General features: G+C 68.3%; 64 protein-coding genes, 2 tRNA genes and 1 pseudogene (1 of these 67 cut by a window edge). 24 read left to right on the forward strand and 43 right to left on the reverse strand.

Going from position 1 to position 52740, the window contains the following annotated elements:
- On the forward strand, positions 1 to 436 hold the 3' portion of the coding sequence (locus AC069I_RS37970) for a carbohydrate ABC transporter permease (protein WP_340682204.1). It extends 383 nt beyond the left edge of the window; the window shows 436 of its 819 coding nt (coding positions 384-819); its start codon lies beyond the left edge, outside the window; its stop codon occupies positions 434 to 436.
- A gap of 54 nt (positions 437 to 490) precedes the next feature.
- Here the strand turns inward: AC069I_RS37970 and AC069I_RS37975 are convergent, their stop codons facing one another.
- Entirely contained in the window at positions 491 to 2128 is a 1638-nt protein-coding gene (locus tag AC069I_RS37975; protein ID WP_478267506.1) for an ABC-F family ATP-binding cassette domain-containing protein, read from the reverse strand.
- Positions 2129 to 2274: 146 nt separating this feature from the next.
- Between AC069I_RS37975 and AC069I_RS37980 the strand changes: the two genes are divergently transcribed.
- Together AC069I_RS37980 and AC069I_RS37985 are read left to right on the forward strand one after the other, a co-directional pair.
- Positions 2275 to 3165, forward strand: a complete 891-nt coding sequence (locus AC069I_RS37980) for a PaaX family transcriptional regulator (RefSeq protein ID WP_478230285.1) — start codon at positions 2275 to 2277, stop codon at positions 3163 to 3165.
- Positions 3166 to 3201: 36 nt separating this feature from the next.
- Entirely contained in the window at positions 3202 to 3981 is a 780-nt protein-coding gene (locus AC069I_RS37985) for an enoyl-CoA hydratase/isomerase family protein (protein WP_478230284.1), read from the forward strand.
- 4 nt (positions 3982 to 3985) lie between these two features.
- Here the strand turns inward: AC069I_RS37985 and AC069I_RS37990 are convergent, their stop codons facing one another.
- The gene (locus AC069I_RS37990; RefSeq protein WP_478230283.1) at positions 3986 to 4891 is read right to left on the reverse strand and encodes a CU044_5270 family protein; all 906 of its coding nucleotides are present in this window, start codon (positions 4889 to 4891) and stop codon (positions 3986 to 3988) included.
- Complete coding sequence (locus AC069I_RS37995; protein WP_478230282.1) at positions 4884 to 5486, reverse strand: RNA polymerase sigma factor; 603 nt, start codon at positions 5484 to 5486, stop codon at positions 4884 to 4886. The genes AC069I_RS37990 and AC069I_RS37995 overlap by 8 nt, the downstream gene beginning before the upstream one ends.
- 221 nt (positions 5487 to 5707) lie before the next feature.
- Here AC069I_RS37995 and AC069I_RS38000 point away from each other — a divergent pair, with 221 nt between their 5' ends.
- From AC069I_RS38000 to AC069I_RS38015, 4 genes are all read left to right on the forward strand, one after another.
- A complete protein-coding gene (locus AC069I_RS38000; protein ID WP_478267562.1) occupies positions 5708 to 7924 on the forward strand; it encodes a glycosyl hydrolase family 18 protein in 2217 nt (738 codons plus the stop codon).
- 72 nt (positions 7925 to 7996) lie between these two features.
- Positions 7997 to 9022, forward strand: a complete 1026-nt coding sequence (locus AC069I_RS38005; protein WP_478230281.1) for a lactonase family protein — start codon at positions 7997 to 7999, stop codon at positions 9020 to 9022.
- A gap of 133 nt (positions 9023 to 9155) precedes the next feature.
- Complete coding sequence (locus tag AC069I_RS38010; RefSeq protein WP_478267507.1) at positions 9156 to 10325, forward strand: alginate lyase family protein; 1170 nt, start codon at positions 9156 to 9158, stop codon at positions 10323 to 10325.
- Positions 10326 to 10464: 139 nt separating this feature from the next.
- Positions 10465 to 10538 (forward strand) — tRNA-Pro (locus AC069I_RS38015).
- 108 nt (positions 10539 to 10646) lie between these two features.
- Here the strand turns inward: AC069I_RS38015 and AC069I_RS38020 are convergent.
- From AC069I_RS38020 to AC069I_RS38095, 16 genes are all read right to left on the reverse strand, one after another.
- Positions 10647 to 11618: a tyrosine-type recombinase/integrase gene (locus tag AC069I_RS38020; RefSeq protein WP_478267508.1), complete on the reverse strand. Its 972-nt coding sequence runs from the start codon at positions 11616 to 11618 to the stop codon at positions 10647 to 10649.
- 235 nt (positions 11619 to 11853) lie between these two features.
- Complete coding sequence (locus AC069I_RS38025; RefSeq protein ID WP_478267509.1) at positions 11854 to 12027, reverse strand: helix-turn-helix transcriptional regulator; 174 nt, start codon at positions 12025 to 12027, stop codon at positions 11854 to 11856.
- The gene (locus AC069I_RS38030) at positions 12002 to 13369 is read right to left on the reverse strand and encodes a replication initiator (RefSeq protein ID WP_478267510.1); all 1368 of its coding nucleotides are present in this window, start codon (positions 13367 to 13369) and stop codon (positions 12002 to 12004) included. Before AC069I_RS38030 ends, AC069I_RS38025 begins: the two co-directional genes overlap by 26 nt.
- An 89-nt stretch (positions 13370 to 13458) precedes the next feature.
- Positions 13459 to 14118 carry a DUF2637 domain-containing protein gene (locus AC069I_RS38035; protein ID WP_478267511.1) on the reverse strand — a complete coding sequence of 220 codons (660 nt, stop codon included), beginning with the start codon at positions 14116 to 14118 and terminating at the stop codon, positions 13459 to 13461.
- A gap of 218 nt (positions 14119 to 14336) precedes the next feature.
- On the reverse strand, positions 14337 to 14762 hold the full coding sequence (locus AC069I_RS38040) for a hypothetical protein (protein WP_478267512.1): 426 nt from the start codon (positions 14760 to 14762) through the stop codon (positions 14337 to 14339).
- Entirely contained in the window at positions 14759 to 14983 is a 225-nt protein-coding gene (locus AC069I_RS38045) for a hypothetical protein (protein WP_478236152.1), read from the reverse strand. The genes AC069I_RS38040 and AC069I_RS38045 overlap by 4 nt, the downstream gene beginning before the upstream one ends.
- Positions 14980 to 15345, reverse strand: coding sequence for a hypothetical protein (locus tag AC069I_RS38050; RefSeq protein WP_478267513.1), 366 nt, complete (start codon positions 15343 to 15345; stop codon positions 14980 to 14982). Before AC069I_RS38050 ends, AC069I_RS38045 begins: the two co-directional genes overlap by 4 nt.
- Entirely contained in the window at positions 15342 to 15719 is a 378-nt protein-coding gene (locus AC069I_RS38055; protein ID WP_478267514.1) for a hypothetical protein, read from the reverse strand. The genes AC069I_RS38050 and AC069I_RS38055 overlap by 4 nt, the downstream gene beginning before the upstream one ends.
- On the reverse strand, positions 15716 to 17101 hold the full coding sequence (locus tag AC069I_RS38060; RefSeq protein ID WP_478267515.1) for an FtsK/SpoIIIE domain-containing protein: 1386 nt from the start codon (positions 17099 to 17101) through the stop codon (positions 15716 to 15718). The genes AC069I_RS38055 and AC069I_RS38060 overlap by 4 nt, the downstream gene beginning before the upstream one ends.
- A gap of 87 nt (positions 17102 to 17188) precedes the next feature.
- On the reverse strand, positions 17189 to 17368 hold the full coding sequence (locus tag AC069I_RS38065; RefSeq protein ID WP_465464533.1) for a hypothetical protein: 180 nt from the start codon (positions 17366 to 17368) through the stop codon (positions 17189 to 17191).
- Between the two features lies 1 nt (position 17369).
- A complete protein-coding gene (locus tag AC069I_RS38070; RefSeq protein WP_478267516.1) occupies positions 17370 to 17636 on the reverse strand; it encodes a hypothetical protein in 267 nt (88 codons plus the stop codon).
- 1 nt (position 17637) lies between these two features.
- A complete protein-coding gene (locus tag AC069I_RS38075; RefSeq protein ID WP_478267517.1) occupies positions 17638 to 17808 on the reverse strand; it encodes a hypothetical protein in 171 nt (56 codons plus the stop codon).
- 5 nt (positions 17809 to 17813) lie between these two features.
- The gene (locus tag AC069I_RS38080) at positions 17814 to 17978 is read right to left on the reverse strand and encodes a hypothetical protein (protein WP_158632669.1); all 165 of its coding nucleotides are present in this window, start codon (positions 17976 to 17978) and stop codon (positions 17814 to 17816) included.
- Positions 17978 to 18106 carry a hypothetical protein gene (locus AC069I_RS38085; RefSeq protein ID WP_478267518.1) on the reverse strand — a complete coding sequence of 43 codons (129 nt, stop codon included), beginning with the start codon at positions 18104 to 18106 and terminating at the stop codon, positions 17978 to 17980. Before AC069I_RS38085 ends, AC069I_RS38080 begins: the two co-directional genes overlap by 1 nt.
- Before the next feature lie 199 nt (positions 18107 to 18305).
- The gene (locus tag AC069I_RS38090) at positions 18306 to 18959 is read right to left on the reverse strand and encodes a hypothetical protein (RefSeq protein ID WP_478267519.1); all 654 of its coding nucleotides are present in this window, start codon (positions 18957 to 18959) and stop codon (positions 18306 to 18308) included.
- Positions 18960 to 19238: 279 nt separating this feature from the next.
- Positions 19239 to 19622: a hypothetical protein gene (locus AC069I_RS38095; RefSeq protein WP_478267520.1), complete on the reverse strand. Its 384-nt coding sequence runs from the start codon at positions 19620 to 19622 to the stop codon at positions 19239 to 19241.
- Between the two features lie 119 nt (positions 19623 to 19741).
- On the opposite strand from AC069I_RS38095, the gene AC069I_RS38100 reads away from it, so the two are divergent.
- Both AC069I_RS38100 and AC069I_RS38105 read left to right on the forward strand, forming a co-directional pair.
- Positions 19742 to 20530, forward strand: a complete 789-nt coding sequence (locus tag AC069I_RS38100; protein WP_478267521.1) for a GntR family transcriptional regulator — start codon at positions 19742 to 19744, stop codon at positions 20528 to 20530.
- An 887-nt stretch (positions 20531 to 21417) separates the two neighbouring features.
- Positions 21418 to 21498: transfer RNA gene (locus AC069I_RS38105), tRNA-Phe, on the forward strand.
- A 121-nt stretch (positions 21499 to 21619) separates the two neighbouring features.
- On the opposite strand, the gene AC069I_RS38110 is transcribed toward AC069I_RS38105, so the two are convergent.
- Together AC069I_RS38110 and AC069I_RS38115 are read right to left on the reverse strand one after the other, a co-directional pair.
- A complete protein-coding gene (locus AC069I_RS38110) occupies positions 21620 to 22441 on the reverse strand; it encodes a tyrosine-type recombinase/integrase (RefSeq protein WP_478267522.1) in 822 nt (273 codons plus the stop codon).
- 19 nt (positions 22442 to 22460) lie between these two features.
- Positions 22461 to 22589 (reverse strand): hypothetical protein, encoded by a 129-nt coding sequence (locus AC069I_RS38115; RefSeq protein ID WP_478267523.1) that lies wholly within the window; start codon positions 22587 to 22589, stop codon positions 22461 to 22463.
- Positions 22590 to 22639: 50 nt separating this feature from the next.
- Here AC069I_RS38115 and AC069I_RS38120 point away from each other — a divergent pair, with 50 nt between their 5' ends.
- Complete coding sequence (locus AC069I_RS38120) at positions 22640 to 22855, forward strand: hypothetical protein (RefSeq protein ID WP_478230278.1); 216 nt, start codon at positions 22640 to 22642, stop codon at positions 22853 to 22855.
- A 157-nt stretch (positions 22856 to 23012) separates the two neighbouring features.
- Here the strand turns inward: AC069I_RS38120 and AC069I_RS38125 are convergent, their stop codons facing one another.
- Positions 23013 to 23195, reverse strand: coding sequence for a hypothetical protein (locus tag AC069I_RS38125; protein WP_478267524.1), 183 nt, complete (start codon positions 23193 to 23195; stop codon positions 23013 to 23015).
- A gap of 333 nt (positions 23196 to 23528) precedes the next feature.
- Between AC069I_RS38125 and AC069I_RS38130 the strand changes: the two genes are divergently transcribed.
- Positions 23529 to 23984: a hypothetical protein gene (locus AC069I_RS38130; protein ID WP_478267525.1), complete on the forward strand. Its 456-nt coding sequence runs from the start codon at positions 23529 to 23531 to the stop codon at positions 23982 to 23984.
- A 315-nt stretch (positions 23985 to 24299) separates the two neighbouring features.
- Here AC069I_RS38130 and AC069I_RS38135 read toward each other — a convergent pair.
- Positions 24300 to 24872 (reverse strand): annotated as a pseudogene (locus tag AC069I_RS38135) (UvrB/UvrC motif-containing protein); the annotation flags it as partial.
- Between the two features lie 225 nt (positions 24873 to 25097).
- Here AC069I_RS38135 and AC069I_RS38140 point away from each other — a divergent pair.
- Positions 25098 to 26075 (forward strand): hypothetical protein, encoded by a 978-nt coding sequence (locus tag AC069I_RS38140; protein ID WP_478267526.1) that lies wholly within the window; start codon positions 25098 to 25100, stop codon positions 26073 to 26075.
- Positions 26076 to 26140: 65 nt separating this feature from the next.
- On the opposite strand, the gene AC069I_RS38145 is transcribed toward AC069I_RS38140, so the two are convergent.
- Positions 26141 to 26962, reverse strand: coding sequence for a S1 family peptidase (locus AC069I_RS38145; RefSeq protein ID WP_478230303.1), 822 nt, complete (start codon positions 26960 to 26962; stop codon positions 26141 to 26143).
- Positions 26963 to 27161: 199 nt separating this feature from the next.
- Between AC069I_RS38145 and AC069I_RS38150 the strand changes: the two genes are divergently transcribed.
- Positions 27162 to 27566, forward strand: a complete 405-nt coding sequence (locus tag AC069I_RS38150; protein ID WP_478230304.1) for a ChaB family protein — start codon at positions 27162 to 27164, stop codon at positions 27564 to 27566.
- Positions 27567 to 27638: 72 nt separating this feature from the next.
- Here AC069I_RS38150 and AC069I_RS38155 read toward each other — a convergent pair whose 3' ends face one another.
- The 4 genes from AC069I_RS38155 to AC069I_RS38170 form a co-directional block, all read right to left on the reverse strand.
- Positions 27639 to 27770: a hypothetical protein gene (locus tag AC069I_RS38155; RefSeq protein ID WP_478267527.1), complete on the reverse strand. Its 132-nt coding sequence runs from the start codon at positions 27768 to 27770 to the stop codon at positions 27639 to 27641.
- Positions 27771 to 27859: 89 nt separating this feature from the next.
- Positions 27860 to 29008, reverse strand: coding sequence for a family 43 glycosylhydrolase (locus AC069I_RS38160; protein ID WP_478230305.1), 1149 nt, complete (start codon positions 29006 to 29008; stop codon positions 27860 to 27862).
- Entirely contained in the window at positions 29005 to 29817 is an 813-nt protein-coding gene (locus tag AC069I_RS38165; RefSeq protein WP_478267528.1) for an endonuclease/exonuclease/phosphatase family protein, read from the reverse strand. The genes AC069I_RS38160 and AC069I_RS38165 overlap by 4 nt, the downstream gene beginning before the upstream one ends.
- A 106-nt stretch (positions 29818 to 29923) precedes the next feature.
- The gene (locus tag AC069I_RS38170) at positions 29924 to 30277 is read right to left on the reverse strand and encodes a VOC family protein (RefSeq protein ID WP_478267529.1); all 354 of its coding nucleotides are present in this window, start codon (positions 30275 to 30277) and stop codon (positions 29924 to 29926) included.
- A 117-nt stretch (positions 30278 to 30394) separates the two neighbouring features.
- Between AC069I_RS38170 and AC069I_RS38175 the strand changes: the two genes are divergently transcribed.
- Genes AC069I_RS38175 through AC069I_RS38185 form a run of 3 tightly spaced genes read left to right on the forward strand, consistent with a single transcriptional unit; the run spans position 30395 to position 32053 of the window.
- A complete protein-coding gene (locus AC069I_RS38175; RefSeq protein ID WP_478230308.1) occupies positions 30395 to 30763 on the forward strand; it encodes a hypothetical protein in 369 nt (122 codons plus the stop codon).
- A 55-nt stretch (positions 30764 to 30818) separates the two neighbouring features.
- Positions 30819 to 31490, forward strand: a complete 672-nt coding sequence (locus AC069I_RS38180) for a DsbA family protein (RefSeq protein WP_478230309.1) — start codon at positions 30819 to 30821, stop codon at positions 31488 to 31490.
- On the forward strand, positions 31487 to 32053 hold the full coding sequence (locus AC069I_RS38185; protein ID WP_478230310.1) for a vitamin K epoxide reductase family protein: 567 nt from the start codon (positions 31487 to 31489) through the stop codon (positions 32051 to 32053). The genes AC069I_RS38180 and AC069I_RS38185 overlap by 4 nt, the downstream gene beginning before the upstream one ends.
- On the opposite strand, the gene AC069I_RS38190 is transcribed toward AC069I_RS38185, so the two are convergent.
- Positions 32032 to 32268 carry a hypothetical protein gene (locus AC069I_RS38190; RefSeq protein WP_478230311.1) on the reverse strand — a complete coding sequence of 79 codons (237 nt, stop codon included), beginning with the start codon at positions 32266 to 32268 and terminating at the stop codon, positions 32032 to 32034. The two genes, AC069I_RS38185 and AC069I_RS38190, sit on opposite strands and share 22 nt — an antisense overlap.
- Positions 32269 to 32342: 74 nt before the next feature.
- On the opposite strand from AC069I_RS38190, the gene AC069I_RS38195 reads away from it, so the two are divergent.
- Both AC069I_RS38195 and AC069I_RS38200 read left to right on the forward strand, forming a co-directional pair.
- Positions 32343 to 32465, forward strand: coding sequence for a hypothetical protein (locus tag AC069I_RS38195; protein ID WP_478230312.1), 123 nt, complete (start codon positions 32343 to 32345; stop codon positions 32463 to 32465).
- A gap of 319 nt (positions 32466 to 32784) precedes the next feature.
- Positions 32785 to 33879, forward strand: coding sequence for a S1 family peptidase (locus tag AC069I_RS38200; protein ID WP_478230313.1), 1095 nt, complete (start codon positions 32785 to 32787; stop codon positions 33877 to 33879).
- Here AC069I_RS38200 and AC069I_RS38205 read toward each other — a convergent pair.
- The 5 genes from AC069I_RS38205 to AC069I_RS38225 all read right to left on the reverse strand — a co-directional run bounded on the left by AC069I_RS38205 (position 33852) and on the right by AC069I_RS38225 (position 37115).
- On the reverse strand, positions 33852 to 34268 hold the full coding sequence (locus AC069I_RS38205) for a hypothetical protein (protein ID WP_478230314.1): 417 nt from the start codon (positions 34266 to 34268) through the stop codon (positions 33852 to 33854). The two genes, AC069I_RS38200 and AC069I_RS38205, sit on opposite strands and share 28 nt — an antisense overlap.
- 169 nt (positions 34269 to 34437) lie before the next feature.
- Entirely contained in the window at positions 34438 to 35550 is a 1113-nt protein-coding gene (locus AC069I_RS38210) for a VanZ family protein (RefSeq protein ID WP_478230315.1), read from the reverse strand.
- Positions 35543 to 35848, reverse strand: a complete 306-nt coding sequence (locus tag AC069I_RS38215; protein ID WP_478235786.1) for a hypothetical protein — start codon at positions 35846 to 35848, stop codon at positions 35543 to 35545. The genes AC069I_RS38210 and AC069I_RS38215 overlap by 8 nt, the downstream gene beginning before the upstream one ends.
- 95 nt (positions 35849 to 35943) lie before the next feature.
- Positions 35944 to 36108, reverse strand: coding sequence for a hypothetical protein (locus AC069I_RS38220; protein WP_240598862.1), 165 nt, complete (start codon positions 36106 to 36108; stop codon positions 35944 to 35946).
- 80 nt (positions 36109 to 36188) lie between these two features.
- Positions 36189 to 37115: a MurR/RpiR family transcriptional regulator gene (locus AC069I_RS38225; RefSeq protein WP_340682234.1), complete on the reverse strand. Its 927-nt coding sequence runs from the start codon at positions 37113 to 37115 to the stop codon at positions 36189 to 36191.
- A gap of 135 nt (positions 37116 to 37250) precedes the next feature.
- Between AC069I_RS38225 and AC069I_RS38230 the strand changes: the two genes are divergently transcribed.
- From AC069I_RS38230 to AC069I_RS38240, 3 genes are read left to right on the forward strand one after another with little or no spacing between them, the layout of a single operon-like run.
- On the forward strand, positions 37251 to 38642 hold the full coding sequence (locus tag AC069I_RS38230) for an MFS transporter (RefSeq protein WP_478230317.1): 1392 nt from the start codon (positions 37251 to 37253) through the stop codon (positions 38640 to 38642).
- Positions 38639 to 39079, forward strand: coding sequence for a GAF domain-containing protein (locus tag AC069I_RS38235; RefSeq protein WP_478230318.1), 441 nt, complete (start codon positions 38639 to 38641; stop codon positions 39077 to 39079). Before AC069I_RS38230 ends, AC069I_RS38235 begins: the two co-directional genes overlap by 4 nt.
- Positions 39076 to 40290, forward strand: coding sequence for a metal-dependent hydrolase family protein (locus AC069I_RS38240; RefSeq protein WP_478230319.1), 1215 nt, complete (start codon positions 39076 to 39078; stop codon positions 40288 to 40290). Before AC069I_RS38235 ends, AC069I_RS38240 begins: the two co-directional genes overlap by 4 nt.
- A 145-nt stretch (positions 40291 to 40435) precedes the next feature.
- Here the strand turns inward: AC069I_RS38240 and AC069I_RS38245 are convergent, their stop codons facing one another.
- The 8 genes from AC069I_RS38245 to AC069I_RS38280 form a co-directional block, all read right to left on the reverse strand.
- The gene (locus tag AC069I_RS38245) at positions 40436 to 41806 is read right to left on the reverse strand and encodes an aldehyde dehydrogenase (NADP(+)) (protein WP_478230320.1); all 1371 of its coding nucleotides are present in this window, start codon (positions 41804 to 41806) and stop codon (positions 40436 to 40438) included.
- Positions 41803 to 42000, reverse strand: a complete 198-nt coding sequence (locus AC069I_RS38250; RefSeq protein ID WP_478267530.1) for a hypothetical protein — start codon at positions 41998 to 42000, stop codon at positions 41803 to 41805. Before AC069I_RS38250 ends, AC069I_RS38245 begins: the two co-directional genes overlap by 4 nt.
- Positions 42001 to 42152: 152 nt before the next feature.
- Complete coding sequence (locus AC069I_RS38255) at positions 42153 to 43154, reverse strand: proline racemase family protein (protein WP_478267531.1); 1002 nt, start codon at positions 43152 to 43154, stop codon at positions 42153 to 42155.
- Positions 43155 to 44066: a dihydrodipicolinate synthase family protein gene (locus tag AC069I_RS38260; protein WP_478230323.1), complete on the reverse strand. Its 912-nt coding sequence runs from the start codon at positions 44064 to 44066 to the stop codon at positions 43155 to 43157.
- Positions 44063 to 45424, reverse strand: coding sequence for an FAD/NAD(P)-dependent oxidoreductase (locus tag AC069I_RS38265; protein ID WP_478267532.1), 1362 nt, complete (start codon positions 45422 to 45424; stop codon positions 44063 to 44065). Before AC069I_RS38265 ends, AC069I_RS38260 begins: the two co-directional genes overlap by 4 nt.
- Positions 45421 to 45729: a (2Fe-2S)-binding protein gene (locus AC069I_RS38270; RefSeq protein WP_478230325.1), complete on the reverse strand. Its 309-nt coding sequence runs from the start codon at positions 45727 to 45729 to the stop codon at positions 45421 to 45423. The genes AC069I_RS38265 and AC069I_RS38270 overlap by 4 nt, the downstream gene beginning before the upstream one ends.
- Positions 45726 to 46889 (reverse strand): NAD(P)/FAD-dependent oxidoreductase, encoded by a 1164-nt coding sequence (locus AC069I_RS38275; RefSeq protein WP_478267533.1) that lies wholly within the window; start codon positions 46887 to 46889, stop codon positions 45726 to 45728. The genes AC069I_RS38270 and AC069I_RS38275 overlap by 4 nt, the downstream gene beginning before the upstream one ends.
- A gap of 78 nt (positions 46890 to 46967) precedes the next feature.
- On the reverse strand, positions 46968 to 47567 hold the full coding sequence (locus AC069I_RS38280) for a helix-turn-helix domain-containing protein (RefSeq protein WP_478267534.1): 600 nt from the start codon (positions 47565 to 47567) through the stop codon (positions 46968 to 46970).
- Between the two features lie 236 nt (positions 47568 to 47803).
- On the opposite strand from AC069I_RS38280, the gene AC069I_RS38285 reads away from it, so the two are divergent.
- Entirely contained in the window at positions 47804 to 48937 is a 1134-nt protein-coding gene (locus AC069I_RS38285; RefSeq protein WP_478267535.1) for a metalloprotease, read from the forward strand.
- A 390-nt stretch (positions 48938 to 49327) separates the two neighbouring features.
- Here the strand turns inward: AC069I_RS38285 and AC069I_RS38290 are convergent, their stop codons facing one another.
- Positions 49328 to 50743, reverse strand: coding sequence for an aminopeptidase P family protein (locus tag AC069I_RS38290; protein WP_478230329.1), 1416 nt, complete (start codon positions 50741 to 50743; stop codon positions 49328 to 49330).
- A 91-nt stretch (positions 50744 to 50834) separates the two neighbouring features.
- Between AC069I_RS38290 and AC069I_RS38295 the strand changes: the two genes are divergently transcribed.
- Positions 50835 to 51821: a LysR family transcriptional regulator gene (locus tag AC069I_RS38295; protein ID WP_478230330.1), complete on the forward strand. Its 987-nt coding sequence runs from the start codon at positions 50835 to 50837 to the stop codon at positions 51819 to 51821.
- 171 nt (positions 51822 to 51992) lie between these two features.
- Positions 51993 to 52205 carry a hypothetical protein gene (locus tag AC069I_RS38300; protein WP_478267536.1) on the forward strand — a complete coding sequence of 71 codons (213 nt, stop codon included), beginning with the start codon at positions 51993 to 51995 and terminating at the stop codon, positions 52203 to 52205.
- The last annotated feature ends 535 nt before the right edge of the window (positions 52206 to 52740 follow it).

The following is a 52740-nucleotide window of genomic DNA, read 5'->3' on the forward strand; positions in this document are numbered from 1 at the left end:
CGGGTTGATGGCGACGATCCAGGGCTTGGTGCTGTTCAACGTCGGCTACTACGTACCGTTCGGCGTCTTCGTGTTCACCGGGTTCATCCGCGGGGTTCCGGTGGAACTCGAGGAGGCCGCGCTGCTCGATGGCGCGAGCAGGACGCAGGTGTTCTGGCGGATCGTGTTCCCGCTGCTGCGCCCGGCCACGGCGAGTGTGCTGATCTTCCTCGGGGTGTGGATCTGGAACGATTTCATCGACCCGTTGATCATCCTCGGCCCCAGCCAGGGCACGACGATCACCACCGGGATCTACCGGTCGATCGGGCAGTACCAGGCGGATCTCGGCAGCGTGTTCGCGTTGATGTTCCTGGCGACCCTTCCGGTGCTGATCTTCTACCTGGCTTTGCAGAAGCAGTTCGTGAAGGGGCTGACCGGCGGGGCGACCAAGGGCTGACCTCCTGCCGCATTTAGTCCTCTGAATGCGCTGAGCATTCAGAGGACTAAATGCTCAGAGTTCCGTGACCTTGCCCTCGGCGACTTCCAGCCGCCGCGTCGTCGCCACCGCGTCCAGCATCCGGCGGTCGTGCGTCACCAGCAGTAGTGTCCCCGGATACTCCGCCAGCGCCGACTCCAGTTGCTCGATCGCGGGCAGGTCGAGGTGGTTCGTCGGCTCGTCGAGCACGAGCAGGTTCACCCCGCGTGCCTGCAGCAGCGCCAGCGCGGACCGGGTCCGCTCCCCCGGCGACAACGTGGCCGCGGACCGGAGGACGTGCGCGGCCTTGAGCCCGTACTTCGCCAGCAGCGTCCGCACGTCGGCGTCGGCCAGTTCCGGGACCTCGCGGGCGAAGGCCTCGACGAGCGGAAGGTCGCCGAGGAACAGCTTCCGCGCCTGGTCGACCTCACCGACCACGACACCGGAACCGAGTGACACGGCGCCTTCGTCGGCCGGGACCCGTCCGAGCAACGCCGCGAGCAGCGTCGACTTCCCGGCACCGTTGGCCCCGGTGATCGCGACCTTGTCCGCCCAGTCGATCTGCAGGTCCACCGGGCCGAGGGTGAACTCGCCCCGCCGCACCACCGCGCCGCGCAGGGTCGCCACGACCGCGCCCGCCCGGGGTGCGGCGGCGATCTCCATCCGCAGTTCCCATTCCTTGCGCGGTTCCTCGACGACTTCGAGCCGCTCGATCATGCGGTCGGTCTGCCGCGCCTTCGACGCCTGCTTCTCCGTCGCCTCGCTCCGGAACTTGCGGCCCACCTTGTCGTTGTCGGTGGCCTTGCGCCGGGCGTTCTTGACGCCCTTCTCCATCCACGAACGCTGCATCGCACCACGCGCTTCGAGTGAGGCCTTGGTGTTCGCGAACTCCTCGTACTCCTCACGGGCGTGCCGCCGCGCGACGGCGCGTTCCTCCAGGTACGACTCGTACCCGCCGCCGTAGGTCCGCACCTGCTGCTGCGCGTAGTCGAGTTCGACGACGCGGTCCACGGTGCGGGCGAGGAATTCCCGGTCGTGGCTGACCAGCACGGTCCCGGCGCGCAACCCGGTCACGAACCGTTCGAGCCGTTCCAGCCCGTCGAGGTCGAGGTCGTTGGTCGGCTCGTCGAGCAGGAAGATGTCGTACCGGCTCAGCAGCAGCGACGCCATCCCCGCTCGGGCCGCCTGCCCGCCCGACAACGACAGCATCGGCTGGTCGAGGCTCACGGTGAGCCCGAGATCCGCGACGACCTCGCCCGCCCTGTCGTCCAGGTCGGCCCCGCCGAGCGCGAGCCAGCGGTCGAGCGCGAGACCGTACGCGTCGTCCGCGCCGGGTTCGCCCGCGATGAGCCCTTCGGTGGCGGCGTCGAGCGCGGCCTGCGCGGCGGTGACGCCGGTGCGCCGGGAGAGGAACGCGCGGACGGACTCACCCTCACGGCGTTCCGGCTCCTGCGGGAGGTGACCGACGGTGGCCGTCGGCGGGTTCAGCCGGACGCTGCCCTCTTCCGGCGGGACGAGGCCGCCGAGGGTCTTCAGCAGGGTCGACTTGCCCGCCCCGTTGACACCGACGAGACCGATCACTTCGCCGGGCGCGACGACCAGGTCGAGACCGGAGAACAGAACGCGGTCGCCGTGGCCGGCGGCGAGATTCTTGGCAACGAGTGTGGCGCTCATGAGATCGGTAAGTCTACGGGGGCCGATTGGACACCTCGTGGTCCCTCGGAAGAGTGGCAAGTATCCAAGCGATCACGGAACGTGGGTAGCCTGGTTGTTCTTCTGGACCCGAACGAATCCCCGAGCATTGAGGTCGGTGACAGCAAATGGCGGACTCCGCCACCCCGGTCCCCGTCGTCCACCAGCAGAAAGGCGGTACCCGTAGGCCGACGTTGAGCAGGCGGCGGGAAGTCGGTCATGCCAGCGCGCGGTCGCTGCTGATGACGATCCTCGGCGAGTACGTCCTGCTCCGTGACCAAGCGATCTGGACCTCGACGCTGGTCGAGGCGCTGCGCGTGCTGGACATCGAGGAGAAGTCCGCACGGCAGGCGCTGGCCCGTTCCTCCGCCGAGGGCTGGGTCGTCTCCGAACGCGTCGGACGAAGAGTGCGCTGGTCGCTCACTCCACCCGGCAGGCGCCTCCTGACCGAAGGCGCGGAACGGATCTACGCGTTCGGCAACGAGGAGAAGACCTGGGACGATCGCTGGCTGATGCTGATCGTGTCGGTCCCCGAAGCGAAGCGGGATCTCCGGCACAGGCTGCGCACCCGCCTGACGTGGGCCGGGTTCGGTTCGCCGGTGGCCGGTGTCTGGGTCAGCCCGGATCTCAGCCGCCAACGGGAGGCCCAGCAGATCGTGCAGGAGCTCGGCCTCGACGCGCAGGCGATGTCGTTCACCGCCGCCTACGGTGACGTCGGCGATCAGGAGACGATGGTCGCGCGGTCCTGGGACCTGAGTGACCTCAAGGACCGCTACGAGGACTTCATCGACCGGTTCACCGGGTTACATCCATCCGGTGAACGCGGCGTCCTGCGGGCGCAGACCGAACTCGTCCACGAATGGCGCAGCTTCCCGTTCCTCGATCCCCGGCTTCCGCTGAAACTTCTCCCCGACGGTTGGAGCGGCGTGCGCGCGGCGGACCTGTTCCACCGCAAGCACGTCGAATGGCGACCAGAAGCACAGGCGCAATGGGACGAACTCGTGGCGGCGTCGGGCTAGGGTCACGGAAAACGACCCCATCGGAGGGAACCCGCCTTGGCCGCCTCGATCCGCCTCGACCGTGAAGCCGACCTCGCCGTCCTGACCATCGCTTCGCCGCCACTGAACCTCTATACGGCGGATCTGCAGGCCGAACTGGGCGAGGCGATCGGTGAACTGGAGGCCACGCCGCCGCGCGCGGCGCTGATCCGCGCCGAAGGGAAGATCGTCAGCGGTGGCGTGGACGTCTCCCTGTTCGACGCCCAGTCGAGCGCGGCCGAGGCGAAGGTGCTCTTCGACGAGATGCTGGCGATCCCCGACCGGATCGCCGCGCTCCCGTTCCCCACCGTGTTCGCCGCCCACGGCCTGTGCCTGACATGGGCGTTCGAGGTCGCGGTCGCCTGCGACCTCATCCTCGCGAGCGAGAAGGCCAAGTTCGGCCTGGTCGAACGGGTCGTCGGCCTGACCCCGACCATGGGCGGCACGCAGCGGCTCGCCGCCCGCGCCGGCGTCGGCCGCGCCAAGGAGTTCGTGATGACGGGCGCGACCTACGACGCCACGACACTCGAACGCTGGAACGTGGTCAACCGGGTGCTCCCGGTGGACGGCTTCGACGAGGCCGCACGCGCCTTCGCGACCGACCTCGCCCAGGGGCCGACGAAGGCGCACGCCGCCACCAAGAAGGTCCTGGAGCACTACGAGCACGGCGGCGTCGCCGAGGCGAACGAACACATCACGACGATCGCCGCCGGGCTCTTCGACACCGAGGACCTGCGCGGCGCGGTGAAGTCGTTCCTCGCCGACGGCCCCGGCAAGGCGACCTTCACCGGCCGCTGATCCGCTATGGCCGCTGGCCGACCGCGTCCACGACGCCGGACGCGGTCACCGCGGTCGAATTCGTGCCCAGGAACTGGAACGTGTCCGCGGTGAAGACGATCACGATCGGCTCCGCGTCCGGACCGTCGCTGGGCTTCAACGGCCACGTGATCCCGACTCCGGGCCTTCCCGCCGCGTCGTGGGCGGTCTCCACGACCCGGAGCCGGGGCACCTTCGCCGCGGCTTCGAACAGGGCGGCGCGAGTCGCGGGCGACAGGTAGTACCCACTCGCCAGCTCCTGGATGTCCTTGCCCATCGCGTTGTAGTCGCCGTCCTCACCGGAGTGGTGGGCGTTGAGGTAGGCGAACATCGCGTCGGCGCCGGTGGGGAGGTCACGGCGATCGCGGACGGTCGGCTCGCACGGCTCCGTGACGCCCTTGAGCGGTTCTTCGCCCTTGTACGCCTGCGCCCGCCCGTTCCGACAGCCCGGAAGCGGGAACGAACTTCCGTCCGCCTCCTTGATCACCCCGTCGTGGGTGCCATCGGCCGAAAGCCACGATTCCCGTTCGCCGTGGGGATCCTTGGTCTTGGTGTAGAGGAATTGGTCGGGCCTCGGCGGCGTGGCGGGAGACTTCAGCGCGGCCGCGGCGGCGTTCCGGAGCACCGTCACGGGATCCGCGGCGGCCGAGGGTGGTTCGAGACCGACCTGCTCGACGGGCGCCAGCGCGACGACCGCGGTGATGGCCGCGGCCAGCCCGGCCGCGCCCGCCCCGGTCCAGACCCAGCGCCGCCGTTTCCGCAGCGGCACCACGTTTTCCGCTTCGGCGGCGGCGATCTCGGCCATCAAGCGCGCCCGCGCCGGGCCGAGTGCACCGGATTCCGCGAGCGGCACCGAGCCGGTCCGCTCGGCGATCAACTGCAGCTCATCCATGGGTGGAGATCTCCTTCGAAGTCGTGGTGTCCGGGCGCCCCAGCGCCTCGCGGACCTTGCGGCGGGCGCGGTTGAGCCGCGAGCGGACGGTGCCGAGCGGAATACCCAGCGCCGAGGCCACTTCCTCGTAGCTCAGGCCTTCTCCGGCGAACAACGTGAGCGCGTCCCGGTCTCCGTCGTTCAGTTCCGCCAACGCGGAGTCCAGCAGCTTCCCCATCGCCTCGGCTGTCACCTGTTCCGCGACGCGCTCGGCGTGTCCTTCTTCGTGAGACGGCGGGCCGAGGGCGTCCCGCAGCTTCAGCTCCCTGGTCTCCTCACGGCGCCGCTGCGCCACGAGGTTGGTGGCGATCCCGTAGAGCCATGGCCTGGCGTCGCGGCGCTCGGTGTCGTAGCCCTCGCGTTTGCGGAACGCCACGAGGAACGCCTCCCCCAACGCGTCGTCGGCGGCGGCGGGCCCGATGCGCCTGACCAGGTAACGGTGGATGTGCGCGGCATGCCGGTCGAAGATCGCGGAGAACCAGTCCGGCCTGGTCACCGATCTCGCGATCAACTCAGCGTCTTCGAGATCGCCCGGATCCGCCCCAGATGAGCTCATGGACCGCCCTTCGCCGTTCGTCAGTGTCACCTGCTGTCCGCGGCCGGGGCCGAACGGGTTCACGACCGCCGAATCGGTCTAGACCTTTTATGCGTCCCGCGCTACATTCAAGTGTGGTCTAGACCACACGCGCCATCATTCAGAGCAGGTCAGTCTCGCCGCCTCTTTTGGAGAGAACCGCCATGAGACGCACCCGAAAACGACTACTCAGCGCACTCACCGTGACACTCCTCGCCGCCGGGCTCCTGGTAGCCGCGGGCACTCCGGCACTAGCGGCGGGCCGCCTCCGCGCCGCCTTCACCTTGGCCGGAACCACCGGTGAGTACACCGTCACCAACCCCAGCGGCGAAACCGTCGCCGACTGGTCCATCACCTTCACCGTCCCCGCCGGTGTGACCGCCACGAGCGGCTCGCACGCCACGGTCTCCCAGTCGGGCGACCAGGTCACCCTCACCCCGGCGTTCTACATCAAATCGCTCGCGCCGGGCCGTTCGACCTATCCCTACAGCCCGTCGTTCCGGCTCAGTTCCGCGGTCAACCCGCTCACGTGCCGGATCGACGACGCGAACTGCGACGGTTCCGGCGACACACCGCCGTCGACACCGTCCAACCTGCGGCTCGTGGCGAAGACGACCACGACCGCCGCACTGGCCTGGAACGCCGCCGCCCCGGGCTCCCTGCCCGTCGTCGGCTACGACGTCTACCAGGGCACCACGCTGGCGGCCTCGGTCACCGGCACCGAAGCGAGGATCACCGGGCTGACGCCGAACACGGCGTACAGCTTCACCGTCGTCGCCAAGGACCGGAAGGACGCCAAGTCGCCGCCCACCCCGGCACTGGCGGTGACCACCAACAACCCGAGCGACGACACCCAGGCACCGACCGTGCCGTCGGGCCTCCGCTCGACGGCGGTCACCTCGGGCTCGATCTCGCTGGCGTGGAACGCGTCCACCGACAACACCGGCGTCGTCTCCTACGACGTCTACCGCGGCACGACCCTCGCCGCCACGGTGACCGGGACGACCGCGACGGTGACCGGGCTTTCACCGTCCACTTCGTACTCTTTCACGGTCAAAGCCCGCGACGGTTACGACAACGTCTCCGCCGCCAGCGCCGCCGTCAGCGCTCGCACCGGAGACATCGTGAACGGGTACGCCCGGGTCGGCTACTTCGTCCAGTGGGGCATCTACGGCCGCCAGTTCTTCGTCAAGAACCTGGTGACCAACGGATCCGCCGCCAAGCTGACCCATCTGCTGTACGCCTTCGGGAACATCGACCCGGTCAACCACACCTGCCTTTCGGGTGTCACCAAGGGGACGACGTCGAACCCCCAGGACCCGAACCAGGGTGACGGCGCCGGCGACGCGGAAGCCGACTACTCACGGCCGATGTCCGCCGCCCAGTCCGTCGACGGCGTCGGCGACACCGGCTGGGAGACGCTGCGCGGCAACTTCAACCAGCTGAAGAAGCTCAAGGCCAAGTACCCCAACCTGAAGATTCTCATCTCCTTGGGCGGCTGGACCTACTCGAAGTACTTCTCCGACGTCGCGGCCACGCCCGCGTCGCGGCAGAAGTTCGTCGCGTCGTGCATCGACACGTACCTCAAGGGGAACGTGAAGCCGTACGGCGGCGCCGGCGGTCCGGGTACGGCCGCGGGCATCTTCGACGGCATCGACATCGACTGGGAGTGGCCGGGCAGCCCCGACGGGCACCCCGGGAACCACTGGAGCGCCAACGACAAGACGAACCTGACCGCTCTGCTCGCCGAGTTCCGCACGCAGATGGACGCCTACGGCGCGACCACCGGCAAACGGTACGAACTGCAGGCGTTCACCCCCGCCGACCCGGCGAAGGTGAAGGGCGGCTGGGAGATCCCGAAGATCTTCGACTACCTCGACGTCGCGAACGTGCAGGGCTACGACTTCCACGGCTCCGGCAGCGACAACTCGTGGGAGCCGAACCGCACCGGCCACCAGGGGAACCTCTACGCCGACGCGGACGATCCGTACAACTTCAAGTTCAGCGTGGAGTCGGCGATCAACGCCTACACCGAGGCCGGGGCCAATCCACGGAAACTCACCCTCGGCCTCGCCTTCTACGGGAGAGGCTGGCAAGGAGTCGCGGACGGTGGCAAGAAGGGCGAATGGCAGAGCGCGACCGGAGCCGCGCCAGGCCAGTTCGCCGAGGAAGCAGGTACTCGTGGCTACGCGAATCTCTTGGCCAGTGTCCCCAACTGCGCCGTCCAGCACGACACCGCGGCCGTGGCCACGTCGTGCTACACGGGCAACGGAGGGCAATGGTGGACCTTCGACGACGCCTGGTCCATCCAGCAGAAGGTGGCCTGGCTCAAGACCAGAGGGCTGCTCGGGGTCATGGCCTGGGAGATGTCCGGTGACACCGGATCCCTCATGACCACGGTGGACAACTCGCTGAAGTGACGACTCCCTCGCGCGTGGTGAGCCACGCGCGAGGGCTTCACCTCCACCTCGGCTTGCTGCACAGTGTGCTTCGTGACTTCTGCGAATGATGACCCGACTCTGCTCATCGCCGGCTCCTACACGGCGGCGAGCAACGGCAGCGGCGAGGGCATCGGCACGTTCTGGCGCGACGCGCGGACCGGGGAGCTGACCCCGGCTGGTTCGCTCGCGCTGGACTCGCCGAGCTGGCTGACGCCGCACCCCACGCTTCCTGTGCTCTACGCGGTGAACGAAACGGCCGAAGGCGCGATCACCGCGGTGGCCGTCGCCGAAGACGGCACGCTCTCGGCGCTGAACTCGCTGCCGACCGGCGGGGCGGATCCGTGCCACCTGGCGGTCACTCCCGATGGCCGGTACCTGCTGTGCGCCAACTACAGCGGCGGCAGCCTGGCCGCTTTCGCGCTGGGCCCGGACGGAGTGCCCACCGTGCGGACGGCGCTGGTCCGGCACGAAGGCAGCGGCCCGAACCTCGAACGGCAGGAGGCGGCGCACGTCCACATGGCCGTCGTCGACGAGACCGGGACACTGGTCAGCGCGGTCGACCTGGGCACGGACGAGATCCGCGGCTACCGCCTCGGCGAAGAGGGCGAGCTGATCCCCTTGTCGGTGTCGACGCTGCCCGCGGGCACCGGTCCGCGGCAACTGGTCCGGCGTCCCGGCACAAATCACGCGTACGTCGTCGGCGAACTGGCCGCCTCGCTGGTGACAGTGCGCGAAGAGCCACCAGGCACGTTCGCCGTCGAGAACGCCGTTCCCGCGACGCTCGAACCCGGCCGCGAGAACCTCCCGGCACAGCTCGTCCTGCACGAAGACCGGCTGTTCCTGTCGAACCGGGGTCCCGAGAGGATCACGGAGTTCACGTTCGACGGTGTGCTTCCGCAGGCCGTCGCCGACCATCGGACCGGCGCATGGCCGCGGCACTTCTCCGTTGTCGGCGAGCATTGCTATGTCGCGTCGCAGAACTCTGACGCGATCCAGGCCTACGAACGCGCGACCTGGCGCCTGATCGGCACTTATCCGGTCGGAAGCCCGGCCTTCATCGGTGTCTGGCCGCACTGATCCGTTCAGCCCGCTGAACGGGCGGGCCTTCTTTCTTTTCGAGGTGAACAAAGGCCTTGACGCACCTGGTTCAGACCATGACACTGAATCGCGCGCCGCCGGTGACCTGGTTCACACCCACTCGAGGAGTCCCATGTCCCTACTGAGGAAACTGCTCGCCCTGACCACGCTCGTCCCGTTGACACTGGGCCTTTTCAGCGCCCCCGCGCAGGCCGCACCCGCCACCTTCACCCATCCCGGCGTACTGGTCAGCCGCCCGCAATTGGATTTCGTCCGCGCCAAGGTGCAGGCCGGCGCGCAACCGTGGAAACAGGCTTACGACGCGATGATGTCGAGTTCGTACGCCTCACTGTCGCGGTCACCGAAACCCCGCGCCATCGTCGAATGCGGTTCCTATTCGAATCCGAACATCGGCTGTACCGATGAGCGGCAAGACGCGATCGCCGCGTATTCGCTTTCGCTGGCGTGGTACATCACGCGCGACGCGAAATACGCGGCCAAAGCGATCGAGATCATGGACGCGTGGTCCGCGATACTGAAGGATCACACGAACAGCAACGCTCCCCTGCAGTCGGCATGGTCGGCCTCCTCGTGGCCACGCGCGGCGGAGATCATCAAGCACACGTACACGAGCTGGCCGAATTCCGGCCGCTTCGGCACTATGCTCCGGAACGTGTACCTGCCCGAGGTGATCAACGGCAGCCACAGCAACGGCAACTGGGAACTCAGCATGACCGAGGCCGCGATCGGCATCGCCGTGTTCCTCGACGACAAGGCGGCCTACGACAAGGCCGTCGCGAAGTTCCGCACCCGCGTCCCCGCTTACCTCTACTTGACCAGCGACGGTGCGCTCCCGAAGACCGCGCCCGGCAGCGGCCTGGACACCCGCGACAAGATCGTCAAGTACTGGCAAGGCCAGACGACGTTCGTCAACGGCCTCTCCCAGGAGACCTGCCGCGACTACACCCACACCGGCTACGGCCTCGCCGCCATCGCGAACTTCGCCGAGACCACCCGCATCCAGGGCCAGGACCTCTACCCCGAGATCGCCGACCGCCTCCGCGAAGGCCTCGGCTTCCACGCGAAGTACCAGATGGGCGCGGCCGTCCCGTCGTGGCTTTGCGGCGGCGACCTGAAGCTCGGCCTCGGCCCGATCACCGAGGTCGGCTACAACCATCTCCACACGCGCCTCGGGCACACCATGAGCAACACCGAGGCCCTCACCCTGCGCCAGCGCCCGGCGGGCACCAACAACCTGTTCGTCTCCTGGCAGACCCTCACCCACGCCGGCAACCCCCAGTGACCCCGTGTGGGCCACCCGAATGCGGCAGGGCGGCCCTCACGGACCGTTTTCCCAGCTCAGACACACAGTGACCCCTGGTTGCAAGCCCCCGTCCGGGACCCGCTAAAGTACTCACATCGCACTCCACGGAGCGCGGGTCCGGGCTGTGGCGCAGTTTGGTAGCGCACTTGACTGGGGGTCAAGGGGTCGCAGGTTCGAATCCTGTCAGCCCGACCGGAAGGGCCACGTTTACGCAGGTAGACGTGGCCCTCAGTCGTTTTAGGACGCACTCAGCCCCGGAGCATGTCACATATATGTCACTCGCTCCGGGGCTGGTCTCCCTCATGCCGCCATGCCTGCCAGTGCTGCCTGACGCCGGATGTCCAGCACGTCGGCTACCTCGTCGAGCCTGTCAGGGAACAAGTGCCCGTAGATGTTCAGCGTCATGGCTGCGTCGGCGTGGCCCAGCATCTGCTGAATGACCTTCACGTCGGCGCCAGCGGCGATCGCGAGTGATGCGGCAGTGTGACGCAGCTTGTGCGGCGTGAGCCCTTCAGCGGCCAGCCCGGCGGCCTTCACAGCCGCGTTGAACTCCCGGACACGCCAGTTGTTCGCCCGGAGGGATAGCCCGCGCGCAGTGGTGAACACGAGATCGTTCTTGTCTCGCCCGTCGACGAGCGGCCGGAGGACAGGCACCAGCGATGCCGGAAACGAGACGGTCCGTCGTTTGCCCGTCTTGGGCAATCCCTCGTGTTGCGCTCCCCCGACCTCATAGAACGTCACTGCGACGCGGACACGACGCTGGGCAAGGTCAACGCGGCCAACTCGCAGCGCGGCAGCCTCGCCCCACCGCAGTCCCGTGTACGCCAGGAGCAGGATCAACGCCTTGTTGATCGCGGCGCCAGCGGTCGGCCTGTCGTACTTGGTGCGCAGTCCCGCACTGGCATTCGCGAGTGCTTCGACTTGCTCGTAGGCCAGGTAGATGTGTTCCGCGTCCGGCCGTACCGGGAGCTTCACGCCACGAGCCGGGTTGATCGGAATACGCCGAGGCACGCACCATTCGAGCACCATCGAGAGCACGCGGAACGCGTGGCGAGCCTGCGACGGCCCGAGCGCGCTACCGCCATCCTCTTTGGACTTCAACAACTTGGCGACCCAAACCGCGATGTCCTCGCGCTCAATGGCGTTCAGCGGCAGTTCGCCCCACCGAGGGTTTACGTGGTTGTCCAGCAGACCGCGGTACTTCCACCACGTGGACTTGCGCAAGTCGTGCCGACTGTCCAGCCACTTTTCCGCCATGTCGGCAAAAGTCACTTTGGAAGACTTCGGGTCCACATAGGACCCGCTCCGGAGTGCCGTCTCCAGCTCCGCGCAACGCGCTTCGGCCCTGTCCTTATTGGACGCTACTTCCGACCGGAGCTTTCCAGCGACATCGTAGTAGCGGACCAGGTACCGCGCCGGAGGACGTCGCTTCTTTGCCTTGGCCCTGCGCACGGCGTCCATGTAGTCGCTGGACTGCGTCCGATCATAAATCCACGCGCGGGCCATCTCAGATGCCCTTCTGTTCGTCGAGCCAGCCGGAGACGTCATCCGGGAAGTAGCGCACGTACTTGCCCACCCGGATACCTGCCGGACCCTTGCCCAACTTGCGCCAGGTACGGAGGGTCTCCGTGGGCACCTTCAGGATGCCCGCGACTTCATCGATTGTGAGAAGTGGGTCCATCGTAGTTCTCCTTGTCGTACTTGTGTTTGCGGTCGTCTCGGATGCGCTCGGCGATGCCCGCGGCGAGTTCGCGTTCTGCGTCGTCGGTGTATCCAGCGCCGTCGAAGGTCCAGTCGTTGACGACGAGGACGGTGTCCGCGCGGTCGTCGAGGCCGAGGCGTTCGAGGGTTTCGGCGAGCCGGAACGCGCGCCGGTCCTCGCGAATGGTCTTGAACGTTGTGGAGTACGCCAGCGACTTGGTGAGGAAGTGCCCGCGGAACGCGAGCATGTGCGCCCAGCGCCGGAGCTTCAGGTCCTCATAGGACGGGAGGTCACCGAGGTCCCACGCGGTTTGGATGATGCGGCGGTGGTGCGCCGAGACCTTGAGGTAGTCGATGTCCTGCTGTGACCGGATAGGACGATCGGCGGCCTCGGTCTTTCCGGTGCCCTTGGTGGCGTACTTGGCGATGTAGCCCGCGAGGCGGCCTTCGCTGATCCGGCCGTTCTCGTCCTCGATCTCAGCGGAGTCGGCGCGTTCGATGCGCCGGACGTCGACCTGCGTGCCCCAGGCCAGGACCAGGACTTCGCCCTCCGGGCGGTGGGTGGTGACCTTCACGTGACGCGCGGCGGCCGCTACGGCGTCGTCGAGCAGGTCCGGGGTGGCCCAGGCCGGGGCGTCGTCGATAGCACCGCCGGGGCCGTCGAGGCGCACCACGGCGTGGAAGTGGACGAGACCGCGCCGCTGGTACTCGGCGACCTTGCCGTAGGACAAGCGCGCGTGGTCGCGGAACTCACGGGCGGTCAGTCCGGCGCGCTTGGCGATCTCGCGGCGGACGCGGGTGGTGAAGCGCTGCCACAGCACGCCCGCGTGTGCCTGCCAGAGCACCGAGGCGACGTAGTCGTACGTGTCGGGGTCGAGCGGAGTACCGATGCGGGTGTCGGCCTCATGGTGGACCTCCCCACAGCCGCAGGGGATGCGCTTCCCGCGTGCGGTGGTGCGGGCGTGGTGGACGGCCCCGAAGCTCGGTGCGGTGAGGGTGACGAACGAGCGCGGCCGGTCGGTGACCGTGGTCGGGACGCCCTTGTGTCCGCCGACGAGCCCGGCGCGCATGAGGTGGAAGGCGTCGGCGGCGTAGCGGTCGGAGCAGGAGGGGCAGACAGCGGAACGCCGGTTGCCGCACGGGGCGAAGATGTCGCCGCCGTGGTGGTGGAGGACCTGTCCGGTGTTGGCGTCCTGGAGCTGGTGCGCTCCGGCGAGCCGGATCGGGCGGGCGCAGCCGTTGACTGCGTGGACCTTGGCGCGCCATTCCTGGTAGTCGGCGGCCCGCACGCGGGCGGTGAGGCGGTGTTCCAACGTCAGCATGTCGGAGCCCTTCGGTTGGGTCGAGACGAGAAACGGGGCACGGCCGTGGTGCTGGTGGCCGTGCCCCGTCAGGGGTGGTGAGTGGTGCGTCAGGCGTGGAGCTTGTGCCCGTTGTGCGTGGTGAGTTGCGCGAGGACCTGTGCGGCCATCTGCTCGGGGATGCGAGCGACGCGGCGAATATCCTCCGTGGTGACCTCGCGTCCCTCGCTGCGAGCGGCAATCACAGCAGCGTCGACGCGACTGGAGATCTCCGCCGGGAGCCGAAGCCGCGGGGACGGTGCCGGAGGTTCGACCGGGGCCGGTGTGGGTTCCGGTTTGGCCGGCACTTCCGCCGGGACTGCCTGGGTCGCGGGTGCCCGTCGCATCAGCAGTTTGACCACGACGAGGAACCCGAGCGCGGGCAGCGCGGCGACGAGCCATCCGGCCGGGGTGGGTTCGGCGAGCGCGACTTGCGCCGTCATCTGCACGCCGAAGCCGACGAAGAGCACCACCATGGGGAAGGTCAGGAACTTGGTGTTGCCGTGTCGGTGGTCCCGTTGAACCTCGAAACCGGCGACCACGACGATGCCTTCGATGACTACGGCGTCGGCCCAGGCGAGCCAGCCGGTTTGGCCGTGGTGGGCGGCCCAGTCGTGCGTGTGCATGAACCCGGCAGCGCCGCCGATGGCGCCCAGGGCCACGGTGACGATGATGCGGATGATGCCCACCAGGTCGGGACCAGCCGGTCGTGTGGTGTCCTCGGTGGACATCACAGTCCTCCTTTCCTTGCTATTCAGGGATTAATTCGGGTCGACGGCTGACCGCTTGGCTGCGATAGCGGACAGCCGCCGCAGTTCTACGGCCTCGTTCTCGTGCATGGCGGCCATTTCGTCGCCCAGCTCAGCCAGTCGCCGGAATGCAGCCACCGTGTACGGTCCATCGCAAATCCTGTAGAACTCGGCTTGTAGCAGTCGTAGCCGGAGCATGTTCACGTCTCGTCTCCCAGGGGTTGCAGGTTGGACCAGCGCTGGAGCATGGCCTTGCCGCGCGGCGTGAGCTGGAGCGGCAGGACCGGGCTTCGCTTGATCCCGTAGACGCACGTCATCGTGTGTCCGGGGCGGCAGCGAGCGATGTAGCCGTTGGCCATGAGGTGGTGGACGATGTCCTCGTCCAACGCCGGGCGGGCGCGTTCGCCGTCCTCGATCACGACGACCTTGTCGGAGTCGTCGAGCAGGCCGTAGTGTCCATCGCGGACTTCCGCGAGAACGTCCTTTGCCACCAATGGGTTCCCGGCGCCACCGGGCGTCTTCTTGCGGTCTCGGATCGGTGGGCACTGGCGGGCGGGCCGTGGCGGTGGAGCCGGGTCGACCGTGCCGAACAGCCCGAGCTGATCGCGGTTCACGCGTCTGGTCATCGGATGCGCTCCCTCGGCTTGCCGAACTCCTGGTTGCGGAACTCGATCACCCCGAGCGCCATCCCGAGGCCCATGCACCCGAACACGCCGAGGGTGACCCAGAACAGCGGCGAGGCACCCTGCGCCCAGAAGATCAGCACTAGCAGGCCCACGGCGGGGGCGCCGTACTTGGCGACCAGCCACACGCGCCACACATAGAAACCGATGCGCCACATGGTCATTCCTCCTTCATTAGTCGGTGATCGGGGCAGAAGATCAGCACTTCGGACGTGGTCATCCAGCCGGGATAATTGGCCACGTAGGCGACGAGTTCGAACCAGTCAGGGAACGAGTAAACCTCGTCGTAGTCCGGCGGGCATCCGCAGATCACACAGTGGCAGCGGTACACGTGCGAATACTCGATGATTTCGTAGGTGTCCGAGTCCTGCGACTTCAGCCACTCCATGATGGGGCGGCACTCCGTGCGCGACTTGTAAAGCTGCTCGTTGGTGATATCCCAGGTGCGGTTCCGCCGATTCCAGGCCTTCACCTCGAAGTACGGTCCGAGGGCGATCACTGCGTAGTTCGTCGGGACGAGCATCATTCCTCCTTGTCCGGTCGGTGATTCGGGCAGAACACGTGTAGGCCAGATGTCGCGACCCAGCCGGGATGGTCACGGAGGGCCTCGCACAGGTCGAGCCAGGTCTCGTAGACCGCAGGGTCGTCGCCGGGGAGTTCCGCGCACTCCAGGCAGCGCGGCAGATAGACCACGTCGAGTTCCGTTATCAGCGTCGAGAGCGCGCCCTCTCGAAGCGCCTCGGCATGCTGCCGTTCCCAGATGAGCAACTCGCGCTCAGCATCCGCCCGGTTCCTATGCAGCTTCCCCGATGTGTGGCTGAAGGTGTAGTCGCGAATCCAGGTGGTCAGCACGAAATGCGGTACGTGCAGGACGTTCGAGTAGCCGTCGCCCCTCATCACGCGACCACCGCCAGGCGGGATTCGCCAGTCCAGCCGGAGCGGACGAAGGCGACGAGGTCGTCGATGTCGCCGTCGTCGGTGTAGGCCGCGCGGACCCGGATCGGGGTGCGGGTCTTCTGCCGGATCACGTAGCCGATACCGGCGGTCTCCGGGATGTTGGGGATTTCGTCGGCCAGGGCACCGCGGAGGCGGGAGCCGTCGCCGAGGACCATGTCCACATGCGACTGTGCGGTGACGCGCATGCAGATCCGGACCGGGAACAGCTCGCGAATCGGCACGGTGTCCTTGGTCGGCTCCTGTACCGCGGCGATCATCGAGTGCCCGGTAGCGCGGCCCTGCGACCCGGCGATCGCGAGGTGCTTCCGCAGTGCACGGCCGATGGTGCCGTCGCCGTAGGCCAGGAGCGCGCCGATTTCGTCGAGGATCAGGATGTTCAACGGGGTTTCCCGCAACATCGTGATCTTCCGCTTTCCAGTCGAGGCGAACATGCGCTGAACCGCGCGCAGGTCCTCGATGTACTCGTCGACCAACTCGGCACACTTGCCCTCGTCGTCGGCGTACCGGTAGGCGACGCCCGCGAGCTTGGCGAACTCCAGTTGCTTCGGGTCGCAGATCCACAAGCGCACGAGCCCGTCACGGATCAGCGGAGCCAAGCCGCGGAGAATCGCGAGGATGACCGAGTTCTTACCGGCCCCGGTTGCACCGGCGATGAAGATGTGCTGACTGCCCACGCCCTGCCGCCACTCCGAGCCGTACTCGGTCTCGCCGATGTAGATGTCGCCAGGGTCGACCGCGTCGGCCTCTTCGGGCATCTCCGGCGCCGGAATGGTCTCGGTGAACGGCTCCGAGCGCTCCACGATCAGCGCGACGTACCCCGGCTTCGGCCGCTCGATCGCGATGCGCTCCACCTTCAGCGTGTCCGCCAGGATTTCGAGCTTGTCGTCGAACGAGCGACGTCCCTGCCCGGGTGCCAGCGCCAGTGTGATCGTGTCGACCGAAGGCGAGTACGAGCGCACCCGGATCACCCGCGGGAACCGCTCCTGCCCGGTCTTGCGGTCCGTGGTGTACAGGTCGCAGGCCCGGAGCGCCTTGTTGAACTTCGGTCCGAAGTAGACCGACCAACGTCGGCGCCAGGCCCGCATCCGGGGAGCGGCGTAGTGGTCGAAGGTGTCCGGGTGCGCCCGGTACCAGGTGCACAGTCCGACCGCTGTGCCGCCGACGATGCCGCCCGTGGTGGCCCAGCCGAGTTCGATACCGGAAGCGGCGAGCGCGCCAGGCACGAGGACAGAGCCGGGGTGGCGGGCAGTCCACTTCAGGGCGCGGAACTCGCCACCCACGCGACGCGAGGACTTCGGGGCTTCGTAGGTCTTCTTGGTCCACATGGGAGTGTTTCTCCTTGGGGTAGAACGAAACCGGCCCCGCGTCCTCGGTCAGGAGGTGCGGGGCCGGTCTCGTGCGGGAAAGTGTGGTCAGGTCATGGCCGGTCGGGCGTCGAGCAGCTCCGTGGTGAGCGTGCCCATCGCGCGGGCGGCCTTGTCGTGCGCGGCGCGGAAACCGTTCTGGTTCAGCGGCATTCCCCGCATCGCGTCCTTGAGCTGGAGCAGGGCAGAGGACAGGTCGTCGACCACGCGGTCTACCTGATGGCTCATGTCAGAACCTCCACTCACGCGAGATCAGTTCGGCTTCGTGTTTCTTGCCCAGTGTCCGCAGGTGATCCAGTGCGTCGAAGGCGTTCGTCCGGTACTGCTTCAGTTCGTCCTGGGTGGCGATGCTCCAGGAGTCGGCACCGGCCGCGCCGTCGTCGACCTTGGCGATGAGCTTGTCGACGTCAGTCAGGATGTCGCCCAGGAGATCCAGCGTCGCGGTGAACGTGGCGTAGCGTTGCTGGGCGCGCCGGTTGAGCACTCCGATTTGCATGTCAGGCCCTTTCCCGTGTCTCCGCCGTCAGTTCGGCGGCCGATTTCAGGTCAGCGGCAAGGAATCTCACTGCGTTCCCTACCGCCTGCCGGATCTCCCGGTCCGGATGCGCGGCTTCGAACTTGCGGTACGCCTCGGTAGCCGCGGTGATGATCTCCAGGATTTCCGGCATGATGTTCAGCCTCCGTTCCGGATCACGTGCCGGGCGTGCTCCAGGCCCGCGCAGAATCCCGCCTGCCAGCCGAGATCCGTGGTCGGTTCCTCCAGTGCTTCCCTGCGTTCCTGCTCCAGGCGAGCCGCGAGCATGCGGATCACCGAGCCGACGCGCACCGGGCGGCCCATCACCGACCCGCCTTCGCGACCAGGCCCAGCGAGAGCACCAGGGCCGGAATGCCGATCATCGGAGCCGCCGCGATCAGACAGCCCGAGAGGACCAGCCAGAACACGTACGGCAGTACGTTCGCGATCATGTCGTTTCTCTCCTCAGGGGTAGTTCCATTGCGCGCCACACACTTCGCATGTCGCGATCCCGTGCACCACGTAGAACTTCGCGGTGCAAACGTGCTTGGTCTCAGTAGCCCCGCTTCGGGCCGGACGGGTCATACGAGGACAGCCCACCCCTACCCGCCACAACTCCCACCATCGTCCTTCTCCTTTCCCGCATTGGATCTACTCGTCGTCGTCTTCCGCGGCGAACTCGATTCCGCAGCGTCCACAGAGGATCGGTGCTTCCACGAGCGTCGTCTTGGCAACCCGGATCTTGCGTTCACATCCGCAGGTTGCGACGGCCAGATTGTTACTGCGCGCCTTCGCCGGTTTCGTCTCTTCCGCGTGGCGATGAGCGACCAGCGCAGCCTTGATCAGGTCGACTTCGCCCCGGTACTGGTTCGACGTTTTCGTCGGCACCGTGGTGCGACTCCACCCGATGGCCGGGTCTTCCTCCAGGATCAGCCCCAGTTCCTCGCCCAGCGCCTTGAAACGCTTGTTGTGGTACCGGCCTTGGCGCGACGTGTCTTTGATGTCTCGTGCGTGAGCCAGGCCGTGAGCGGCCTCGTGAAGCAGCGTCCCGAGGACTTCCTCAGCCGTGCGGCGAAGCCCTTCTCCTGAAACGAAAAGCTCCGGAACCGGCGCTGTATCACCCACCTGCCAGCGGCCCGCCGCGAAGTGCCCGAGTTTCGCCTGTCCCGGCTTGCTTCCCAGCGTTCCGGACCCGATGGTCAGCACCACGAAGGGAACCTCCGGGTGACGCTCGCGGATCGCGGCCCATGTCGCGTCGAACGCCGTCACCAGCCGAGCAGTGATGCACTCTGCCGTGTCCACCATTCTCGCCCGCCTCCCTTTTGACACTTAAGTGTCAAAGTCCCGAAGTCTGGTAAAGCCCAAAGATCCCCGGAGAAATGAGCCCGGGAACCAATGCGCGCCACCACAAACGGCGCGGATTTAGGCATGGATCGGCCCACTGTGTATTTGTCAATGAACGGAAAGCGCGCTGGACCCGGCTCGAACGGGCAGCCTGCCTACAGGGCAGCGCTCCAGAGTGTTGTGCCGCGGACACTGGGGGAGGTTCCGCGAACCGGTCACCCGCCGGTCATGTGGCCGGAATCAGGCGACGTCGCGAACAGCGCCCATCCCGGCAGGCTTCAATCCCGTAGCTTTGAACCACAGACCGGAGGCCGTGATCCGCCCCTCATCGTTGGTCGTCTGCCAGGTGTTCAACACCGGCGCGATCAGCTCCACGTAGGTGCCCTCGTCGAACCCATCCCCCGGATCCGTCGACAGAGTCACCTTGATCTCTTCACCCTTGGCGATCCGACCGTTGCGCCCCGGCGCCTTCGCCTTCGCGAACAGCATCACGACGAACTCAGCGACGCCGTCGACCAACGAGGGCTCCAACTCCTTGGTCTTCTTGTTCTCACGCATCTTCATGGTCGGCGCCTCGGTGACCATGAACTTGTAGCCGTCGCTGATGAACGGGATGTCCTGCATGTCGAGCCTCCAGAGAGTCGAGCACCTGGTATCGTGTTACATACCTAGTATGCGACGACATACCTGGTATGTCAAACCATACCCACCTTGTCACTCGAATGGACCAAGGATGACCAACTATGACCAGTAGCGAGCGAAGCCAAGGCAAGGCCGTACCGCAGTACATGCAGATAGCCGACGATCTCCGTCAGCAGATCCGCGCGGGCCTACTTCAGGTGGATGCGCCCGTTCCCAGCGCGGCCGCCCTCTGCGAGCAGCACCACGTCAGCATGATCACCAGCAAGAAGGCTCTTCAGGTCCTCCAGAGCGAAGGCCTCGTCTACACCGTTCCGGGCAAAGGCACCTACGTCGCCAAGCTGGACCGGATGATCCGGACCATGCCCTATAGGCACTTCGAGCAAGAAGAGCGCACATACGTACGCGAAGCCGGTCGAGCAGGACGCACGCCAAGCGCCAAGCACGACACTCACGAAGTGCCGGCCACCGAGTGGGTCGCCCAACGGCTGGATATCTCCCCAGGAGAACGCGTCACCGAGACGACCTACCGCGTGTTCGCCGATCGCCATCCGATGAGCATGTCGACGTCATGGGAGCCGCGGAGCATCACTGGCGGAACCGTCATCGAGCATCCGCACCAGGGTCCCCATGGCACACACGGCCTGAACATGCGGTTTGCTGCGATCGGGTGGAACATCGCGCACATCCAGGAGCGGCTGATTGTTCGGCCCCCGACCGCGTTCGAGACGTCCGAACTGGCCATCCCCGCTGATGTTCACGTCGTCGAGGTTCGGCAGACTGTCCTTGCAACGCATGGCGATTCGGACGACTTGATCCCCGTTGAGGCGGCCGACATCATCTTTCCCAGTGACCGCTACGAGTTCGTCTACATGATGGACCGACCACAGTAAGGGCAGCAGAAGATGGGTAAGCACCACCCCGAGGAAGACGATGCGCCCCGCGCGGTCGGGTCCCACGGCACCGTCGACCATGAGCGACCGTACGGCGAGGCGACACAGTTCACCCTTGTCGACTTCGGCGAAGTGCTCCCTGTACGGCTGCATGGCTGCCCCGAATGTGGTGATCCAGATATCACGTGTGCCGCCACCAGGTGCTACCGGTGCGGTTCCTCGTTCACTGCCGCATACAAGCTTTCGCCCCGTAGCGAGTGATCTGCTACCTTCCAACTTGAACGCCTCGTAGCTGTGAAGTGGGCCAACCAACCTCCGCTACGGGGCGTTCCTCTTTGGACTCCCCTGTCTCTTGTAGACGCTGCTTGCCAGGGACCGCAGGCTCAGTGTGTTCAGAGTTTCTTTTCTTGTTCAAGGCGGCCCCTGCGGGGCCGCACGGCCTCATGCCCTTTGCCGCGGCCGAGCCCCGCGCGGGGCGTGCGGCTGGCGCCGGTCCCCGCGCGGTCGGCCGCGGCGAGGCAGGCCGTGGGTCCTCGGACCGTTCACAGAAGAAGATGTCCTCGCCGGACGGGCAGGTCTCCGAGATGGCCGGGAGAGAGCGCACGTCGCGTCCGTGTGTGGCCATTCGGCATCCCGACGACCTCCCAGAGGGCATCACACCGCGTCAAGGGGGCAGACCGCAGGCACGCGCCGGACAGGCTCGAAGCGCCCCCTTGACACGGCGCGATCGGGCTTGCGCCAGGTCGACGAGATGCCGAAGAGGCCCCCCACTTGTAGGGAGAGATCTACAAGATCAGGAGCATCCGGCCATGCCACATTCATGCCACATGACACCCACATGCGACGACCAACGATGCCCCAGGACGCCCCTGTTTTTCCTGCTCAGAGGGCATGCGCAACGCCCGCGAGCAGGTCAGCGCGGCCCCGAATAAGGTCAAGGGGTCGCAGGTTCGAATCCTGTCAGCCCGACCGGAAGACGAAGCCGCTTGGCTTGGGTGAAGACCCAAGCCAAGCGGTTTTCTCGTTCCACCGAACAAAACTCTTCGGTGAATACCGAAGCAGCTGCTTGGGGACCACGCGGGGACCAAGTCACGTTCTGGGGCGTCTCTGGCGCGCTTGACCCGGGCAAAACAGCGCCAGGTCGCCGGGGCTGGCTGTGGACCAGGCGGCGGGCTGGTGGCTGGGGAACGGTGTGTACGGCCCCATAGGCGGGCGGTGCGTGCGGCAGCGTGAAGAACGTGTTTTACGGGCACGCCCGAATACGGCGGCGCCGGCGGCTTCCGGCATTCGTGCCGTCGGCCGGTACGCGCTTCCATCCGGTCCTAAAAAGCCAAAAAGAAACGCTCTGCCTTCGAGAAGGCGGAGCGTCTCCTGAATTTCTGGAAATTCTTCTATCGGACGAGCTGGAGCCGTCCTGACCGTGGTACCCGCAGATGTTCGCTCAGTTTCGCCCCCGCCTCCGTGATGGCGCGGTGGTCGGGGCGCAGGTACCTCTGGGTTGTCGTGATCGAGCCGTGGCCGGCGATTCTTCTGCAGGTGGTGCACGGGAACGCCGGCGTCGGCCATCCAGGTCAGCCCGGTGTGCCGCAGGTCGTGGCGGCGGAGGTGCTCGTAGGTCGCGTCGCGCAGCACCGCGGTGGTGATGCGGCCGCCGCGGGGCCCGCGGAAGAGCCGGTCGTCGGGATTCCCGTCGGTCAGGGCGATCCGGTGCTCGACCAGTTCCCGGATGTCCTCGATCAGGGGTACTTTCCGGGCGCGTTTGCCCTTGGTGCCCTTGCCCAGCAGCCCGCCGGGCCCGGGGGCGGTCTGCCGCCGGAGGTTCCACGTCCAGGTCGTAGTGTCGATGTCTTTCATCCGGCAGCCCGAGACTTCGCCGATCCGGGCGGCGGTGCACGCCGCGAACAGCACCACGTCGCCCCAACCGCGGTACTCACCGTGCGAGCGTGCGCCGAGCGCGTCCGGCGAACCTGGTCAGGGTGTGCCAGTCCGGCAGCGCCAGGGCCCGCGGGTCTTCCAGTTCGTCCTCGGCCTGCTTGTACTGTTTCTGCCAGCCGGTCACCCGCGCCGGGTTGTGGTCGACGATGCCGTCCCGGTAGGCCTGCTCCGTTGATGGCCTGGTATGACAACACCGGCGAGTCGCCGGCATTGTTGCTGCGCAAGGGAAGCGCGGGTTCCAACACGGTGGCCGATCACATCGAGGTCCTGGATGAGGCCATCGCCCAGATCCCGGCCCGCTATCGCCGTGACCTGCTGATCACCGTGGACGGTGCGGTATTCCATCGGCTGGGACCTGGGTGCCCGGGAACGCGCCGCCATCGGCCGTGATTTTCGGCAGCCCGCTATAAGCGTTCCAGCCGCCAATACCTTCGCCTGTCCACATGACTCCGGACGGTGTCGGTCTCCGGCACCGCGAACACGTGCACCACGCGGCGGGACTCGCCCACCGTGCCGGGACGTGGGCACCCGAAGAACAGCCGTACCGTCAACGCGCCTCCCGCAACGCGTGGCGCCCGGCGGAGACGGGCGTGGCCGGGGAGCTACCCGCCTCCGCCGGAACCTGGTGCGGCCATCCCGTTCCGGTGCCAGCCGTGGCCGTCATCGTCGCCGACTGGCCACCGATCACCGACGAGCGGATCCAGGCACTGGCGATCAGCCTCAACCGCATTGAGACACGCCTTGCGAAACAACAGCCGCATAGCTGCGTGGTGGTCCGGCATAGCGCAAGCAGTAGTCGTCGCAGTCACGAGACCCACGCCTCGGATAGGTTGCATTTGTCAGTCCCCGTCACCATGAGGGACAAGGCTTACTCTGCTCCAGGAGGCCGAAGCAGCGCATCGACCGTACGGCGGAGCGGAGTGCCAGTTCGCGGCCGGAGCTGTGGCGGGCGAGGCTTGTCCGCCTGTCTTGCTGCCGGTTCCAGGGCCAGGAAGTGGCTACTTGTCCTCACCTGATTTTCGACCTGACAATGAGCTACATCGGCCTTTTCTTTCCTTGATATGTGAGGAGAGTTGTTTTGTCGAATTCAATTTTTCGGCGCTCGCTGGTCGCGGCGAGTGTGACACTCTTTATTTCCGGACTCCTCGCGGGGGGCGCGTCCGCCGCCGAGGCGGTCACTGGGACGGCTGAGGCGCTGCCGCGATTGGAGTGCGAGGGCCGGGTCGAGCGCCCGTCGCAAGACGGCGACATCGTGCGTGCCCGCGCCGTAACCCGCTGCCGCGACGAGGTAAGGGTGATCGAGGTACGAACGTGGCTGCAGAAATATGATGACGGCGAGTGGGAGAACGTCGAGGAGGATCAGGGAAGGAGGGAGGACGCCAGGTGGGTGCGCGCCGATGCCGAAGCTCAGTGCGAGCGGGGCCGCTATCGGACAGTATCCGAGCACTTCGCACGCGATGGCAGGGATAACTACCGCGACCGCAAGGAGAGCGAGAGCGTCCGTATTCGCTGCAGGTGACCTGCGCTCGCGGATTCATGAAGCTCGCTGTCCGCAATGGACGCTTCTGGTAGCGCCGAGAAGCCGCGACACCGCAGCGGTGTCGCGGCTTCCGCTGACGTCAAGGCCCGCCGGGGCACGTCGCAACGGGAACCCCCTGGTCGCGAGAGTGGCCAGGGGGTTCATGTTATCGCCGCCGCGTGGTTCTTGTCCGACGGCCAGGCAGTACTCGATCACCTCGTCGACCGTCATCGCTCACCCCAGCAGCCCTCGCGTTTCGTCCTCTGAATGCGGTACTTGCAGGCGCAAGGATCGCATCCAGAGGACGAAATGCGGCTATTTGATGCCGGCCGCGTCCATGCCCCGGAGCTCCTTCTTGAGGTCCGCGACCTCGTCCCGCAGCCGGGCGGCCAGCTCGAACTGCAGGTCGCGCGCGGCCTGCATCATCTGGTCCGTCATCTGCTGGATGAGATCCGCCAGCTCGGCGCGCGGCATCCCGGCGACGTCCTTGTCCGCGAGCATCCCGGAGCTGCGCACGCGATCGCCCTGCTCAGGCTTCTTGCCGCGCGACGAGTTCCGGCCCGAACCGCCGACCGCGACGGACTCCGTGTCCTCCGCCTCGCTGTAGACCCGATCCAGGATGTCGGCGATCTTCTTCCGCAGCGGCTGCGGGTCGACACCCCGCTCCTCGTTGTAGGCCACCTGCTTGGCGCGGCGGCGATCGGTCTCGTCGATGGCGTGCCGCATCGAGTCGGTGATCTTGTCCGCGTACATGTGCACCTCGCCCGACACGTTCCGGGCCGCGCGACCGATCGTCTGGATCAGCGACGTGCCACTGCGGAGGAAGCCCTCCTTGTCCGCGTCGAGGATCGCGACCAGCGACACCTCAGGCAGGTCGAGCCCCTCACGGTGCGGCTTGGTTCAGCGGCCCCATTTCGTCAGGGCGTGGGCGTCAGTGTCACCGGCGAGACGGACCGGGCACACACCCTTTTCGCCAAGGCGCAAAGGGTGTTGTTGTCCTGCCGCATCAGCACCTCGCGATCATGCGCGCGTGGCGAAGGCACGCAGGGAACCGCGAGCGCTTCCCGCGAGTCCCAGTTGAGAACTGGACGTACAACGACTACAAGGGGATGAATGAAGACCCTGCTCAAGAAGGCGACGATCACTGCCGCGGCGAGCGTGCTGATGCTCGGCCTCACCACGGTGGGCACCGCCTCCGCTGAGGCCGCGGCCATCACCTGCGACACGAAGTCCAGCGGCAAGGACGGCCCCTTCTACCACGGGGAATCGGCCTCCTACGCCTACGACAACCGGTTCAGCAAGAGTCACCCTGTGCCCGCGCTGGCGACCAACATCCCCCAGGGCACGGCGACCTGGTCGAACTGGGACGGGTCGAACGACCTGATCCTGGTCACCTCGTACGAGTCGGGCCACCGCAGCGCGATCATCATCGGGATCGATGCCAAGACCGGCAAGCAGGTCGGCCAGGCGCTGCTCGCTTACTCGCACGTCGGCGGGATCGCCGTATTCGAGAAGCAGGGTTGGGCATTCGTGTCGGGCAAGGGCGACACGATTCGCAAGTACTCGCTGGCGAAGCTGAAGAACGCGATCAAGAAGTCGCTGCCCATTGAGCAGGAAGGCAAGGCGCAGACCGTCTACGCCGCCTCATTCCTTACCAGCCACGGCCCGAGCAACACCCTGTGGGCGGGCAAGTTCGAAGACTCCAAGCGCGGACTGATGCACTCGTACACCGTCGGCGCCGACGGCAAGCTGGGCTACCGGCCGGGGTCGTGGGAGGTGCCGACGAAGACGCAGGGCCTCATCGTCACCAAGGACCTGTTCATCTACAGCAGTTCGCACGGCAGGAACAACCGCAGCAACCTCTACGTGGTCCGGCGCGGCGCCGGCGACAAAGACCTGGACACGGCCAAGAAGCACTGCTTCCGCGCGCCGAGCATGTCCGAGGGGCTGACGGTCTACGGCAGCAACGTCTACCTGGCGTTCGAGTCCGGCGCGCACTACTACAGCAAGGCCGCGGACAAGCCGAGGAACATCATCTCGAACCTGCACAAGGCGCAGCTGTCGTCTTTGGAGGCACTCGCGCCCCGGTGAAGCGCCGGCAAGCGGGCGAGGACGGTCAGGTCACCGTCCTCGCCCGCTGCCGAAGCGCAGGAGCGTCAGCGGTGTCCGTGGATGGTGCGGTGGATCCAGCCCTTGTAGGCGGGCACGCTGGTGTAGAGGCCGGGTCCGTTGGCGCAGGGCACGTCGTTGTCACCAGGTCCCGAGGTGACGCCGATCAGCTCCCACCGGCCCCACTTCCCGCGCTGGATCTGCGGGCCACCGGAGTCCCCCATGCACGCCATCGCACCGGGCTTGCGGCTGATCGTGCAGAGCCGGGTCGAGTCCGCGTAGCCGGGCGAGCATTCCGACACCGCTCCCCGGCGAGTGTCGAGCTGCTGGAGTCGTTCGGGGAATACCACTTTGGTGATGTCGGCGGTGTCGACCGTGGTGCCGAAGCCCATCAAGCGGGTCGGTGTGCCGGGGCGGCCGGGGCGGCCGGCGATGCGGATGGGCCGTTCGGAGACGGGCCGGTCCAGGCGCACGAGCGCGATGTCGTTCTTGTTCGGCTGGCCCGGCTGGTAGCCGGGGTGGCGCACCATGCGGTCGATCGTGCGGACGGTGCCGCCGGAGGTCCGTCGCTCGCTGCCGATGCGCACCGTCCCCTCCGGCTGAGCCGGGTTGTTCCCCGGGTCGACACAGTGCGCCGCGGTCACCACCCATCGCGGGTGGATCAGCACGGCCCCGCAGACACCTTTGGCGTTGTTCAGCTCGGGCACGACCTCCGGGATCGACGCCATGAACTCGTAGCGCTCGGTGGAGTCCTTCCCGTTCACCACGGCATCGGCACTGCCGGGTAGGGCGATCGCGCAGAAAGCTCCCACCAGCGCGACACTGGCGGCACGAATCAGGTGGCTGCGCACGGAACCCGCTCTCGTCATACGTTTCCTTCGTTCGGATGCTCGGATCGATCGCGTCCAGCATCGCGGTCCACCTCGTCCTGGGCCATCGGGTCAGCCCGCTGACTTGTCGTGGTGACTGCTGGACACCGCGTGGTAGGGCTCGCCCTACTCACCGTTGGTTTCGGCCGGGACGGGATCGGTTATCCGAGAGCGTGATCCGTGAGGAAGGAGGTCCGTCATGCCAGGACGGGAAGACCTGCCCAGCACGCTCTTGCGTTCGCCGCGCGAGGCCCAGGACACCTGGGTGGCCGCGCATGATTCGGCGCTCGAAACCTACGGGCCCGGCCGCCGCGCCAGCCAGACCGCGTTCGCCGCCGTGAAGCACTCCTTCGAAAAAGTCGGTGACCATTGGGAGCCGAAGGAGCGCCGCGGGCCGTCCGATGAGCAGGCCGCGGGCGGTGCCGGGCAGCGTACGAAGAGCACCCACGGAGGCGTCGACGCGCGAGCCGGAAAGGAACACCTGTATCAGCGGGCCCGCGAGCTCGGGATTCGCGGGCGTTCCCGCATGTCGAAGAGCGAACTGGTCAAGGCGCTCGAGAAAGCCAGCCGCCGCGAGACCGCTCGCGCCCGGCAGAGCCGGTAACGACCGGCACCGAGGTCGTCACGGGGAGAGGCCGGCTCGTCGTAGGAGCCGGCCTCCTTCCCTTGTGAAGACTCACTCCCGGCCGAGCACGATCGTGGGCTCAAGCTCTAGGGCCGTTTCCTCCAGGGCATCGTTCTCGCCGCGTGGTTCCGGCACGGCCACCCGTTCGGCCGATGACTCGGGATCTTCGTATGCGTGTGTCATGGTTCTCAACTCCGTTGGTGTCGCATCCGGCTGGTGGAGGCCGGCACGAGGCGATTACCCGGTGATCCGGAGATCAATCATCCGGCGGGTCACCACCGCACGCTGAATTCGGCCGCTGCCCCACTGCCGGTTTTCACCAACCGAGCGATCCGGCTCCGCCGTTCCGGCGAAGGATCCTCATGCGGAAGCAAGCTCGCGTCGGTGATGTAGTTCCACGAAGCCCACCACGAACCATCGGGCGCCTGGAACGCGTTGAACGCACCAGGACCCCGCTTGTTGCCCGGCAGGTTCTTCTTGCGGTACTTGTCCGGCAGACCGGGCCGGAATCGCGGCTCACCGTCCGGGTCCGGCTGATAGGAGAAATACGCCCGTTGCTCGGCCATCGGGGTGCACCGGTTGTCGGTCAGCGCGGTTCCGCAGTAGGCGACACCGGTCGCATAGCGGTTCGCGTACCAGTTGTTCCCCGAGTAGAAGAGGTACCAGTCACCGTCGATGCGGACGGCGTTGGGATTCTCGATCGTGAGGACGTCGTCGGACGGACTGTTGTGGTGCGTCCACTCGAGATTCGCGTTGTCAATGAGCTTCTTCGCGTCGGCTTCGGCTATCCGCCGCACGTGGCGAGGCCGGTCGAAGTCCAGTTTCGCCGCTCCCAGAGCGGTGACGCGGTCCTGCGTCCACGCGCCGTTGCGCAAGGTCAGCCAGACCTCGCCTTGTCCCCTGCTCACGTCGGCGTCGATCGCCCACCCGCGATCCGGGCAGAACAGCGGATCGGCGTTGGCGACGAAGCCTCCCGTGGCCCGCAACGAGGTGGCGTAGCCGACGCAGTGTTTCGCCTGGCCGGCGGGCTCGGGGCCGGGAAGCGCCGCGCTGTAGAACACGTAGTAGACGACACGGCCGTCCTCCTGGTGCGCGAACAACGCCGGTGTCCACAGTGGAGAGTCGGGTCTCGCCCAGTATCCCGCGGGGAACGTGACGCCGTCCCAGGCGTCGCCATCGACGGCGCCTCGGCGCTGGAACGATCCGCCACCGAACTCGACTTCGGTGTACGGCAACTTCTTGCCGGGAATGCTCGCGCCGACCGCGACATAGGTGTTCGTCTCCGGCACCCGCATCAGATCCGCCGCCGGGAACCGGAAGTCCAGCGACTCGTCGCGCGGCCCGGTTTCGGCTGTCGCGGACGGCACGGCCGTCAGCAGGCCGACGCCGCATACGAGGGCGATCAGGGCGCGTCGCGTCATCGGGTCACCGTCACCCGAACGCGCACCGGACGGTGGTCACTTCCGTAGCCGCCGAGGGCGTCCACCGCGGACCCGGTCGAGTCCTTCTTCGCCCACACGTGGTCGATGGACCTGGTGCCATGGCTCGGAGCGCTGTAGGAATCGGCCACTCGCCGCAGCCCCACCATCAGGTCCGAACCCGGTTCGGCATTGAAGTCACCCATGACGACGGGCTCGGCCGCACGCGAGGAGAACCAGTCCGCGGTAGTGCGGACCTGCAGATTGTGCAGTTCACGATTGAGGGCGAACCGCTGCGCGGACGGGGTCAGGTGCACGACGCCCACGACCCACTCGAAGCCCGCGCCTCCCACCCGTACCCAGTTGACGTACTTCGGTGGCACCCAGCAGCCACAGTCGCCGGGCTCCGCGGGGCCGGTACCGGGTGTGGACGGGTCCACTTTGGACGCGGGTGAGATCTCGTGCGCGCCGTGGCCGGTGACGGTCATATTGCCGCGCACGAGGATGGCGTTGTGCTTGATCGCGCGGCGGTCCGACTCGTAGATGGCGACGTATCCCGTCGCGGCCGCGGCCTCCTTCACCACCGCCTCGCGGTCGGCGACCTCCTGCAGCCCGATGACGGCGGGGCGTTCGGTCTCGATCAGACGGACGAGGTCGGCCTTGAGCCCGCCCGCGTCGCCCACGTTGTAGGTGACGACCTTGATCGTGCGTTCGGTCGCCACCTCGGCGGCCTCCGCACCGGGCACCGCGACGAGCGTGGCGAACGGCACCAGCAGTGCCAGCGCGAGGGTCTTGCGCCTCGAATGCTTCATGGGATTCCCTCCAGTGTCGATGACGGAGGGAATCGGACCATCGGCGGCGCGCCACGGGCAACGCTCCGCGCGATCCCGTCATCTTCCGGAAAGAATTGGCTGCGGCCTACTCCTGCGAAGGGTTCTCCCAGACGAAGGTGACCTTGTTGCCCGACGGATCCGCGATCTCCGTCAGCTTGACGAAGCCGAAGTCCTGGATCGGGCCGCACCCCACGCCGCCCCCCGCGAGGTCGCCGACGGTCTCGTCGATGTCCTCGACGACGAGGACCACGGTGCTCCTGCCCGCGGCTTCCGGGTCGTGGGCGACCTGGAGCCCGGCGTTCCCGGTGATCTGCCATTCCGCGACGCCTTCCATGGGTTCGGTGTCGGGCCGCCGCCCGATCCACTGCTCGTACCAGGCGACGGCGGCGGCATGGTCGGAAACCGGCAGGACCGCGTAGACATCCTTGAACCTCGGCAAGGGGGCGTCCTTCCACTCGGGATCGCCGACCACTGTAGGCCGGTTTGTCCGAGTTCGCCCCGGCTTTACAAGGTCACCTTTACCCTGCACCGCGTGACCGGCAGACGGACTGTGAGGATGACAGCGCGGCTTTTCGCCGTGCTGGCCGCGCTCACCGCTGTCGCCCTCTTGCAGGGTTCCTTGTGCAGTGACGGAGCGGCGGCGGCCGGCTCGCCCTGTGCTCCCCTGTTCGCCGCCGAAGCCACCCACACCACGACCCCGGCCGACGAATGCGAGCCGGCCGCGTCCCTGCTGAGCCCGGCGGACCAGCCCCTTCCGGACAACCACCTCGACGACGTCGCGGGCGTCGGTGTGGCGCTGCTTGCCGTGCTCGTCCTGCTCGTCCGGCATCACCGCCCCGGCGGGACGGGCATACCGCCGTCCTCCCCGGCAAGGCGTTCGACGACCACACCACCACTCGTCCAGCTCTGCGTTTCCCGTACCTGATCCGGCACGCCCACGCCGCTTTCAGTTGCCGGAACCGAGCCAAGGACACAACAGAATGACCAAGAACACCAAGGTTTCCCTGACGGTCGTGGCCGTCGTCGTCGCGGTCGTGGCCGCGTTGCTCGTCGTGACCAATCTGGGTGAGGACCCCCCGAGCGGGCAGGCGATCGACGCTCCCCCGGTGGTACCCGCGTCGATCCTCGTCCGGCCGGACAGCCATCGGCTCTCCGACCCGCCGGGCAGCAAGGTGACCGTCGTGGAGTTCCTCGACCTCGAATGCGAGGCGTGCGGCGCCGCGTTTCCCGGCGTCGAACGCCTCCGAGCCGAGTACGGCGACCGTGTCACCTTCGTGATGCGCTACTTCCCCATCCCGAACCATCAGAACGCCGAACTCGCCGCGCAGGCCGTGGAGGCGGCGGGTGGACAGGGCAAGCTCGAACCGATGTACCGCCTGATGTTCGAGAAGCAGCCGGAGTGGGGTGACCAGCAGGTCTCCCACCGCGAGACCTTCCTCGGGTTCGCCCGCGAACTGGGTCTCGACCTGCAGGCCTTCGAAACCGCGCTCGACGACCCGGTCACCCTCGGCCGGGTGCTCGCCGACCGCACCGACGGCGCGAACATCGGCGTCGAGGGCACGCCGACGTTCTTCGTCAACGGCGTCAAGTTCTCGGGTTCACCGTCCTATCAGGGCCTCAAGGCCGTCATCGACCGGGAACTGGCGAAATGACGCCGTTCGCCGTCCGGGTGACACCGTGGGTGCTGCTGGTCGGCGGCGCGATCGGGCTGCTGGCGTCGTTCGTGCTCACCGTCGAGAAGATCGCGCTGCTCAAGGACTTCTCCTACATCCCGACCTGCAGTGTCAACCCGGTGCTCAGCTGCGGGTCGATCATGAAGACGCCGCAGGCCGAGCTGTTCGGGTTCCCCAATCCGTTGCTGGGGATCGCCGGGTTCGGCGTGGTCGTGACGACCGGGGTCGCGTTGCTCGGCGGAGCAAAGCTCCCTCGCTGGTACTGGCTGGGCCTGCAAGCCGGCGCGGCCCTCGGTGTCGTCTTCGTGCACTGGCTGATGCTGCAGAGCCTGTACGTCATCGGCGCGCTGTGCCCGTACTGCATGGTCGTCTGGGCGGTCACCATCGCCGTCTTCTGGTACACGACCCTACACAACCTCCACAAAGGACCGGAGGTGAAGGCGGCGATCCGGTACCACAGTGTGGTCCTCGTGGTCTGGTACGCCGCCATCACCGTCGCGGTCCTGCAGGCCTTCTGGAGTTACTGGACGACGCTCGTCTGAAGGCGGCTCCGGTCGAGACCACGCAATCCCCAGGCACAGAGCGCGCCGATCACCGTCAGGGCCAGCCACGGGAATTCCGGGTAGCCTGCCCGGCGCGCGAGGTCGAAGACAGTGCCGGTGAAGAGGTTGCCGAGGAGGATGCCCACGCCGACGACCATGTTGTAGAAGCCGTAGTGGGTGGCGACCAGCCGGTCGCCACGCACTACGGTGTCCATTTCGAACGGGAAGCCCAGCTCGCCGCCAACGACGCGACCTTGGCGCTGGACCCGCCGGGCACGGACCGGAGACCGTGCGTTCGGCGCGCCTCCCGGAACGGGTGCGAGCCGTCGCGGGCGGAGCGCTGGCGTTGTTCGCCGCGCCCGTGCTCACGGTCGGCCTGATGTTCACGGCGGGCCTCGTTTCCTGCTGGTGAAAGAAACGCGTTCGTCACCGATGCGGGCGAACGGGTTCAGCGTGGACACCATCAGGTGATCTGCGATTTCCTGCCTGGGAAGCCCCTTTCCCGAACGGGCGTATGAACGTCGCTGAGCGTCGTTCGCCGGTCAGCGGATCGGGGACGGCAAATCGTGCAATCCCCACTCACACGAGTGAGGAGCCGCCATTCCGCTGAGCCGGAAAGGCGAATTCCCAGCGCTACTCAAATGGCGGCATTCGGCCGGTGTCCCCCTGTCGTAACGTCGATCAAGGAACGCTTCTCCCGCAACGAATTCCGTGAACCCATGGAGGTTTTCGTGATCCGACGTCCTCTGCGCACCCTGACCGTCCTGATCGGCGCGGCGGCAGCCGTCACCGCCTTCGCGGCACCGGCTTCCGCCGCGACATCGGTGCTGAACGAAGCGGCGGGCACGGCCACGGTGGCCGCCGCCCAGCAGGATCTCGGCACCTCGCTCGGCGCCGCGTTCGCCGGGTCCTGGCTGGACGCCACGACCGGTGAACTGATCGTCGGTACCACCGACGCGAGCCGGTCTTCCCGAATCCGCGCCGCGGGCGCGATCCCGAAGGTACTGCGGCACAGCGCCGCCGAACTGCGGCAGATCCAGTCCACATTGGACAGCAGAACCGCGGGCCTGCCCCGCTCGGTCGCCGGCTGGTACGTCGACGTGCCGTCGAACGACGTCGTGGTCAGTGTGGTGGGCGGCGATCCCGCCGGACTGGCGTGGGCCACCTCCGCCGGGGTCCCGGTCCGGGTGGAACACGTGAAGAGCGCGCCGCGGCCGTTGTGGAGCGTGGTCGGCGGGCAAGGCCTGTACTTCAGCGGCGGTGCCTGTTCGGTCGGGTTCACCGCGTACGACGACGACGATCATTACGTGATCACCGCGGGCCACTGCACCGAACTCGGCGGCACCGTGCGCGGCGCCGGGGGCACGATCGGCAAGGTCGCGAGGTCTTCCTTCCCCGGCAACGACTACGGGACGGTCAAGGTGACACACTCCGACGTCTCGACCCCGCCGCGGGTCGACCGGTACGAGGACGGGTCCGACGTGCGGATCGAGGGCGCCGACGTGGTCGGCGTCGGCGGCCGGGTCTGCCGGTCCGGGATCACCACCCACTGGCACTGCGGGCGGGTCGAAGCGCTGGACCAGACGGTGAACTACGGCAACGGGAACATCGTGCGGGGCCTCACCCAGACCGACGCCTGCGCCGAACCGGGCGACTCCGGTGGCTCGTTCGTCAGCCGCCCCTCGTCGGGCTCCGGCACGAAACTCGTGCAGGCGCAGGGCATGACCTCGGGCGGTTCCGGTGACTGCGCCGAGGGCGGCACCACGTTCTTCCAGCCCGTCAAGGAGGTGCTCGACCGCTACGACCTGACGCTCGAAAAGGACTGATCTCCCGTGGCGAGGGGCGGCCGTCCCTTGATCAGGACGGCGAGTTCACCCGCCTCGACGACCAGGGTCTCGATCTCGGCCCAGCGGCGGCGGACTCGCTCGTGATCGGGCACCAACGTGCCGGAAACCATGCCCAGGAACAGGTTAGCGTCCGTTCCGACCTCCGCCAGCCGCAGGAAGGGACGGCGGTCTTCTTCGGTTCCCGCCCCGTGCTCCGCGGCCCACTCACGGGCTCGCATCCCGGCGTCGTGGCAGGCGTCGACGAGGAGGGTCCGGATCTCCTCCGGCCGGTTCCCCGGGCTCGCGGGCGGTTTCCCCATCAGCGGGAAGATGTTCCAGGCCACCGACAGCAGGCAGTCGGCCACTTCGTCCATCGACTCCACGTCCACCGGGCGAGTGTTCCGGCCCGTGCGTCCTGCCAGGCGCAATGACGCGCACGACGGGCAGGGTCGACCCGATCGGGTGGAACTCACCGGCCGGGCCTGGCCGGAGGGTTGCGAAAGTGGCTTTCGCAACCCAGCCCCCTCCAAAACCCAAGGCCCGAATCCACGGAAGCACCTAAGACTCCTTACCGCTCATGAGGCTCGGTTCGGCCGGCTCGTCGAGTTCGCGCACGTCGGTCATCCGCAGACCGGCGATCAGCCCGGACAGTCCCTGGTGACCTTCGGGCCGGAAGGCGAGGATTCCGCTGGCGAAGAACAACAGGTTCGCCAGCGGCTCGAACCCGCCGTTGGCCACCGACGCCAAGGTGAGCAGCGTGAAATAGCCGCCGGAGCCGGCCAGGAACCGCACGACCATCCGCCACAGCGCGGGCTTCCCGCCGTCCGGGCCGGCGGGGCGCAGCAACACGACCCGCTGGCCGAAGCTGGCACCGTTGCCCACGACCGGGATGACGAACAGCAGGAGCAGCGCGGGCAGGAAGGTGCCGATCAGCGCGGTGACCACGGTGTTCGGTTCACCCACGAGCAGGGTCGTCACGATTCCGACCGTGGTGCCGAGCAGGACGACCGACACGACGTCGACGGCCATCCCGAGGAGGCGGCGGCGCGCGGTGACCGGCCGCGGCGTTCCCGGCGGCGCGGACGGCTCGTTGCCCGGCAGCAGCCGCAACAGCGGGGCGAGGCCGAAGCCGACGGCGGCACCGAGGGTGTTGGTCAGCAGGTCGTCGACGTCGGCCAGCCGGTACGGGCACTCGAACAGGAACCAGACCCCGGTCAGCTGGGTGCACTCGATGAACAACGAGACCGCGAAGCCGATCGCGACGGTGGCCGCGAAGCCGCGCCGGAAGAGGTGCCGTACGAACATCCCCAGCGGCACGAACAAGGCGACATTGAACACCGCCTGCTGGACGGCGGGATTGCGCAGGAACGCCCGCAGGCCGGCCCCGGTCTGTTCGCGACGGATGTCGGCGACGAACTGGAACGGGCGCAGTTGCAGGTGACTGGACGCGTGCTCGGCACACCACGCCGCCGTCGTCTCCGGGATGGGGAGCAACGTGTACGTCCACAGGGACATGGCGTAGACCAGGAACCCGAACACCAGCAGGACCCGCCAGAGCCCGAGCTCCCCGCGGCGCCGGTAACTCGCGGCGATGTACGGGACGGCCAGGAGGCCCGCGAGCACGAAACCCGCGAACACCGCGATGACCGCGGAGATGGTCGGATCAGTCACTCGCGGAAGCTAACAACGCGCGCCCCGGCGCACCCGTCACACCACCTGGCCGGGTGACGGAGTCGGCCGGGGCGAGGGTGCGCTGATGCGCGAGCGCGGCGATGGCGAAGGTCAGATGGACGACGACCCAGTTGCGGTCTTCGCGATGGACCCGCTGCAGCAGGTCGAGAGAAGCGTCGCCCGGCGTACGTCCCTGACGGCAGGCGTCGATGAACGCCTGGGTCAGTTCGTCGACGTTCCTCCGGAACTCCGCGAAGGTGTCGGAGGGCTGGGCGTTGGCGCAGAAATCCACGGTCACGTCACAGAGCGTTCCATAGCGCGACACAAAGTTACGAATTGGCGCAGCCCGAATCACTCACGCGAGGTAGGCATCGCGCGAATCTGTGCTCTGCGTCACGCCGAAGCGAGCCCGGCGGGCATCCGGCGTTCCCGTTCGGCCGCCTTCGCCCGGCGGGTGACCGGGAAGCGCTGATCGAGTTCGACCAGCAGCGGGGTCGCCGCCATCAGTGCCAGAAGGGCGAGCCCGGCGTATGCGCCCAGAGTCGCGATGATCGTCATTTCGGCCTCCTCGGTCCCCGTGCCGCCTGTTCCGGCGGCCTGGAACCAGGATCGCCTCCCCGCCGGGGGCGGCGGATCGGTCATCCGGCGGAGACGCCTCGACCGGTCGGCCTTTTCGGCACTGTCCGATCGGCCGATCCCGGGCGACGGTGCAGCAGGTCGAACCGCGACCACATGGCCTCGGCCGCCTCGATGGACTCGCCGGTGCGGACGGGATCGACGGCGGCGAGTTGCGCGACGATCGCCTGCACCAGGCTCATCCCCGCGGTCAGCGACGGGAAGAAGGTCACGCCCTCGGCGGGCACCATCAGCACCTGTTCGACCGCGGCCGCCAGCGCGGGACTGGCCGCGTCGGTGATGGCGAAGGCACGCGCTCCCCTGGCCTTGGCCTCGTTCGCGGCGAGCACCGTGCTCTCGTACAGCCGCCAGAAGCTGATCGCGATGAGGACGTCTTCGGAAGTCAGTTTCGCCGTGGCGTTGGCGAGTTCGGCGTCGCCCGCCGTGATCGCGTGGACGTCGTATCCGGCGAGCCGGGCGTTGTGCGCGAACGCGATCCCGACCGCGGCGTAGCTGCCGTCGGCGATCACGACCGTGCGGCGCGCCCCGGCGACGGCCTCCGCGACGTTGCGGATCTCGTCCTCGGCGACGCGCCGGTTGAGCAGAGCGAGGCTGTCGAGGTCGCGGCGCAGCGACGCCGAACCCGGCGAGTCGACGTCCCGGTGTTCCTCGGCCACCTGCGGCGCGCTCAGCGACGACATGTACCGCGCCCGCAACTCCTGTTGCAGTGCCGGCCAGCCGGCGAAACCCAGCGCCTGCGCCGTACGGGTGACGGTGGCGACGTTGACCCCGGCGAGCTGGGCGAGCTCGGCCGTCGAGCCGAACGACGCCCGGCGCGGTTGCGAGACCAGCACTTCGAGCACGGCGGCCGCCTTCGGCCGCAGGCCGCGCTCCGGTGCGCGGTCCCGAAGCCACGCCTCGAAACCGTCGTCGGTTCCCGTCCCTGTCACGCGCACCCTCCCTCGACGGCGTCACGGTAACGCATCGTGCCCGGCGAACCCCTTGCAACAACCATTGCAGTTTTGCCGAAACGCAGTATACGTTGTCCGCACTCCTCGTCGCCCGAACCACGGAAGGCGTTCCCCATGACGCTTCTGGCACGACTGGACCGGCTCCCGCTCAGCCGTCCCCATTACAAACTCCTGCTCATCGGCGGGCTCGGTTACACCTTCGACGGAATGGACTCCGCCGTCGTCGCCTTCCTCCTTCCGAGCGCGAAAGCCGCCTGGGGCCTCGACAACGGCCAGCTCGGGTTGATCGGTTCGGCGACGCCGTTCGGCTTCCTCTTCGGCGCGATCGCCGCCGGGCTGCTGGGCGACCGCATCGGCCGCAAGAAGGTCATGATGTACGCGCTGGCCTTCTACGCGGTGTTCTCGGTGGTCGCCGCCTTCTCCCCCAACTACGAGGTCTTCCTGGGCGCCCGGGTGCTGGCCGGGGCAGGCGCGGGAGCCGAAAGCGCCATCATCGCGCCGTTCCTGTCGGAGTTCGTCCCCGCCAAACGCCGCGGCTGGTTCGTCGGCGCGCTGGCCGGGTTCTTCTCGTTCGGGTTCGTCGCCGCCGCGCTGATCGGGCGGTTCGTCGTCCCGACGGTGCCGGAGGGCTGGCGGGTCGCGCAGCTGATCACCGCGCTGCCGATCGTCATGCTGCTGTGGTGGCGCCGTTCGCTGCCGGAATCACCGAGGTTCCTGGTCGCGAACGGGCGTCATGCCGAGGCCGAGAAGATCGTCTCGAAGCTGGAACGGGACGTCGAAAAGGCGACGGGGCAAGCACTTCCCGCCGTCGCGGAGGCCGAGGCCCAGCCCGCGACGGAGACCCCCAAGGTCAATCTCCTCAGCGCGCTGAAGTTCTTGTGGAGCCCGGCGATGGCGCGCCGCACCGCGGTGATCTGGACCGTGTGGTTCGTGATCACGTTCTCCTACTACGGCTTCTTCTCCTGGATCCCGACACTGCTCGTCGAGCGCGGCATCACGGTGACCAAGAGCTTCGAGTTCTCGATCATCATCTACCTGGCGCAGATCCCCGGATACTTCTCCGCCGCGTGGCTGTCGGAACGGCTCGACCGCAAGCACACCATCGCGTTGTACCTCGCGGGCTCCGCGGTGAGCGCGTTCTGGCTGAGCCAGATGGACGCGCCGTGGTCGATCACCCTCGCCGGGGCGGTGCTGTCGTTCTTCCTCAACGGCACCTACGCCGGCGTCTACTCCTACACCCCCGAGGTGTTCCCGACCTGGATCCGCGCCAGCGGGACCGGGCTGTCCAGCGCGTTCGGCCGGGTGGGCAGCATCCTCGCCCCGACGATCATCGGCCTGTCCGCGGCGAGCCTCGGCTTCGCCGGCGTCTTCGGCCTCACCACCGCCGTCCTGGCGGCCGGGGTGGTGTGCGTGGTCGTGTTCGGCCTGTCCACCGCCGGCCGTTCCCTGGAAGAACTGACCGAACACGGCGCGCCCGTGAAGACCGCCAAGGAGATGACCAAGTGACCGTGTCACTGTCCACTGTGGAGGACAAGACCCGAGCCACGATCGGCGTACGGCTGTTCACCGTACTGGCGTGGGTGCCCGAACGGCGGGCACTGCGACGGGTGCACAGCAGCCACCCCGTCGAGTACCCGATCGGCGGCGAGAAGACCGTCGAGGTAGCGGCCGGGTGGCTGGATCGGTGCATCACGGGACAGGAGCCCTACTTCGGACCGGACAGCGCGGCGGTGCGGGAGATCTTCGCCGACCACGAACTCATCGACCGGCTCGGCTGCGGCGCGGTGATCAACGTGCCGGTGGTGGACGGCGGCCGCACGCTCGGCGTCCTCAACCTCCTCGACGCAGAAGGCAGCTACGACGACGATTCCGTCGCGGCGGCCCGTTCACTGGCACCGTTGGCGGTCCCGGCCCTGCGCGAACTCCTGGAGGAGAACCGATGAACGGATCGCTGCTGCTGCGCGACGCCCGCCTGCTCGACCCGGTCAAGGGCGAGTACACCGAGGGAGACCTCCGGTGCGCCGACGGCCGGATCGTCGAGATCGGTGACGGGCTCACCGCGGACGACGCGCGGACCGAGGACCTGCGCGGTGCGTTCGTGCTGCCCGGACTGATCGACGCCCACGTGCACGTCACCGCGTCGACCGCGGATCTGGGGTCGCTGCCCGCGTCGTCACCGTCGTACGTGGCCGCGCACAGTGCCCGCACCATGAGCCGCATGCTGGACCGGGGCTTCACGACGGTCCGTGACGCCTCCGGCGCCGACTACGGCCTCGCCGACGCGCAGGCCGAGGGCCTGTTCCGCGGCCCGCGCCTGCTGTTCTGCGGACGCGCGCTGAGCCAGACCGGCGGGCACGGCGACAGCCGGACGCGCGGCGCCAACGCCAGCGACGATCACCCGTGCTGCGCCGGCCTCGGCCGGGTCGCCGACGGGGTCGACGCGGTCCGCGCCGCGGCGCGCGACGAGCTGCGCAAGGGGGCGCACCACATCAAGGTGATGGCCTCCGGCGGTGTCGCCTCCCCCACCGACCGGATCGACTCGACGCAGTACTCCGCCGAGGAGCTGCGCGCCATCGTCGAAGAGGCGGAGGCGGCCAACCGTTACGTCGCCGCGCACGCCTATACCGCCCGCGCGGTGAACCGCGCGCTGGAACTGGGCGTGCGGTCGATCGAGCACGGCAACCTGATCGACGACCTCAGTGTCGAACTGTTCCTCCGGCACGACGCGTATCTCGTGCCCACCCTGGTCACCTACTGGGCACTGAAGGAGGAAGGGCGCGAGCACGGGCTGCCGGAATCCAGCTGGCGCAAGGTCGACGAGGTGCTCGGCGCGGGCATGGCCGCCCTCGAGCGGGCGGCCAGGGGCGGCGTGAAACTCGTGTACGGCAGCGACCTCCTCGGCGGGATGCACCGGCACCAGAACCACGAGTTCCGGCTGCGCGGCGAGGTCCAGTCCGCGCTGGAGGTGGTCCGCTCCGCGACGTCGACGGCGGCCGACCTGCTGAACCTGACCGGCGAGATCGGCACGCTGGCTCCAGGCGCGCACGCGGACCTGCTCGTCGTCGACCGGGATCCGCTGGAGGACATCGGCGTCCTGGCCGAGCCGGAGAAATTCCGGCACGTCGTGCAGGGCGGGACCGTCGTCTCCCCCTGACTCGTGAGTGGAGTGGCCGGTTCCCTTTGAGGGGTAAGGCGAGGTGGCGGGTTGCGAAAGCCGGCCCAGGTGGTAGTGAAGGCCTCCTTACCTACTCTGAAGGTAGGGAAGGAGGCCTTCGCTACCCCCGGCGCCCACTCACGAGTCACGAGAAGCGCTGCGGGACGTCCCACGGGTTGTCGTCCCGCAGCGGTTCCGGCAGGAGGTGCGACGGCCAGTCCTGATAGGACACCGGCCGGAGGAAGCGTTCCACCGCCGCCGTCCCGACGGACGTCGAGGCCGGTGACGTCGTCGCCGGGAACGGTCCGCCGTGCTGCATCGCCGAGGTCACCGCGACCCCGGTCGGCCAGCCGCCCCACAGGATCCGCCCGCTGCGGTCGGCCAGTACCGGGCGCAGTGCCTCGACGTCGGGGGCCTCTTCGGGGAGGGCGTGCACGGTCGTCGTGAGCTGACCGGGCAGAGCCGCCAGCACCGGCTGGACGTCGGAAAGTCGCGAGTATCGCACCACCACGCCCAGCGGGCCGAAGCACTCTTCAGCCGCTTCCGGTACGAAGTCCTCCAGCGCGACTTCGAGCAGTCGGGCGCCTGGTCCCCGGACGACCTCACGCATCCCGGGGATGGCGGCCAGCCGTGCCGCGCCGGTAGGGAAACCCGACGCGATGCGGTCGTTCAGGAACGGCGCGGCCGGGACCTCGCGCAACCGTTCGGCGACGAGATCCCCGAACGGGCTTTCCGACGGCACGAACACCAGACCGGGATTCGTGCAGAACTGGCCGTTGCCCAGCGTCAGCGAACCGGCGTAGCCCGCCGCCAGTTCCTCCGCCCGCGAGCGTGCCGCGCCGGGCAGGACGATCACCGGGTTGACGCTGCCGAGTTCGCCGTGGAACGGGATCGGGACCGGCCGCTCGGCCGCGATCCGCGCCAGCGCGAGCCCACCCGACACCGACCCGGTGAACGCGGCGGCCGCGATCGCCGGATGACGCAGTGCCTCCACGCCCGCGGCTTCTCCTTCGACAAGGCCCAGGAGCGCACCCCGGCGGCCGAGGGCTTCCACGACGACCGAAGCCGTCCTGCGGGACAACTCCGGATGGCCGGGGTGGCCCTTGACCACCACCGGGCATCCGGCCACCCACGCCGACGCGGTGTCCCCGCCCGCCACGCTGAACGCGAACGGGAAGTTGCTCGCGGCGAACACCAGGACCGGACCGACAGCGGTGCGATACCGGCGCAGCTCCGGCCGGGGTCCTGGCGGCCACGACGGGTCGGCTCGGTCGATCCGGACGTCGTAGTATGAGCCGCTTTCGGCCGCGAGCAGTCGCAGCTGGAACGTCGTGCGGGCCAGCTCGCCGGTCAGCCGTTTCGTCCCCAGCCGGGTCTCGGCGTCGGCTATCTCGATCAAGGACGGACCGGCCTCGTCCAGGGCGTCGGCCACGCCGGTGAGCACCGCCGTGCGCGTCTTCGGGTCGGTCGCGGCCCATTCAGCGGCGATCTCCGCCGCCCTCTCGATCTGCTTCATGCTTCCTTCCTCTCCGGGTTCTGCACCGAGTTCCGGAATCCGAACACGGCGTACACCACCAGCCCGAGCACCATCCAGGCCGAGGTCAGCGCGTCCAGGTTCACGATCAGCGGCACGGACGGGACCCACGGAGTGCGCAACGACCGCGGCAGATCCGGCCTGGTGCGCCGCAGCACCACCACCGCGATCGACACGACAAAGCCACTTTCGCGACACGGGGGCCGCAGCTACGGCTTCCGAACCGTCTCGATGTCGCCAGGGACCACGCCGCCGGGTGGTGAAGGGCCCCTTCGCTACTCTCAGGGTAGGCAAGGAGGCCTTCACGGACCGGCGCGCGCCGCCAACCTCAGAGGACGAAGCCCGCGGGGAACGGGTCGTCCGGGTCGAGCAGATAGGTGGCGTTGCCGGTGATCCAGGCACGTCCGGAGAACTCCGGCACCACGGCGGGAACGCCGCCGACGGTGGTCTCGGCGACGAGTTCCCCGGTGAAGCTGGTGCCGATGAACGAGCTGTTCTCGAACGGCGTGTACAGCGGCAGTTCGCCGCGAGCGTGAAGCTGGGCCATCCGCGCCGAAGTGCCGGTGCCGCAAGGCGACCGGTCGAACCAGCCCGGGTGGATCGCCATCGCGTTCCGCGAAGCGCGAGCATCCGACCCCGGCGCGAGGAACTGGACGTGCTTGCAGCCGCCGATCAGCGGATCGGCGGGATGCTTCGGCGGACGCTGGTCATTGATCGCCGCCATGATGTCCAGCCCGGCGGCGAGGATCCGGTCCTTCGCCGCCCGGTCGAACGGGATGTCCACTTGGGACAGTTCGAGGATGGCATAGAAGTTGCCGCCGTAGGCGAGGTCGTAACGCACCTCGCCGAGGCCGGGCACTTCGACCACGGCGTCTCGCTCGGCGAGGAAGGACGCGATGTTGCGGAGCTTGACGCGGACCGCGCGGCCGTCCCGGACTTCGACCTCGGCGTGCACGAGCCCGGCCGGGGTGTCCAGTCGTACCACGGTCTTCGGTTCGGTCACCTCGACCATGCCGGTCTCCACCAGCACGGTCGCCACGCCGATCGTGCCGTGCCCGCACATCGGCAGGCAGCCGGACACCTCGATGTACACCACGCCCCAGTCTGCGTCCGGCCTGGCGGGCGGCTGCAGGATCGCGCCGCTCATCGCCGAGTGACCGCGCGGCTCGTTCATCAGGAACTGCCGCAGGTGGTCCAGGTGCTCCATGAAGTACCGGCGGCGTTCGGCCATCGTATCGCCGGGGATGACGCCGACCCCACCGGTCACCACCCGGGTCGGCATGCCCTCCGTATGCGAGTCGACGGCGGTGATCGACCGGATCGACCGCACCTACTCCACCCCCAGCGAGGCGAGCGCGCGGCGCATGTCGGCGGTGACCTGCTCGCGGTGTTCCTCGGTCAGCGGCCCCCGCGGCGGACGGCACGGCCCGCCGTAGCGGCCGACGAGGTCCATTCCGAGTTTGATGGCCTGGACGAACTCGGTGCGCGAGTCCCAGCGGAAGGCGGCCACCAGCGGCTCGTAAAGCGCCCTGGCCTCTTCGAGTTTTCCGGACCGCGCCAGGTCGAACAGGCGCACCGACTCAGCGGGGAACACGTTGGGGAACCCGGCGAACCAGCCTGTCGCGCCCATCAGCAGGCTTTCCAGCACGACGTCGTCGGCGCCGCTGATCACGTCCAGTCCCGGTGCCCGCTCGCGGATCTCCAGCACCCGCCGGACGTCGCCGGAGAACTCCTTGACCGCGACCACGTTGTCGATCCGCGCGATCTCGGCGAGCAGGGCGGGCGTGAGGTCGACCTTGGTGTCGATGGGGTTGTTGTAGACCATCACCGGCAGCCCGACCGACGCCACCGCTTCGAAATGCGCGAGCACCTCGCCGCGGTTCGCGCGGTACATCGTGGGCGGCAGGCACAGCAGGCCGTCGGCACCGTCCTCGGCGGCGACCTCGGCCCAGTACTTGGCCTGGTGCGCTCCGGGGCCGTGCACGCCGACGACGACGATCCCGTCCTCACCGACGGTTTCGATCGCGGTGCGGGCGACGCGACGGCGTTCCTCGTCGGTCAGCGACGAGTATTCGCCGAGCGAGCCGTTCGGGCCGACGCCCCGGCAGCCGTTGTCGACCAGCCACCGGCAGTGCGCGGCGTAGGCGTCGTAGTCCACGGCCAGCCCGGCGGGGGCCGACGCGTCCGCCCGGTACGGGAGGGCGGTCGCGACGACGACGCCGCCGAGGTCGGGGGTGCTCATTCAGGTTCTCCTTCGGTTCGGGCGGCGAGTTCGCCCAGCCGGATCGGCTGGACGATCGGGCGGTGGTGCCGTTCGATGCCACCGCGGAGTTCGGACACGGTCGGACCACAGATGCGGCCCTGGCATGGGCCGAGGCCGGCCCGGGTGCCGAGTTTCAGTGCGTGCGGGCCGGAGCAGACCGTGTCTTCGGCCGCGCGCGTCAGTTCGCCGTACGTCGTTTCCTCACAGCGGCAGACGATCGTGTCTTCGCGCAGCCAGCTTCGCCAGGCCGCACCGATCGGGTGAGCCGTGGCGAGGCGTTCGGCGAACGCGAGGGCCCGGTCGCGGGCGCGGATCAGCTCCGGCGACGGCTCGCCCCCGGCGGCGACGCACCCGGCCACCGCTCCCTCGGCCGCGGCGGTGACCGCGCCGCCGATCCCGGTGATCTCTCCCGCGGCGAAGACATCGTCCACTGTGGTCCGTTGCGCGGCGTCGACCCGCACGAACCCGTCAACCAGGGCACAGCCGGCGGCGACGGCCAGTTCCGGCTGCGGGACGAAGCCGTGGCCGACGCAGACCGCGTCGACCTCGTAGGTCCGCTCGGTGCCGGGGACGATCGACCAGTCGGCGCGGACCCGCGCGGTCACGACCTCGCGGACGCGGTCCACGCCGCGAGCCTCGATCACGGCCCGCCCCAGCCGGTACGGGACCCGGTGCCGGGCCAGCGTCGCGGCGTATCGAGCCAACTCGCCGGCCTTCCCGGCGTGGGCGGCCAGGCGCCACGGACGGGACGCCCATCCTTTCCGGACGGTCGAGAACGGGTTCGCCTCCAGCACCGCGACCACCTCGGCCCCGACGCCCAGCAACGATTCCGCGACCGGCAGCAGGAACGGCCCGGCCCCGGCGACGAGGACCCGCTCGCCGATCGCGACCCGCTCCCCCTTCGCCAACGCCTGTGCCGCGCCCGCGGTGTACACGCCGGGCAGTTCCCAGCCGGGGAACGGCAGGGTGCGGTCGTGCGCGCCGGTCGCCAGGATCAGCGCGTCCGGGACGAGGGTCAGCCGCCGCCGTCCACCTCCGTCGGACTGTCCCCGCAGGACGTGCACCGTCTTCTCCGCGCGGTCGAACGCCCAGACGGTGGAGCCGGGCCACCAGTGACATCGCGGATGCGCGAGTACCCGGCGGCGCCGGTCGAATTCCGCCCGCCCGTGCTGGACCCGCTCCGGGTACCGCGCCGCGTACGCCTCGGGGAGCATCCGGTGGTACTGGCCGCCGGGAGTGTCCGCCTGGTCCAGCACCGTGACCTGGGCACCGGCCCGCAGCGCGTGCTCGGCCGCCGCGAGCCCGGCGGGCCCGGCGCCGACGATCACCACGTTCACGCGTTCTCCTCCCGGGACTGGGTGCGGATTTCGTCCCCGTCGGCCGCCGGGCGGCGGCACGCGCGGACGTCGGGCACGTCGTTCACCGTGAGCAGGCAGTCGAAACACGCGCCGATACCGCAGAACACACCGCGCGGAGCCCCGGAACGCGTTCTCCGCCAGGAGGTCCATCCCGCGGCGAGCAGCATCCCCGCCACGCTCTGACCCGCGATCCCGGTCACGGGTTCGCCGTCGACGGTGATCCGGATCGGCCGGTCGGTCCGGCCCACCGGGTCGCGGTCGCGCGGCAGGAGCCACCCGCTCATGCCGCCACCACGGCCGGACGGTCCACAGTGAACTCCTCGACCGGCATCGCCGGCTCCGCTCCGGTGAGCAGTTCGCGCAGCAACCGCGCGGTGCCGACGCTCAGCCCGATCCCGGCGCCCTCGTGCCCGGTGGCGTGCCAGAGATTCCCCAGCCGCGGATCCTCGCCGAGCACCGGGAGGTGATCATCGACGTAGGGCCGGAATCCGCCGTACGCGCGCATGATCGCGACGTCGGCGAGCGCCGGGAACAGGCGCAGTGCCTTGACCGCGATGGCACTCAGCACGTCCGGGCGGATCGCGTCGTCGAAATCCACCCGGCGGCGTGACGAGCCGATCAGCACGGTGCCGCCCCAGGTCGACTCGACGACGGCGGAGGTCTGCAACTCACTCGAATCGGCACCGACCGCGCCGACGTAATCGGCGTCGTAGACCTTGTGCCGGACGACTCCGGGCATCGGAGTGGTCACCAGTACCTCGCCCCGGCGAGGGCGGACCGCGATCGCGGCGCCGAGACGCGCCGACACCTGACCGGCCCAGGGGCCCGCGGCGTTCACGACGACGTCCGCCTCGACGACCTCACCGGGCACGCGCACGCCGGTGATCCGTCCGTTGTGGACGGTCGCGCCGACGACCTCGGTGTCGGAGCGCAGCCGCGCGCCGTGGCGCAGCGCGGAGCCCAGCAGGGCCAGCGCCGCTCCCGCGGGCTGGACTTGCGCGTCCTCCGGGTAGTGGAACGCCGCGGCCACCTCACGGGTCAGAGCGGGCTCCGCTTCGGCGAGTTCCTTGGGGGACAACGGTTCCGCGCGAACGCCGGTCTGCGACGCGGCGAAGGCGGTGAGAGCGTGGGCTCCGTCGTCCGTGGTGGCGACGACGATGCCGCCCTTGGGGTCGTATTCGATCGCCGAAGCTGCGCGCACGTCCTCGTCGGCGATCTCGGCGACCACCTGGGGCCACAACGCGGTCGAAAGCTTCGCGAGGTCGAGTTCCGGGCCGGGACCCTTGTCGGAGACGAGGATGTTGCCCTCGCCGCGCGAAGTGGTTCCCCCGGCGGGACGGCCGCGATCCACGACCACGACGTCGAAGCCCGCCCGGCTCAGCTCACGGGCGCACGCGGCGCCGACGATGCCCGCGCCGAGAACGACCACGCGCGTTCGGTTCATCGACCCTCCAGTGTTCGGTAAAGCGAACGATCGGAGAGTAGGTTCCGCCCCGGACGGGTGTCAATACTTCGGGCGCGGTCAGCCCTTCAGCACCGGATGCGGCCTTCCGTCGAGCCGTTCGTCGGCGCGGTACTGCAGCAGCAGGACCGAATGCACCGGCCCCGCCGAAGCGGTGTAGCAATGCGGCTCGCGGGCGTCGAAGGCGACGTAGTCCCCCGGGCCGACCTCGACGGTCCGGCCCGCCACCTCGACCAGCAGCGATCCGGTCTGCACGATGGTGTGCTCGACCCCGACATGCCCCTGCGAACGTTGCGGCGCGTCCCCGCGCACCACCTGGTCGTACACCTCGAAGACGCCGTCACCGGTCTCGATCCGCCGCAGTGGCCGGAGATCCACTCCCTCACCGCTGAGCACCTCGACGTCGGCGCCGCGCACCACGGTGAGCTCACCGCCCGCCCGGTGGTCGAGCAGGTCGGAGATCGCCACTTCCAGCACCCTGGACAGGCTGAAGACGGTCTCGATGGTCGGATTGCCGCCGCCGGACTCCAATTGCGACAGCGTCGCCTTGCCGATGCCTGACCGCCGTGAGAGCTCCGACAGCGAGATGCCCCTCGCCGCCCTGGCCGCGCGCAGGTTGACCGCCAGCATGTCCCGGATCGAGGGCGTCTCGTCCTCCACCGCTGCTCCCTGTCGTTCGTCAAACCGTACGACCGGATGGGCGAATCGTTCGCTTTGCCGATCGAGTTCGCGGACATCATGACACGCCCCGTGGCGGGGAGGGCATAGCCGCGGCCGATGGGACGGCGCGATGGTGGGCGGCGCCGGCCGCGATGAAACTCCTTCACCAACCGGTGTGTCACCGTCGACACAGGGTCACGGGCGCACCGTCGTTTCCCTCCAGCGAGGAGATTCCCGTGCAGCTGATCCGCAGATCCGCCAGCCGACGACTTCGAGCGTTCGGCGCGGTGCTCATCACGACACTCGGGCTGACCGCGGCCGTGTCCACCGCGCCGGCGACGGCGGCCACGAACGCCTGTCTCACCGGCACGCTCGCCTTCGACCATCTCGACGCCGAAGCGGGTACCAGCAAGCCCCTGCGCACGCAGGTTGCCCGGAACGCGAACTGGGAACTGTGGGGCCGCATCGGTTCCGCCGCGGCGACCCGGCTCGTGGCGGGTATCACCGGCGCGTCCGACGGCCGGTTCACCGCCTGCCACACCGCGTCACTCACCGAGGCGTACGTGCGGTTCCGGTCGAGCAGCACCTCGATGTGGCGGGTCGTCAAGGCGGCGAACAACACCACCGACTACACGTTCGACTCGGCACACCGCACGAACGTGTCCGGCACCCAGGACCTCGGCACGGTGAAGGTGCCGTCGACGCTGCAACGGGCGTGGAAGGTCGTGGACACCCTCAACGTCTTGTACTGGAAACGCGCCAACCCGGCTTCGTCGTGCTGGACGGCCCGGCAGTCCGACGGGCGCTGCGACCGGATCACCTTCGTCTGGGATCCGAAGGTCGCCGAGGGCGGCTACTGGGACTATCCGAACACGAACTATGTCTTCCTCGGCGCGACGATGCCCGACTCGAAGCACCTCATCCTCCACGAGGCCGGGCATTGGCTGCAGTGGCAGCTCTACGGTCGTGATTTCCCCGTGGTCGACGGCTGCAACCCGCACTACATCGAGAAACACAGCTCGGAATCGTGCGCGTGGACCGAAGGCTTCGCCGACGCCGTCGCGGCCTACGCGCTCGGCGACTACCGCTACGTCTACGACAACGGCACCTCGTACAGCTTCGAAAACGACGCTTCGACGCCTGGCTGGGACGACGGCGACACCGTGCAGGGCAGGGTCGGCTCGTCGCTGCTGGACCTGTGGGCGCCGGACGGGCCGGACGGCGGGAACTGGAACCGCACGATCGCGCTGATGACCCGCCACTTCAGCCAGGACTTCCGTGAGTACTTCACCGAAGACCGGCCCGCGGCGGGTCTGTCCACGACCGGCGCCGCCGAGCGGATCCTCGCCGGGCACACCATCCGGTACTGACGGTAGGTGAGGGGCAAGTCAAAGGTGGCGTGACCGAGCCTCTGCGGTGAAGGACCCTTCGCTGGGTCAAGGCAGAGAAGGCGGCCTTCGCGGCGTGGTTCCGGACTGGCCACGAGAGCCGGCCGTGCGTTGAGTGTCCACAAGGGACACATTTGAGCGGCGAAAAGTCTGATTAGTGGCTATATGTGCGGTTTTCGAGAGGGGTCGTGAGTGGCAATGATGGTTAGAACGCACATTGCCACTCACGACCCTCGCGCAAAGTACCCAAAACGGATACTACTGCCCGACCGGCGTCCCTTGTGGATGGTCAAGAGCTTGCCGGCCTCCCTGGCGCCCTACTTCACCACTGACTCGGCTCACGCCACCTTTGCCTTACCCCTCGTCCGTCCTTCAGCCCCTGGCTGCCTGGACCCAGGCGGTGATCTCGTCGGCGGTGGAAGGGAAACCGCCGGAGAGCAGGTCGCACCCCGATCCGGTGACCACGACGTCGTCCTCGATCCGGACGCCGAGGCCGCGCAGCTCCGGCGGCACGGTGCGGTCGCCGGCGTGGAAGTACAGACCGGGCTCCACCGCCAGCGCCATCCCCTCGGCGAGCGTGCCCTCGCGGTACGTGGACGGATGGGCGGCGGCGCAGTCGTGGACGTCCAGCCCGAGGAAATGGCCGGTACCGCAGACGATGTACCGGCGGTGCTGCTGCCCGTCCGGCGACAGCGCTTCGTCCACCGACACCGGGAGCAGGCCCCAATCGTGCAACCCCTCCGCGAGCACGCGCAGAGCCGTCGCCTGGAACGCGCCGTAGTCCTGGCCGGGTCGGACCTCGCCCAACGCCGCGACATGCGCCTTGTGCACCAGGTCGTAGACGTCGCGCTGCGCCACGGTGAACTCCCCGCCGACCGGGAAGGTCCGGGTGATGTCCGCCGTGTACAAGGAATCCACCTCGACGCCGGCGTCGAGCAGCAGGAGACTGTCCTCGGTGACCTGCCCGTCGCAGCGCGTCCAGTGCAATATCGGCGCGTGCGGCCCGGCCGCCACGATGGAGGTGTAGCCGGGTCCGGTCCCCTCGGTGCGGGCACGGCGGTCGAAGGTGCCCTGAAGCCAGCGTTCCCCGCCCCCGCGGACCGCCTCGGGAAGCGCGGCCAGCACGTCGGCGAACCCGAGGGCCGTGGCGTCGACGGCGGCGCGCAACTGGCCGATCTCCCAGTCGTCCTTGATCCGGCGGAGCTCCGCGAGGACGGTCCGGAGCCGTTCGCTGTGGCCGAAGCCGTACGCGTCGAGCGCGGGATCGACCCCGGCGCCGACCAGGAAGCTCGGGTTCCGTCCGCGCAAGCCGTGCGGGAGGTCCTCCAGCGGACGGCACTCGATGCCGAGCGCACGCTCGTACGCGGCCGGTCCGGCGGCGGAGCCGACCCACAGCGGGCTGGTGTCGGCGTCGCCCACGAAGTCGGGCTCGTGCGCCTCGGCCGGTCGCGGGACGTACAGCGTGGCGTGGTGGCTGTCCCCTGCCGGGGTCATCACGAGGATCGCGCCCTCACGCCGGCACCCGGTGAGCCAGACGAAGTCGCTGTCGGCGCGGAAGCCGTGGAAGGTGTCGTTGGACCGCACCACGGCACGGCCCGCCGCGAGCGCGATCCGCTGACCGGGCAGTTCCGCCGACAGCCTGCCGCGATGGGCCGCGGCCGCCTCGGCGGTACCCGCCGGCACCTCGACGACGTCGTCGGCCGGCTCCCAGCCGTCGCTGATCCAGTTCCGGAACCCCTTGGCGGCCAGCAGCGCGCGCAGATCCGGCCGGGTTCGGTCGCCGGTCATCGGCTCCCCCTTTCAGGTAGTCACGGTTCTGGCCGCACCTTCGCACCGCGAACGGCCGGGCCGTAATGACCGGCGGCGATAGACTCCGCCTATGGCCCTGGAGATCCGGCACCTGCGGGCGATCTGCGCCATCGCCGAAGCGGGCAGCCTCTCGCAGGCGGCCGCCGCACTGGGCATGTCCCAGCCGTCGCTGACCTCACTGCTCCAGCGGCTCGAACGGCAGATCGGCGCGCCGCTGTTCGTCCGCAGCCACACCGGCGTGACCCCGACCCAGGTCGGCGAGCAGACGTTGCGCCGGGCGTTGACCCTGCTCGTGGAGTTCGACCGGTTCGAGAGCGATCTCCTCGGCGCGCTCGGCGACGGTCCGGTCCGGCTCGGATCGTCCCAAATGGACTGTCTGCCCACCTTCGTCGAACGGCTGGACGACGCGCTGCCGGGGCTGGACGTGACCGTCCACGTGGAACCCTCCAGCGCGGTGCTGGCTCAGGCCCTGGCCCGCGCGACGCTCGACATCGCCGTCATCGCCATGTCCGACGACCAGGAAGTGCCGCTGGCGAAACACCTCGGGCACCGGGTGCTGTTCTCGTGGGTGCCCGTGTTCATCGGGCTTCCCGCCCAGCACCGGCTCGCCGGCGGGCTCGAAGTGGACCTCGCCGAGCTCGCCGACGAAGCGTGGATCGGGCCGCCCGGCCCCGAGGACGGCTCGCTGACGTCGCTGCGCGCGGCGACGCATCGCGCCGGGTTCACGCCGCGGATCCGGTTCGAATGCCCCAACGGCGGCGGACGGCACCTGATCGCCGCCGGGCAGGCGGTGCAACTCGTCGAACCCACCGCGCCCGAACTGCCCGGCATGGTCGTCCGACCGCTGAAGGGCGACCCCATGCGGATGCGGCTCGTGCTTGCGTGGCGCAAGGAACGGCTGACGTGGGACCAGGCGGAAAACGTGTACCGCGCGGTGATGACGTCGTACACGCGGCACGCCATGGCATCGACCCCGTTCCGGACCTGGTGGGAGCGGCGGCGGAGTTCCCGGTCTTGGGACGGGCTGGTGGACTTCTTCCGCGTGGACGGTGCGTGAGCGGGTCACGGGACCAGGCGAGAGAGTGTTGCGAAGGTCACTTCGCAACGCGTGCCGGAGGATCCCGCCCTGGCTGAGCCCGCCACCAGGAAACGGCCGCTTTCGAACAGCCTGTAACCCGATCCCGCCTCGCCGCGATTGACCCCGTATCGAGCGAACGGAGACGGGGGGATGATGCCGCAACGGCTGTGGCTGGGTCTGGCGGTCGTCTACGCGTGCACCGCCGTGGTCCAGCTCTACCTTCTCGCCAGCACCGGCGCCGTCTGGGCCGGGACGCTCACGGCCGCCGGCTTCGCGGCGGCACTTCTGTGTGTTCTCACCGCCTGGAAGTCCTCGAAACAAGAACGGGGCGACACCAGGGAAATCGATTCGCACCGCCCCTGACGGCCGGATACGGACAGCCCACGTCTCGCCGAAAACCGTTGCGGTGTCGTGGAGTTCGTCGACAGCGCGGGTCAGCGCGCGGTGCCGCTCGGACCAGACAGGATGCCGGGAATCGCCGTCCGCTCATGGCCGCGCTCGACCTGATGAGACGCCGATGGACCCTGCGGTGATCTGGGAACTCCGCCAGGGCGACGTCGGCTTCCGCGAGCCGCGGCGCCGCTGCGAACTCATGTCTTCGAGCGTGCTCGCCACCCGCCTCGGCGAGACCGGCGGGGAAGGCTACCGCCTGACACCTTTGGGCGAACGGCTCCTTGACGCGTCGCATCCGCTCGAAAATGGGGTCTCGCCTGGAAAAGGCACTTCGCGAGTGACCATGCACGGCCATGTATCCCGCCGTTCACCCCAGACGGCCTTGCCAGGTGCGGTGAACGGCGTACGGTGAGAAGTACGTGAGGTTGAGTCCACCAGCCCGCACGAACGACCCGCATGTCCGCGGCCCAGCACCTTGTCACAGGGCGACGCGGCGGCGAGTTGA

This window comes from Amycolatopsis sp. NPDC043885, assembly GCF_056435685.1.

What these genes read in the sequence shown, in the direction of transcription:
- AC069I_RS38070 (WP_478267516.1), bottom strand. Translation starts at nt 17,636, where the DNA reads ATGCAAATCGGAGTGCTCAACCGGCGCGCCCAGCAACGCTACGCCACG.
- AC069I_RS38240 (WP_478230319.1), top strand. Translation starts at nt 39,076, where the DNA reads ATGAACGGATCGCTGCTGCTGCGCGACGCCCGCCTGCTCGACCCGGTC.
- AC069I_RS38060 (WP_478267515.1), bottom strand. Translation starts at nt 17,101, where the DNA reads ATGTGGACCAAGAAGACCTACGAAGCCCCGAAGTCCTCGCGTCGCGTG.
- AC069I_RS38030 (WP_478267510.1), bottom strand. Translation starts at nt 13,369, where the DNA reads ATGCTGACGTTGGAACACCGCCTCACCGCCCGCGTGCGGGCCGCCGAC.
- AC069I_RS37990 (WP_478230283.1), bottom strand. Translation starts at nt 4,891, where the DNA reads ATGGATGAGCTGCAGTTGATCGCCGAGCGGACCGGCTCGGTGCCGCTC.
- AC069I_RS38075 (WP_478267517.1), bottom strand. Translation starts at nt 17,808, where the DNA reads ATGCCGGAAATCCTGGAGATCATCACCGCGGCTACCGAGGCGTACCGC.
- AC069I_RS38160 (WP_478230305.1), bottom strand. Translation starts at nt 29,008, where the DNA reads ATGACGCGACGCGCCCTGATCGCCCTCGTATGCGGCGTCGGCCTGCTG.
- AC069I_RS38175 (WP_478230308.1), top strand. Translation starts at nt 30,395, where the DNA reads ATGACAGCGCGGCTTTTCGCCGTGCTGGCCGCGCTCACCGCTGTCGCC.
- AC069I_RS38165 (WP_478267528.1), bottom strand. Translation starts at nt 29,817, where the DNA reads ATGAAGCATTCGAGGCGCAAGACCCTCGCGCTGGCACTGCTGGTGCCG.
- AC069I_RS38300 (WP_478267536.1), top strand. Translation starts at nt 51,993, where the DNA reads ATGATGCCGCAACGGCTGTGGCTGGGTCTGGCGGTCGTCTACGCGTGC.
- AC069I_RS38230 (WP_478230317.1), top strand. Translation starts at nt 37,251, where the DNA reads ATGACGCTTCTGGCACGACTGGACCGGCTCCCGCTCAGCCGTCCCCAT.
- AC069I_RS38125 (WP_478267524.1), bottom strand. Translation starts at nt 23,195, where the DNA reads ATGCGGTTGAGGCTGATCGCCAGTGCCTGGATCCGCTCGTCGGTGATC.
- AC069I_RS38035 (WP_478267511.1), bottom strand. Translation starts at nt 14,118, where the DNA reads ATGTCCACCGAGGACACCACACGACCGGCTGGTCCCGACCTGGTGGGC.
- AC069I_RS38180 (WP_478230309.1), top strand. Translation starts at nt 30,819, where the DNA reads ATGACCAAGAACACCAAGGTTTCCCTGACGGTCGTGGCCGTCGTCGTC.
- AC069I_RS38085 (WP_478267518.1), bottom strand. Translation starts at nt 18,106, where the DNA reads ATGATCGCGAACGTACTGCCGTACGTGTTCTGGCTGGTCCTCTCGGGC.
- AC069I_RS38040 (WP_478267512.1), bottom strand. Translation starts at nt 14,762, where the DNA reads ATGACCAGACGCGTGAACCGCGATCAGCTCGGGCTGTTCGGCACGGTC.
- AC069I_RS38145 (WP_478230303.1), bottom strand. Translation starts at nt 26,962, where the DNA reads ATGACGAGAGCGGGTTCCGTGCGCAGCCACCTGATTCGTGCCGCCAGT.
- AC069I_RS38120 (WP_478230278.1), top strand. Translation starts at nt 22,640, where the DNA reads ATGGCCTGGTATGACAACACCGGCGAGTCGCCGGCATTGTTGCTGCGC.
- AC069I_RS38100 (WP_478267521.1), top strand. Translation starts at nt 19,742, where the DNA reads ATGACCAGTAGCGAGCGAAGCCAAGGCAAGGCCGTACCGCAGTACATG.
- AC069I_RS38095 (WP_478267520.1), bottom strand. Translation starts at nt 19,622, where the DNA reads ATGCAGGACATCCCGTTCATCAGCGACGGCTACAAGTTCATGGTCACC.
- AC069I_RS38010 (WP_478267507.1), top strand. Translation starts at nt 9,156, where the DNA reads ATGTCCCTACTGAGGAAACTGCTCGCCCTGACCACGCTCGTCCCGTTG.
- AC069I_RS38080 (WP_158632669.1), bottom strand. Translation starts at nt 17,978, where the DNA reads ATGGGCCGCCCGGTGCGCGTCGGCTCGGTGATCCGCATGCTCGCGGCT.
- AC069I_RS38025 (WP_478267509.1), bottom strand. Translation starts at nt 12,027, where the DNA reads ATGGACCCACTTCTCACAATCGATGAAGTCGCGGGCATCCTGAAGGTG.
- AC069I_RS38270 (WP_478230325.1), bottom strand. Translation starts at nt 45,729, where the DNA reads ATGAGCGGGTGGCTCCTGCCGCGCGACCGCGACCCGGTGGGCCGGACC.
- AC069I_RS38150 (WP_478230304.1), top strand. Translation starts at nt 27,162, where the DNA reads ATGCCAGGACGGGAAGACCTGCCCAGCACGCTCTTGCGTTCGCCGCGC.
- AC069I_RS37975 (WP_478267506.1), bottom strand. Translation starts at nt 2,128, where the DNA reads ATGAGCGCCACACTCGTTGCCAAGAATCTCGCCGCCGGCCACGGCGAC.
- AC069I_RS38140 (WP_478267526.1), top strand. Translation starts at nt 25,098, where the DNA reads ATGAAGACCCTGCTCAAGAAGGCGACGATCACTGCCGCGGCGAGCGTG.
- AC069I_RS38045 (WP_478236152.1), bottom strand. Translation starts at nt 14,983, where the DNA reads ATGACCATGTGGCGCATCGGTTTCTATGTGTGGCGCGTGTGGCTGGTC.
- AC069I_RS38090 (WP_478267519.1), bottom strand. Translation starts at nt 18,959, where the DNA reads ATGGTGGACACGGCAGAGTGCATCACTGCTCGGCTGGTGACGGCGTTC.
- AC069I_RS38275 (WP_478267533.1), bottom strand. Translation starts at nt 46,889, where the DNA reads ATGAACCGAACGCGCGTGGTCGTTCTCGGCGCGGGCATCGTCGGCGCC.
- AC069I_RS38190 (WP_478230311.1), bottom strand. Translation starts at nt 32,268, where the DNA reads ATGGACACCGTAGTGCGTGGCGACCGGCTGGTCGCCACCCACTACGGC.
- AC069I_RS38065 (WP_465464533.1), bottom strand. Translation starts at nt 17,368, where the DNA reads ATGAGCCATCAGGTAGACCGCGTGGTCGACGACCTGTCCTCTGCCCTG.
- AC069I_RS38245 (WP_478230320.1), bottom strand. Translation starts at nt 41,806, where the DNA reads ATGAAGCAGATCGAGAGGGCGGCGGAGATCGCCGCTGAATGGGCCGCG.
- AC069I_RS37995 (WP_478230282.1), bottom strand. Translation starts at nt 5,486, where the DNA reads ATGAGCTCATCTGGGGCGGATCCGGGCGATCTCGAAGACGCTGAGTTG.
- AC069I_RS38185 (WP_478230310.1), top strand. Translation starts at nt 31,487, where the DNA reads ATGACGCCGTTCGCCGTCCGGGTGACACCGTGGGTGCTGCTGGTCGGC.
- AC069I_RS38155 (WP_478267527.1), bottom strand. Translation starts at nt 27,770, where the DNA reads ATGACACACGCATACGAAGATCCCGAGTCATCGGCCGAACGGGTGGCC.
- AC069I_RS38290 (WP_478230329.1), bottom strand. Translation starts at nt 50,743, where the DNA reads ATGACCGGCGACCGAACCCGGCCGGATCTGCGCGCGCTGCTGGCCGCC.
- AC069I_RS38295 (WP_478230330.1), top strand. Translation starts at nt 50,835, where the DNA reads ATGGCCCTGGAGATCCGGCACCTGCGGGCGATCTGCGCCATCGCCGAA.
- AC069I_RS38050 (WP_478267513.1), bottom strand. Translation starts at nt 15,345, where the DNA reads ATGATGCTCGTCCCGACGAACTACGCAGTGATCGCCCTCGGACCGTAC.
- AC069I_RS37980 (WP_478230285.1), top strand. Translation starts at nt 2,275, where the DNA reads ATGGCGGACTCCGCCACCCCGGTCCCCGTCGTCCACCAGCAGAAAGGC.
- AC069I_RS38220 (WP_240598862.1), bottom strand. Translation starts at nt 36,108, where the DNA reads ATGACGATCATCGCGACTCTGGGCGCATACGCCGGGCTCGCCCTTCTG.
- AC069I_RS38260 (WP_478230323.1), bottom strand. Translation starts at nt 44,066, where the DNA reads ATGAGCACCCCCGACCTCGGCGGCGTCGTCGTCGCGACCGCCCTCCCG.